The sequence below is a fragment of the Lysobacter sp. Root76 genome (genome assembly GCF_001428685.1).
GTDB lineage: Bacteria > Pseudomonadota > Gammaproteobacteria > Xanthomonadales > Xanthomonadaceae > Lysobacter.
Genome location: NZ_LMIK01000007.1, coordinates 171,986 through 227,991, shown reverse-complemented (window position 1 = coordinate 227,991; position 56,006 = coordinate 171,986). Strand labels below are relative to the sequence as shown.

General features: G+C 69.3%; 50 protein-coding genes and 2 pseudogenes (2 of these 52 running past the window's edge). 27 read left to right on the top strand and 25 right to left on the bottom strand.

Translation table 11 applies throughout. The features are described 5' to 3' along the window. From ASE10_RS21335 to sufT, 8 genes and pseudogenes are all read right to left on the bottom strand, one after another. On the bottom strand, positions 1-1,667 hold the 5' portion of the coding sequence (locus ASE10_RS21335) for a M20/M25/M40 family metallo-hydrolase (protein WP_082586121.1). Its footprint begins 283 nt before the window's first position; 1,667 of the gene's 1,950 nt are visible here — the first part of the coding sequence; its start codon is at positions 1,665-1,667; the stop codon falls past the left edge of the window. After that, the gene (locus ASE10_RS21155) at positions 1,583-4,057 is read right to left on the bottom strand and encodes a M14 family zinc carboxypeptidase (RefSeq protein ID WP_056306794.1); all 2,475 of its coding nucleotides are present in this window, start codon (positions 4,055-4,057) and stop codon (positions 1,583-1,585) included. Before ASE10_RS21155 ends, ASE10_RS21335 begins: the two co-directional genes overlap by 85 nt. A 252-nt stretch (positions 4,058-4,309) precedes the next feature. Continuing rightward, the gene (locus tag ASE10_RS21330; RefSeq protein ID WP_162250420.1) at positions 4,310-6,340 is read right to left on the bottom strand and encodes a proprotein convertase P-domain-containing protein; all 2,031 of its coding nucleotides are present in this window, start codon (positions 6,338-6,340) and stop codon (positions 4,310-4,312) included. Between the two features lie 787 nt (positions 6,341-7,127). Further along, positions 7,128-8,855, bottom strand: a pseudogene (locus ASE10_RS15175) (S8 family peptidase); the annotation flags it as partial. Between the two features lie 636 nt (positions 8,856-9,491). Next, on the bottom strand, positions 9,492-9,914 hold the full coding sequence (locus ASE10_RS15170) for a hypothetical protein (RefSeq protein ID WP_055900770.1): 423 nt from the start codon (positions 9,912-9,914) through the stop codon (positions 9,492-9,494). Between the two features lie 206 nt (positions 9,915-10,120). Continuing rightward, positions 10,121-10,339: a proprotein convertase P-domain-containing protein gene (locus ASE10_RS20795; RefSeq protein WP_055900767.1), complete on the bottom strand. Its 219-nt coding sequence runs from the start codon at positions 10,337-10,339 to the stop codon at positions 10,121-10,123. Positions 10,340-10,775: 436 nt separating this feature from the next. Then, positions 10,776-11,729, bottom strand: a pseudogene (locus ASE10_RS21135) (S8 family serine peptidase); the annotation flags it as partial. Between the two features lie 859 nt (positions 11,730-12,588). Then, on the bottom strand, positions 12,589-13,140 hold the full coding sequence (gene sufT, locus ASE10_RS15155; protein WP_055900764.1) for a putative Fe-S cluster assembly protein SufT: 552 nt from the start codon (positions 13,138-13,140) through the stop codon (positions 12,589-12,591). Between the two features lie 229 nt (positions 13,141-13,369). Between sufT and ASE10_RS15150 the strand changes: the two genes are divergently transcribed. After that, positions 13,370-13,813 carry a hypothetical protein gene (locus ASE10_RS15150; RefSeq protein ID WP_055900761.1) on the top strand — a complete coding sequence of 148 codons (444 nt, stop codon included), beginning with the start codon at positions 13,370-13,372 and terminating at the stop codon, positions 13,811-13,813. Positions 13,814-14,714: 901 nt separating this feature from the next. Here the strand turns inward: ASE10_RS15150 and ASE10_RS15145 are convergent. Beyond that, entirely contained in the window at positions 14,715-16,157 is a 1,443-nt protein-coding gene (locus ASE10_RS15145; protein ID WP_055900756.1) for a PLP-dependent aminotransferase family protein, read from the bottom strand. A 245-nt stretch (positions 16,158-16,402) separates the two neighbouring features. Between ASE10_RS15145 and ASE10_RS15140 the strand changes: the two genes are divergently transcribed. The 5 genes from ASE10_RS15140 to ASE10_RS15120 all read left to right on the top strand — a co-directional run bounded on the left by ASE10_RS15140 (position 16,403) and on the right by ASE10_RS15120 (position 22,690). Further along, positions 16,403-19,426 (top strand): TonB-dependent receptor, encoded by a 3,024-nt coding sequence (locus ASE10_RS15140; RefSeq protein WP_055900753.1) that lies wholly within the window; start codon positions 16,403-16,405, stop codon positions 19,424-19,426. A 395-nt stretch (positions 19,427-19,821) separates the two neighbouring features. Beyond that, a complete protein-coding gene (locus ASE10_RS15135) occupies positions 19,822-20,709 on the top strand; it encodes an AraC family transcriptional regulator (RefSeq protein ID WP_055900750.1) in 888 nt (295 codons plus the stop codon). A gap of 55 nt (positions 20,710-20,764) precedes the next feature. Then, entirely contained in the window at positions 20,765-21,286 is a 522-nt protein-coding gene (locus ASE10_RS15130; RefSeq protein ID WP_157481006.1) for a hypothetical protein, read from the top strand. Beyond that, complete coding sequence (locus ASE10_RS15125; RefSeq protein WP_055900744.1) at positions 21,276-21,845, top strand: cytochrome P460 family protein; 570 nt, start codon at positions 21,276-21,278, stop codon at positions 21,843-21,845. Before ASE10_RS15130 ends, ASE10_RS15125 begins: the two co-directional genes overlap by 11 nt. 371 nt (positions 21,846-22,216) lie before the next feature. After that, the gene (locus ASE10_RS15120) at positions 22,217-22,690 is read left to right on the top strand and encodes a DUF1456 family protein (protein WP_055900741.1); all 474 of its coding nucleotides are present in this window, start codon (positions 22,217-22,219) and stop codon (positions 22,688-22,690) included. 52 nt (positions 22,691-22,742) lie between these two features. On the opposite strand, the gene ASE10_RS15115 is transcribed toward ASE10_RS15120, so the two are convergent. Continuing rightward, the gene (locus ASE10_RS15115; RefSeq protein WP_055900739.1) at positions 22,743-24,176 is read right to left on the bottom strand and encodes an NAD(P)(+) transhydrogenase (Re/Si-specific) subunit beta; all 1,434 of its coding nucleotides are present in this window, start codon (positions 24,174-24,176) and stop codon (positions 22,743-22,745) included. Further along, positions 24,173-24,484 carry an NAD(P) transhydrogenase subunit alpha gene (locus ASE10_RS15110; protein WP_055900736.1) on the bottom strand — a complete coding sequence of 104 codons (312 nt, stop codon included), beginning with the start codon at positions 24,482-24,484 and terminating at the stop codon, positions 24,173-24,175. Before ASE10_RS15110 ends, ASE10_RS15115 begins: the two co-directional genes overlap by 4 nt. A 135-nt stretch (positions 24,485-24,619) precedes the next feature. Between ASE10_RS15110 and ASE10_RS15105 the strand changes: the two genes are divergently transcribed. The 6 genes from ASE10_RS15105 (at position 24,620) to ASE10_RS15080 (ending at position 27,821) form a co-directional block, all read left to right on the top strand. Then, positions 24,620-24,964 carry a hypothetical protein gene (locus ASE10_RS15105; protein WP_055900734.1) on the top strand — a complete coding sequence of 115 codons (345 nt, stop codon included), beginning with the start codon at positions 24,620-24,622 and terminating at the stop codon, positions 24,962-24,964. A gap of 3 nt (positions 24,965-24,967) precedes the next feature. Then, entirely contained in the window at positions 24,968-25,558 is a 591-nt protein-coding gene (locus ASE10_RS15100; RefSeq protein ID WP_235565773.1) for an RNA polymerase sigma factor, read from the top strand. Next, on the top strand, positions 25,555-25,971 hold the full coding sequence (locus ASE10_RS15095) for a hypothetical protein (protein WP_055900728.1): 417 nt from the start codon (positions 25,555-25,557) through the stop codon (positions 25,969-25,971). Before ASE10_RS15100 ends, ASE10_RS15095 begins: the two co-directional genes overlap by 4 nt. A gap of 5 nt (positions 25,972-25,976) precedes the next feature. Then, positions 25,977-26,474: a DUF3106 domain-containing protein gene (locus tag ASE10_RS15090; protein WP_055900725.1), complete on the top strand. Its 498-nt coding sequence runs from the start codon at positions 25,977-25,979 to the stop codon at positions 26,472-26,474. 260 nt (positions 26,475-26,734) lie between these two features. Beyond that, positions 26,735-27,211 (top strand): hypothetical protein, encoded by a 477-nt coding sequence (locus tag ASE10_RS15085; protein WP_055900723.1) that lies wholly within the window; start codon positions 26,735-26,737, stop codon positions 27,209-27,211. A gap of 7 nt (positions 27,212-27,218) precedes the next feature. Further along, entirely contained in the window at positions 27,219-27,821 is a 603-nt protein-coding gene (locus ASE10_RS15080; RefSeq protein WP_055900721.1) for a TetR/AcrR family transcriptional regulator, read from the top strand. A gap of 247 nt (positions 27,822-28,068) precedes the next feature. Here ASE10_RS15080 and ASE10_RS15075 read toward each other — a convergent pair whose 3' ends face one another. The 4 genes from ASE10_RS15075 to ASE10_RS15060 form a co-directional block, all read right to left on the bottom strand. Beyond that, positions 28,069-28,335: a hypothetical protein gene (locus tag ASE10_RS15075; protein ID WP_055900718.1), complete on the bottom strand. Its 267-nt coding sequence runs from the start codon at positions 28,333-28,335 to the stop codon at positions 28,069-28,071. Positions 28,336-28,426: 91 nt separating this feature from the next. Then, on the bottom strand, positions 28,427-28,966 hold the full coding sequence (locus tag ASE10_RS15070) for a YcxB family protein (protein WP_055900715.1): 540 nt from the start codon (positions 28,964-28,966) through the stop codon (positions 28,427-28,429). Next, positions 28,939-30,042, bottom strand: a complete 1,104-nt coding sequence (locus tag ASE10_RS15065; RefSeq protein WP_055900712.1) for an NAD(P) transhydrogenase subunit alpha — start codon at positions 30,040-30,042, stop codon at positions 28,939-28,941. Before ASE10_RS15065 ends, ASE10_RS15070 begins: the two co-directional genes overlap by 28 nt. A gap of 478 nt (positions 30,043-30,520) precedes the next feature. Then, the gene (locus ASE10_RS15060) at positions 30,521-32,815 is read right to left on the bottom strand and encodes a DUF1631 family protein (RefSeq protein ID WP_157481007.1); all 2,295 of its coding nucleotides are present in this window, start codon (positions 32,813-32,815) and stop codon (positions 30,521-30,523) included. 149 nt (positions 32,816-32,964) lie between these two features. On the opposite strand from ASE10_RS15060, the gene ASE10_RS15055 reads away from it, so the two are divergent. The 3 genes from ASE10_RS15055 to ASE10_RS15045 are packed head-to-tail and all read left to right on the top strand — an operon-like array spanning position 32,965 to position 35,080. After that, positions 32,965-33,570 carry a nitroreductase gene (locus ASE10_RS15055; protein ID WP_056305825.1) on the top strand — a complete coding sequence of 202 codons (606 nt, stop codon included), beginning with the start codon at positions 32,965-32,967 and terminating at the stop codon, positions 33,568-33,570. Continuing rightward, complete coding sequence (locus ASE10_RS15050; RefSeq protein WP_056103958.1) at positions 33,567-34,493, top strand: 5'-3' exonuclease H3TH domain-containing protein; 927 nt, start codon at positions 33,567-33,569, stop codon at positions 34,491-34,493. The genes ASE10_RS15055 and ASE10_RS15050 overlap by 4 nt, the downstream gene beginning before the upstream one ends. A gap of 44 nt (positions 34,494-34,537) precedes the next feature. Continuing rightward, complete coding sequence (locus ASE10_RS15045) at positions 34,538-35,080, top strand: NUDIX hydrolase (RefSeq protein ID WP_056305901.1); 543 nt, start codon at positions 34,538-34,540, stop codon at positions 35,078-35,080. Positions 35,081-35,340: 260 nt separating this feature from the next. Here the strand turns inward: ASE10_RS15045 and pip are convergent, their stop codons facing one another. From pip to ASE10_RS15025, 4 genes are all read right to left on the bottom strand, one after another. Then, positions 35,341-36,288 carry a prolyl aminopeptidase gene (gene pip, locus ASE10_RS15040; RefSeq protein ID WP_056305827.1) on the bottom strand — a complete coding sequence of 316 codons (948 nt, stop codon included), beginning with the start codon at positions 36,286-36,288 and terminating at the stop codon, positions 35,341-35,343. Positions 36,289-36,433: 145 nt separating this feature from the next. Beyond that, the gene (prmC, locus tag ASE10_RS15035) at positions 36,434-37,264 is read right to left on the bottom strand and encodes a peptide chain release factor N(5)-glutamine methyltransferase (protein ID WP_055900695.1); all 831 of its coding nucleotides are present in this window, start codon (positions 37,262-37,264) and stop codon (positions 36,434-36,436) included. A 186-nt stretch (positions 37,265-37,450) separates the two neighbouring features. Further along, positions 37,451-37,984, bottom strand: a complete 534-nt coding sequence (locus ASE10_RS15030) for a carboxymuconolactone decarboxylase family protein (protein WP_056305829.1) — start codon at positions 37,982-37,984, stop codon at positions 37,451-37,453. A gap of 370 nt (positions 37,985-38,354) precedes the next feature. Further along, positions 38,355-38,894 (bottom strand): peroxiredoxin, encoded by a 540-nt coding sequence (locus ASE10_RS15025; protein ID WP_055900689.1) that lies wholly within the window; start codon positions 38,892-38,894, stop codon positions 38,355-38,357. 181 nt (positions 38,895-39,075) lie between these two features. On the opposite strand from ASE10_RS15025, the gene ASE10_RS15020 reads away from it, so the two are divergent. Both ASE10_RS15020 and ASE10_RS15015 read left to right on the top strand, forming a co-directional pair. Then, positions 39,076-40,026 (top strand): LysR substrate-binding domain-containing protein, encoded by a 951-nt coding sequence (locus ASE10_RS15020; protein WP_055900679.1) that lies wholly within the window; start codon positions 39,076-39,078, stop codon positions 40,024-40,026. Beyond that, the gene (locus ASE10_RS15015) at positions 40,023-40,658 is read left to right on the top strand and encodes a hypothetical protein (RefSeq protein WP_056305831.1); all 636 of its coding nucleotides are present in this window, start codon (positions 40,023-40,025) and stop codon (positions 40,656-40,658) included. The genes ASE10_RS15020 and ASE10_RS15015 overlap by 4 nt, the downstream gene beginning before the upstream one ends. A gap of 51 nt (positions 40,659-40,709) precedes the next feature. Here ASE10_RS15015 and msrA read toward each other — a convergent pair whose 3' ends face one another. Next, positions 40,710-41,369, bottom strand: coding sequence for a peptide-methionine (S)-S-oxide reductase MsrA (gene msrA / locus ASE10_RS15010; RefSeq protein ID WP_056305833.1), 660 nt, complete (start codon positions 41,367-41,369; stop codon positions 40,710-40,712). Positions 41,370-41,655: 286 nt separating this feature from the next. Between msrA and ASE10_RS15005 the strand changes: the two genes are divergently transcribed. Next, positions 41,656-43,305 (top strand): peptide-N4-asparagine amidase, encoded by a 1,650-nt coding sequence (locus ASE10_RS15005; protein ID WP_056305835.1) that lies wholly within the window; start codon positions 41,656-41,658, stop codon positions 43,303-43,305. A 121-nt stretch (positions 43,306-43,426) separates the two neighbouring features. Here the strand turns inward: ASE10_RS15005 and ASE10_RS15000 are convergent, their stop codons facing one another. After that, positions 43,427-43,945, bottom strand: a complete 519-nt coding sequence (locus tag ASE10_RS15000) for an adenine phosphoribosyltransferase (protein ID WP_056305837.1) — start codon at positions 43,943-43,945, stop codon at positions 43,427-43,429. Positions 43,946-44,042: 97 nt separating this feature from the next. Next, positions 44,043-44,345: a DUF2007 domain-containing protein gene (locus tag ASE10_RS14995; protein ID WP_082559548.1), complete on the bottom strand. Its 303-nt coding sequence runs from the start codon at positions 44,343-44,345 to the stop codon at positions 44,043-44,045. Positions 44,346-44,584: 239 nt separating this feature from the next. On the opposite strand from ASE10_RS14995, the gene ASE10_RS14990 reads away from it, so the two are divergent. From ASE10_RS14990 to ASE10_RS14965, 6 genes are all read left to right on the top strand, one after another. Next, positions 44,585-46,342 carry a glutamine--tRNA ligase/YqeY domain fusion protein gene (locus tag ASE10_RS14990; RefSeq protein WP_056305838.1) on the top strand — a complete coding sequence of 586 codons (1,758 nt, stop codon included), beginning with the start codon at positions 44,585-44,587 and terminating at the stop codon, positions 46,340-46,342. An 11-nt stretch (positions 46,343-46,353) separates the two neighbouring features. Beyond that, the gene (locus tag ASE10_RS14985; protein ID WP_157481009.1) at positions 46,354-46,794 is read left to right on the top strand and encodes a hypothetical protein; all 441 of its coding nucleotides are present in this window, start codon (positions 46,354-46,356) and stop codon (positions 46,792-46,794) included. Next, positions 46,791-47,363 (top strand): nucleoside deaminase, encoded by a 573-nt coding sequence (locus ASE10_RS14980; RefSeq protein ID WP_200944261.1) that lies wholly within the window; start codon positions 46,791-46,793, stop codon positions 47,361-47,363. The genes ASE10_RS14985 and ASE10_RS14980 overlap by 4 nt, the downstream gene beginning before the upstream one ends. A 131-nt stretch (positions 47,364-47,494) precedes the next feature. Next, positions 47,495-48,562 carry a 23S rRNA (cytidine(2498)-2'-O)-methyltransferase RlmM gene (rlmM, locus tag ASE10_RS14975; RefSeq protein WP_056103979.1) on the top strand — a complete coding sequence of 356 codons (1,068 nt, stop codon included), beginning with the start codon at positions 47,495-47,497 and terminating at the stop codon, positions 48,560-48,562. A 122-nt stretch (positions 48,563-48,684) separates the two neighbouring features. Continuing rightward, on the top strand, positions 48,685-49,386 hold the full coding sequence (locus tag ASE10_RS14970; protein WP_055900649.1) for a hypothetical protein: 702 nt from the start codon (positions 48,685-48,687) through the stop codon (positions 49,384-49,386). Positions 49,387-49,639: 253 nt separating this feature from the next. After that, positions 49,640-50,953 (top strand): MFS transporter, encoded by a 1,314-nt coding sequence (locus ASE10_RS14965; protein WP_056305842.1) that lies wholly within the window; start codon positions 49,640-49,642, stop codon positions 50,951-50,953. A 20-nt stretch (positions 50,954-50,973) separates the two neighbouring features. Here ASE10_RS14965 and ASE10_RS14960 read toward each other — a convergent pair whose 3' ends face one another. The 3 genes from ASE10_RS14960 to ubiH form a co-directional block, all read right to left on the bottom strand. After that, a complete protein-coding gene (locus tag ASE10_RS14960) occupies positions 50,974-51,180 on the bottom strand; it encodes a hypothetical protein (protein ID WP_157481011.1) in 207 nt (68 codons plus the stop codon). A 167-nt stretch (positions 51,181-51,347) separates the two neighbouring features. After that, on the bottom strand, positions 51,348-52,541 hold the full coding sequence (locus ASE10_RS14955; RefSeq protein WP_055900641.1) for an FAD-dependent oxidoreductase: 1,194 nt from the start codon (positions 52,539-52,541) through the stop codon (positions 51,348-51,350). Further along, positions 52,538-53,797, bottom strand: coding sequence for a 2-octaprenyl-6-methoxyphenyl hydroxylase (gene ubiH, locus ASE10_RS14950; RefSeq protein WP_056305846.1), 1,260 nt, complete (start codon positions 53,795-53,797; stop codon positions 52,538-52,540). Before ubiH ends, ASE10_RS14955 begins: the two co-directional genes overlap by 4 nt. Before the next feature lie 175 nt (positions 53,798-53,972). Here ubiH and ASE10_RS14945 point away from each other — a divergent pair, with 175 nt between their 5' ends. The 3 genes in view from ASE10_RS14945 to ASE10_RS14935 are tightly spaced (at most 13 nt apart) and all read left to right on the top strand, a layout consistent with a single transcriptional unit that may run on beyond the window. Beyond that, the gene (locus tag ASE10_RS14945) at positions 53,973-54,560 is read left to right on the top strand and encodes a hypothetical protein (RefSeq protein WP_055900633.1); all 588 of its coding nucleotides are present in this window, start codon (positions 53,973-53,975) and stop codon (positions 54,558-54,560) included. Between the two features lie 13 nt (positions 54,561-54,573). After that, entirely contained in the window at positions 54,574-55,128 is a 555-nt protein-coding gene (locus tag ASE10_RS14940) for a cob(I)yrinic acid a,c-diamide adenosyltransferase (protein ID WP_056305847.1), read from the top strand. Between the two features lie 2 nt (positions 55,129-55,130). After that, on the top strand, positions 55,131-56,006 hold the 5' portion of the coding sequence (locus ASE10_RS14935; RefSeq protein WP_055900627.1) for a histone deacetylase family protein. 51 nt of this gene lie beyond the right edge of the window; only the first 876 of its 927 coding nucleotides appear in the window; the start codon lies at positions 55,131-55,133; its stop codon lies beyond the right edge, outside the window.

Sequence of the window (56,006 nt, the reverse complement as noted above, 5' to 3'; positions counted from 1 at the left end):
CCGGTGCGGCCGGTCACCGAGATCGGGCTGTTGACGGTGGCGTTGTCGTTGATCGCGTAGTCGGTGCCGTTGCTGTAGGTCTGCGCGCCGCTGCCGTTCACCGTGACCGATGCGGTCTTGGTGTTGCTGGCGCCGTCGTCGTCGGTGACGGTGAGCGCGACCGTGTAGGTGCCGGAGGCGCCGTAGGTCTTGCTCGGGTTGGTCGCGGTCGAGGTGCTGCCGTCGCCGAAGTTCCAGCTGCGCGAGACGATGGAACCGTCGCTGTCGCTGGAGCTGTCGCTGAAGGTCGCGGTCAGGCCCGAAACCGAGGAACTGAAGTTCGCCACCGGCGCGTTGTTGCTAGGCCCCCCGCTCGCCGTCTTGGCCGCTTCGCCGAGGAAGGCCAGGCCCAGCTTCGCGAACGGCACGCTGTTGGTCGCCGAGTTGCCCATGTTGGCCAGGGTGTCGCCGGAGGTGTGCAGGTTCGGGAACAGCCGGCCCTCGTGATACATCGCCGACGGATAGCCGGCCGCGGTCCAGGAGGCATGGTCGGAGCAACCGTAACCGCAGGCCTCGGTGACCAGGTTGAGGCCGCTGCCGCCCATGTAGGAGGTGAACAGGTCCTGCAGGAACTGGACCATGCCGGCGTTGGAGTAGTCGGTAATCACTTTGACGTGCGGATCGGAGCTGGTGCGGTAGTTGGTCATGTCCAGCTGCAGCGCCGCGACCACGTTGACGCCCTGGCTCTGGTACGAGGTCGCGATGGCCTTGGAACCGCGCAGGCCGACTTCCTCGGCCGCATAGCCCATGAACTTGACCGTGCGCTTGGGCTTGTAGCCGCTGGCCATGGCGATGCGCAGCACTTCGGTGAGGGTGGCGATGCCGGAGGCGTCATCGTCGGCGCCGGGCGCGTTCATGGCGTTGCCGCTGCCGGAGTTGGAGATCGAATCCAGGTGCGCGCCCAGCACCACGACTTCGTTCGGCAGATCGGTGCCCTGGATGGTCAGGATCACCGAAGGCTGGGTCGAACAGGTCGTGCAACCGGTGTAGAGCTCGGCGCTGACGTCGCTGCGGCCGTTGGCCAGGCCCAGCCAGGTGCTGCGAATCCACTCGGCCGAGGTGCGGCCGGTGGTCGAGGCGTAGTAGCGGTTCGGGTACTGGGTGGACAGGTGGCTGATGGTGGAGCGGATGTTGCTCTCGCCGACCTGACCCAGCCAGGGCGTGACCGTGGCCTGGTTGTCGATGGTGTAGGCGGCCAGGAACTTGCCGGCCATCGCCTGCGCGCTGCGGTCGCTGCGCACGAAGGCTTCGGCTTCGGCGCGGCTGGAGAAGGCGAAGTAGCCGCCGCAACGGCGTTCCTTCTCGTGCACGTGGCGGGTGATGTCGGTCAGTTGATGGGTCTTCACTTCCGAGATCACCAGCGGCGCACCGGTGGCGCCGACTACGGCGCTGGATTGGCGCGCCAGGGTCTTGACCCCGGCATCGAAGGTTTCGCGCGACGTGACCACATAGACGGGCGCGAACGGATCGTCGCTGGCGTCGGCGGGACGGACGTGGTCGTGGTCGTGGTCGTGCGCGGTCTGCGCGAGCGCGGGTGCGGCGGTCAGGGCGAGTGCCAGCGCGAGCAGCGCGGGCAACGGGGCGGAAGCGGGCTTGATAGAAGCGGGTTTGATAGCAGCGGCGTGCATGGGTGCGACTCCTGGTGGATGCGCCCGGGATCGAGCAGCGAGGGGCGCGACGGAAGAACGGCCGGAACCGGGGGTCGCCCCGGCCGCGCGGGCGACGATGCGGCGACGCCGCTCCGGCCGCGGCCGGAACGGCGCGCGTGCACGGTCAGAAGGTGATGCTCCAGCTGTCGAGGGTGCCGGTGTCGGCGCTGGCGTTGTCGTTGACGCGCAGCTTCCAGGTGCCGTTGAGCGGCTCGCTGCTCAGGTCCTTGATGAACGTGCCGACCACGTTGTCGGCGCTGCCGCCGCTGCGGTTGTGGATGTTGTAGAGCGTGCCGTCGGGCGCGACCAGGTCGACCTTCAGATCGCCCTTGTAGCTGTGCAGCATTGCCGGTGCGGCCGGTCACTGAGATCGGGCTGTCGACGGTGGCGTTGTCGTTGATCGCGTAGTCGGTGCCGTTGCTGTAGGTCTGCGCGCCGGAGGTGCCGACGATGACCGCCGCAGTCTTGGTATTGGTGGCGCCGTCGTCATCGGTCACCGTCAGCGTGACGGAGTAGGTGCCGGCGGCGCCGTAGGTCTTGCTCGGGTTGGTCGCGGTCGAGCTGCTGCCGTCGCCGAAGTTCCAGCTGCGCGAGACGATGCTGCCGTCGCCGTCGCTGGAGCTGTCGGTGAAGGCCACGCTCAGGCCGCTGACCGCAGCGCTGAAGTTCGCCACCGGCGGCGCGTTGCCGCCGCTGCCGGTGACGGTGAAACGCACCGCATTGGGCGTGCCGGGCTTGCCGGCGGCGTCGGTCGCCTGGACATAGACGATGTGCGCGCCGGGGCTGAGGCCCGTGGTCGGCACCGCGATCGTCACCGATTCGGTGCTGGCGTTGTAGCTGCCGTCGCTGGCGTTCATCGCTATCGGCACCGCACCGGCGGCCCAGGGCGGCGCGTCGAGGTAGGCGCGCGCGGAGGCGATGTTCTGCACCGGCTCGCTGCCGTTGCTCTGGTTGTAGGCCGCGTCGCTGATGGTGGCGGTGATCGTCACCGGGGTTCCGGCCGGCACGCTCGCGGCCGAAGCGCCGACGGTCTGGGTATCGGGCCCGGACGGATACTGGTACGGCGCGTACAGGTTGCGCGCGGCGTAGCGCAGCGCGCGCAGGTTGTTGGGCAAGGTCGAGCTCTGGAAAGTCGAGCAGCTTTCGAAGAACGCCACACCGAGCTCGATCGTGTAGCTGGGCACGCCGAGCAGGCCGTACATGGTGTCGTCGGTGGTGCCGTCGGTGGCGTAGAGCTCGTTGGACTGCTGCGGACGGTAGTTGTTGAAGTAGGCCAGGCGCCGACCCAGGGTCTGCAGCGGCGCGCTGTTCGGCGCCGGCGTGGTGGTGTCGCCCCAGGACCACAGCACCAGTTGCGAATAGCTGTGGATGTCGAAGAACAGGCCCTGGTAGTCGTCGGGCGCGGCGCTGCCGATCGCGTCGCCGCGGCGGTCCGGGAACAGGCCGCCGGTGTAGACGCCGCTGGCGTTGCGGGTACCGGCGACCAGGCGCACCAGGTTCTGGGTCTCCGGTTCCGACGAGCTGGCCGGGCCGCGATAGGTTTCGGCGCAGGCGTTGCCGCTGGAACCGCCGGCGGCGCTGTTCCAGTGGAAGGGGAAATTGCGATTGAGATCGATGCCGTAGGACGAGGCGCTGCAACTGCCGTTGAGGTTGTCGGTGTTCTTGCGCCAGGACGCGCCGGCCTCGGCCTTCTTGCGGCCGTCTGGATTGGCCTGCAGCACCAGCTGGAAGGCGAAGTTGTCCATCAGCCAGGTCGCCTCGGCGTCGTTGCCGTAGCCGTTGACCAGCCATTCGGCGAAGCGCGTGAGCAGTTCGGCCGGGGTGTACTCGCGGGCGTGGATGGAACCAAACACCACCATGGTCGGCTTGTTCGGCAGCGCCGCGTCGGTGGCGGTGTTGCTCAGCCGCAGCACCTTCATCTCGTAACCGGTGGCGGCGTCGCGGCTCTTCTGCCAGCTCGGGCCGATGTTGGCGATGCGCGCCAGGTTCGGCTTGGTCGCGGCCAGGTCGTCCATGGTGGTGTAGGTCTCTTCGACCGTGCGGTAGCAGGCGTAGCCGGGAATCGCGGCCGGTCCCAGCAGCGGCGCCTTCGCCATCGCCGACTGCATGCGCCGCAGCTGTTCGGTCGCGGCGGCGTCGACTTCGACCCGGAAGCCGGCGCTGCGCAGCGCGGCGATGTCCTCGGGCAGGGCCTCCACGCGCACGGTGCGCGCTTCGCGGTCGACGATCAGATGCTGGAAGCGCGAGGCGATGCGCTGCAGCTGCGCGCGGTCGCGGTAATGGGCGGTGACGAATACCGATTCGTCTTCGGCGGCGGGGGCCGCGGCGGCGAAGGCGAGCAGCAGCAAGGCGGCGTGGGCGAGGCGCATGGCGGTCTCCTGGCGTGCGGGCTCGGGCCCGCTGCGAACGTGCCGATCGATCGGCCTGGGCCGATCCATAGGGTTGGGTGGGTCGTGCTCGATCGAATGCTCAGGCACGCGGGCTCCCGCCCCTGCGCGTGGGGCGCGGGAGCGGGAGGACGTACCGGGTTCGGGATCGACGCTCCCGCGGGCGTGTCCTCTCCGGCCAAGGCCTTCGAGGGCGTGTCCTCTCCGGCCGAAGCCGGAGAGGACGGTGCTGCATCAGAACGTGATGCTCCAGGTGTCGAGCACGCCGGTGTCGGCGTTGGCGTTGTCGTTGACGCGCAGCTTCCAGGTACCGTTCAGCGGCTCGCTGGTCAGGTCCTTGGTGAAGGTGCCGATCACGTTGTCGGCGCTGCCGCCGGTGCGGTTGTGGATGTTGTAGAGCGTGCCGTCCGGCGCGACCAGATCGACCTTGAGATCGCCCTTGTAGCTGTGGGTGATCGTGACCGAGATCGAAGCGTTGCTGGGACCGTTGCCGGTGCGGCCGGAGACGGTGACCGGGCTGTTGATCGTGGCGTTGTCCAGGATCGCGAAGTCGGTGCCGTTGGCGTAGGTCTGCACGCCGCTGCTGCCGACCGTGACGGACGCGGTCTTGGTGTTGGTGGCGCCGTCGTCGTCGGTGACCGTCAGCGTGACCGTGTACGTCCCGGCGGCCGCATAGGTGCGGGTCGGGTTGGTCGCGGTCGAGGTGCCGCCGTCGCCGAAGTTCCAGCTACGCGAGACGATGGTGCCGTCGCTGTCGGTGGAGCTGTCGGTGAAGGTCGCCGTCAGCGAACTGGTGGTGAAGCTGAAGTTCGCCGTAGGCGCGACGTTGCCGCCGCCGGACGAGTCCAGGCCGTCGATGAACTGCACGCCGCTGCCGCCGGCATCGAGCCAGTTGCTCAGACGGGTGGAGTTGCTGCCGCCGCCGGCCCAGGACACCGAGATGCGGCCGTAGTAGTCGGCCTTGGCGTTGTCGGCCGCGCTGCAGGAAGACGGGCCGCCGTGGAGCTGGCCGATCACGCGCTTCTCGGGGCTGAACAAGGGCGAGCCCGAGGAACCGCCCTCGGTGACGCCGATGCCCGGGATCCAGCGCACGAAGATGTGCGAACCGTCGCCCGGCGAGGTCGGATTGGTGTTGGCGCCGCCGTAGCTGGTGGTGCGGGTCGCGCTGGTGCCGTGGCTGATGCGCTTCTCGGCGACGTTGGGATGGTGGATGCCGGTGGCGCCGCTGAAATCGCCGCTGCGCGCGTCCCAACCGTTCCAGTACAGGTTGTAGGCGGCGGGCGCGGCGTCGTCGAGTTCGACCAGGGTGAAGTCGGACGCAGCGTTGGACGCACGGTGGAAGGCGCCGGTCAGGGTCTGGGCGAGCGAGCCGTCGCCGTTCTGGCCGCTCTGGGTGCTGCCGGGCGCACGGCAGGTCGAGTTCTGGTAGTTCCAGTAGGTGACCAGCGAGGCCGCATTGGAAGCGCTGATGCCGCAGTGGTTCGCGGTCAGGAAATACATCTTGTGGTCGTTGGCGGCGTTGTTGAGCAGGCTGCCCGAGCAGAACAGGCTGCCGCCGGTGGAGATCGCCGCGACCGAGCGGATCTGCGGACGCCAGGCGTCGCCTTCCGGACAGACCACGTCGACGTTGCAGCTGCCCGAGGTGCCCTGTGCGGTCACCATATCGGACTGCAGCTGCTGGGCCATGCGGGTGAAGCCGCGGTAGTCGTGGCCGACCTTGGCCAGGCGCAGCTTGAGCTGGCCGGCCTGATCGCGCGGCACCACCACTTCGATCACCGCTTCGGCGCCGTTGACGATCGGCGTCCACAGCTGGCCGTGGGCTTCGTTGTCGGCGGCGGTGTATACGCGCACCGCCGAGGGATCGGAGGCGGCGGCGCGGGTCAGGTTGGCCGGATACACCAGCAGGCGGCCGCCGGCGGGCATGTTGTATTCGCTGAAACCGAAGTTCAGCGACAGCGCGCCGCGCGATTGCACGCGCAGACGCCAGACCATGTCGTTGCCGACTTCCTCCCACACGCCCGAATTGAGCGGGGTCAGGTCGACGGACAGCGATTGCGCGTAACGCGGCGGCAGATCGTGCGCTTCGCGCTGGCGATCCTCGGCCTGCAATGCCGGCACGTCGACCGCCTGCATCGTGCGCATCTCGACGCGGTCGAGCGCGGTGAGGCTGTGGTCGAACGCCGCGGGACGCGCGCCGGGCGCCGCCATGGCAACGCCGAGCGTGGAAAGTCCCAGCAGGACCAGGGAACCGTACATTCGTTTCATGAGTCTCTCTCCATCCGTAGTAGAGGGCATGACCGGCTCGCCGCTCTGAATCGCCGGCCGTGGCGGCCTGCGATGGCGAGCGCGGATCAATCGGTAGGAACGCGGCCGACGGCGTCGGCAGGTCCGGCGAGTTGATACGTGTTTGACACGGGCAATGCCGCAGCGCGCGATGTGCCGGCGATGCGCTCGAACGATGAAACAGGGCGAACCCCTTTTCGCCCGTCACGACGCTAAGCGCGCACCCGCGGTGGAACAAGCGCGATTCGACGCGATTCGACACCGCATCCGTGATGCTCGTCATGCATATGACCAGTAACCGATTCCAGTCATTTTTGTGTACGCCGACTTGGTGTAAAGGCGCCCATCCGATCGCGCACCCGATCGCGCGCGCAAAAAAAGACCCCGGCCGTAGCCGGGGTCGGAGAGAGCGTTCGCGGCATCCGTGCCGGCGAATTTATCGATCGCAACGCATGAATCAGAATGTATGGATCAGAACGTGACGCTCCAGCTGTTGATGTAGCCGGTGTCGCCGCCGGCGTTGTCGTTGACGCGCAGCTTCCAGGTGCCGTTCAGCGCTTCGGTCGACAGGTTCAGCGTGACCGTCTTGTTGACGTTGTCGGCGCTGCCGCCGCTGCGGTTGTGGATGTTGTAGAGCGAACCGTCCGGAGCCACCAGGTCCACCTTCAGTACGGCCGGAGACCGTGATCGGGCTGTCGACCGTGGCGTTGTCGCTGATGGTGTAGTCGGTGGTGTTGCTGTAGGTCTGGGTGCCGCCACCGCCGGTGGTGTAGCTGCCGGTCAGGCTGAGGCCCGAGAACGTCGAGTAGCCGCGCACCAGCACGTGGTAGGTACCGGCCTGGGCGGTGGCGATGTTGCAGGTCTCGGCGTTGGTGCTGCCTTCGGACTTGCAGTCGTAGCTGGACGTGGTCGGCGCGCTGCCGAACTTCACGTACAGATCGGCATCGCCGCTGCCGCTGGCGGTCACGAACTTCAGGGCGCTGGCGCCGGCCGGCACCACCAGGGTGTAGCGCAGCTCGGTGCCGGCGCTGCCGGACAGGCCGGTCACCGGGGTGCCGTTGGTCAGCACGCCGGTCGGCGGCGGGGTGGTGCCATTGACGGCGTCGACCGCGGCCTTGGCGTTGAGGATGCCCGGGCCGATGGTCTGCGACGGGGTCGACGGGAACGCGGTGACGTTGGCCTTGATGATCGATTCGATCTCGGCCGGGGTCTTGGGCGTGGTGGCGGCGGCCTGCATCAGCGCCACGACGCCGGCGACGTGCGGGGTCGCCATCGAAGTGCCGTTGTAGGAGGCGTAGGTTTCCGCGCCCGGCGTGGTCGAACCGCTGTTGAGGGTCGACAGGATGTTCGAGCCCGGAGCGGCGATGTCGATCAGCGCGCCGTAGTTGGAGAAGCTCGAACGCGCACCGGTGCTGGTGATCGAGGCCACGGCGATGACGTTGTTGCAGTTCGCCGGCGAAGCGTTGGAGACGTTGACGTTGTCGTTGCCGGCGGCGATGACCAGGGTGGTGCCGCGGCCGACCGCGCTGTTGATCGCGTTCTGGGTGGTGGTGCCGCAGGCGCCGGAACCGCCGAGGCTGAGGTTGATGACCTCGGCCGGGTTGGCGTTGGCGGGCACGCCGCTGACGGTGCCGCCCGAGGCCCAGATGATCGCGTCGGCGATGTCGGAGTCGTAGCCGCCGCAGGTGCCGAGCACGCGCACCGGCACGACCTTGGCGCCGTGCGCGACGCCGGCCACGCCCTTGGCGTTGTTGGTCACCGCGGCGATGGTGCCGGCCACGTGGGTGCCGTGCCAGCTCGAACCCTGGGCGGGGTGAGTGCCGCCGCACTGGTTGGCGCTGACCCAGTCGCCCGGATCGCTGGGATCGCTGTCGCGGCCGTTGCCGTCGTTCGACACGGTGGTGTCGATGATGAAGTCGTAGCCCGGCAGGATGTTGGCGCTGAGGTCGCTGTGGTTGGTGATGCCGGTGTCGAGCACGGCCACGACCGAACCGGTACCGGTGGTCACGTCCCAGGCTTGGTCGGCCTTGATGCCGTAGGTGCCCGAATAGCCCCACTGTTCGCTGTAGCGGGTGTCGTTCGGGGTCAGGAAAGCGTGATTGAGCTTGTCGACTTCGACGTATTCGACGTTCGAGTCGGCGGCGATCTGGCGCATCAGCGATTCGGCTTCGGCGCGGTCGAGCGCGCGATCGCTGCGCACGACGTCGGCGCCCAGCGCGGTGCGGCGCAGCGAGCGGATGCCCAGGGCCTTGCCGGCGCCGGCGGTCGTGGCGGCCGTGCTCAGCGTGCGCTGCAGGGTGGTGGCGTTGGTGGCCGGCGCGCTGCCGTCCTTGTACTTGACGATGAAGCGCTGAACTTTCTCGGAAGATTGCAGGCCGGCAAGGTTGACGCGGCCGGCGGCGAACGCCGGAGCGGCGATGGCGCTGGACGCCAGTACGGCTACCGTGGCGGCGGCCAGGGCGTGCACGCGAATGCGGCGCGAGGACAGCTGAGACATCTGTGAAACCCCCGAAGCTGGAATAAGCCGCTGGATGCGGCAAAAACCGTCAGAAGCTCTGCGTGGCCGGAGGACTTGCCCCGACCCGATGCTCAGACGGTTGTGTACGGACCAAGTGACAAAATGTGTCCGCAAAGTGACGCTAGTCGACCTTCCAGCCAGGCCGCAACCAGGAAATCCACCTACTTGGCACAGATATTTGTGATGAGCGTCACAAATATTCCCGGTAACCGCTTTCACGTGAAATTGACACGGTTAAATGCGGCACCGCAACATCGAGTTGCGGCGCTAGGTCCGGGAACCTATTCCAAGTGGCCGTTTTCTATGGAGAATTCGGATCGCGCCGGCGTTGCGCGGCAGCTGGCTGGGTTCGAGGCCCTATCCGGCCCGGAAGCGCCCGGCGGGGCCGGCTGCCCTAACTATCCGCCCTCCAAATTCACCGCACAGGATCAGCCGGTCGCTTGGAATAAACGGCGATATACAGGGTCGACGCACCCGCCTGACACCCGCCCGCCCCCCCTGTAGGAGCGGCGTAAGCCGCGATTGCGCTAGACCGAACTGCGCCGCCGCTTCATTCCCATCGCGGCTTACGCCGCTCCTACAGAAAGCACAGGGAGGGACAGGAAAGCAGGCGGCTCAGCGGATCTCGCCGGTGCCCACCGGCATCGTGGTCACGATGCCGTCGATCTCGATGTACTCGACATCCGGATCGGCGGCGAAGGCCTGCATCAGCTTCTGCGCCTCGGCCTTGCTCAGCGGGCGGTCGGCGCGGAACACATCGGCGGCGACCGACAGCCGCAGCTTGTGCTCCAGACGGACCGCACGGGCGCCGCTCTTCAGGCCGCTGCTGCCGGCGGTGCGGTCCAGCCGGGCCTTGACGCTGGCTTCCTGGCTGGCCGGCGCGCTGCCGTCGCGATATTTGACGATGAACTGCTGGTACGGGCCGTCGCCCTGCAGTTCGCCGACGTGGGCGGGGCCGGCGGCCATGCAGGCGGTCATGCCCAGCGACAGGACCGCCGCGGCGGTCGAGAGCAGCAAACGGCGGAAGCGCGAGGCCATGGTGACGACTCCTGTTCGGTCGGTGATTTCATCGGTACTCCGCTATCAACGGGCAGACGGCGCCGATGGGGTTGCGTCTGCTACGAAAGCTACGCGCGCCAGTCTGAATCGAAAAGGACCCCGGCCGAAGCCGGGGTCCGGGGTACATCGCTGTCGGAGTCCGGCGCACGCAACGCGTGCGCTGCGTGTGCCGGACGGAAACGCGATCAGAACGTGATGCTCCAGGTATCGATGTAGCCCACGTCCGCGCCGGCACGATCGGCGGCACGCAGCTTCCAGGTGCCGTTGAGCGGTTCGGTCGACAGGTCCTTGGTGAAGGTGCCGGTGACGTTGTCGGCGCTGCCGCCGCTGCGGTTATGGATGTTGTAGACCGAACCATCCGGCGCGATCAGGTCGACGATCAGGTCGCCCTTGTACGGATGCACGATGTTGACCGAGATCGAGGCGTTGCTCGGCGCATTGCCGGTCCGGCCCGAGACCACGATCGAACTGCTCACGCCGGTCGCGTTGTTGTCCGGAATGCTGACATCGGTGCCGTTGGTGTAGGTCTGCACGCCGCCGGTGGACACCGTGACCGTGGCGGTCTTGGTGTTGGTCGCGCCGTCGTCGTCGGTCACCGTCAGCGTCACCGTGTAGGTGCCGGCGGCCGAGTAGGTCTTGCTCGGGTTGGTCGCTGCTGCCGTCGCTGTCGGTCGACGAGTCGGTGAACGCCACCGTCAGGCCGCTGGCCGAAGACGTGAAGTTCGCCACCGGTGCGGCGTTGCCGCCACCGCCTTGCGCAGCCAGCACCGCCGCGGCCGCGTCGACCAGGCCCGGACCGCAACCGCCCGGACACTTGGCGGCCGTGATCGGACGCGCGGTGTTGGCCAGGATGGTCTGGATTTGGGCCGGGGTCTTCGGCGACGGCGCCGCCGCCTGCATCAGGGCGACGATGCCGGCCACGTGCGGCGCGGCCATCGAGGTGCCCTGGTTGAAGAAATAGCCGTTGCCGCTGTAGGTGGAGAGGATGCCGTTGGCTTCGTGGTTCTGCTGGCACTTGCCCGAGGTGGACTCGCCCAGCGCCAGGAACTCGACCAGCGGCGAGCAGGTTTCGCCGCCCGGCGCGGTGATGTCGATGGTCGCGCCGTAGTTCGAGTACCACGCGCGGTTGCCGTTGATATCGCTGGAAGCGACCGAGATCGCGCCCGGGCAGTTGGCCGGCGAGAAATTCGACACGTCGTTGTTGCTGTTGCCGGAGGCGATGACCACGGTGGTGCCGCGGTTGATCGCGGCGGTGATCGCGTTCTGGTAGCTCAGGCCGCAGGCGCCGGTGCCGCCCAGCGAGAGGTTGATGACCTCGGCCACGTTGGCGTTGGCCGGCACGCCGGTGACGGTGCCGCCCGACGTCCAGGTGATCGCGTCGACGATGTCCGAGGTCGAACCGTAGCCGCCGTTGCCGAGCACGCGCGCATGCACGACCTTGGCGTTGTAGGCCACGCCGGCGACGCCGACGCTGTTGTTGGTGACCGCGGCGATGGTGCCGGCCACGTGGGTGCCGTGCTTGACGTTGGACGAGTCGGTCGGATCGGCGTCGCGGCCGTTGCCGTCGCCCGAACCGCCGTTGCCGGTGGTGGTCGAGGTCACGAAGTCGTAGCCGGTCAGGGTGTTGGCATCCAGATCGGTATGGGCCAGACGGCCGCTGTCGATGACCGCGACGACTACGCCGGTGCCGGTGGAGGTGTCCCAGGCGCTGGACACGTTGGCGCCGGTCGCGTTGGTGGCGTAGTGCCACTGCTCGTTGTAGCGCGGGTCGTTGGGCGTCGCCAGGGCCTGCATGACCAGATCGGGTTCGACGTATTCGACGTTGGGATCGGCCGCGATCTGGCGCATCAACGATTCGGCTTCGGAGCGATTGAGCTTGCGGTCGCTGCGCACCACGTCCGCGCCCAGCGCCATGCGGCGCAGCTGCTTCAGCCCCAGGTGCTTGCCGGACACCGCCGGCAGCGCGCGTGCGGCGCCGCTGAGCGAAGACTGCAATGCGCTCGCGCTGCTGCGCTCGGCCGCCGCGTCCTTGTACTTCACGATGAACTGGTCGTAGCTGCCTTCGGCCTGCAGGCCGGACACGCTCATGCGGCCGGCGAAGGCCGGCGCGGCGCACAAGCTGGTCAGCGCGACCGCGGTGGCGGCGGCCAGCGCGTGGACGCGAACGCGGCCGTGATTGGAAATGGACATCCTTGAAACCCCCGAGATGGAAACCGAATACGCCGCAGGAATGCGGCAGGAATCGCCCCGCTGGTCTCCGCATGCATTGCCGCGTTGCGGCCAGAGCCCGGGACGACACGTTTCGTGCGGCACTCCGCCGCACGCCATCCACGCTAAGGAGCCGACTCCGGCACGAACAATGCGCTAACCCCCGATCACGCCGCTATTTGTGTGGCTCGCATCACAAATTTTCACATACGGTTGCGTTTATCGCCTGGTGAAAAACCGCCGCAAGCTCCGGGCCGCCCCGCCTGCGTCGCCAGGTCCGACTGCCGGCGCATCGGGCCTGACAGGCATCGACGGTCAGCCGCCCGCTGCCGCCGCGCGAACCACTCTGCGGATCGCGGAACGCGCTCGATTTCCAGCGGACCTAAACAAAAACCCCGGCCGAAGCCGGGGTTTTCGATAGCGGCGCACACGCGGACGGGCGCGCTCAGAACATGCCGGTTTCCAGGCGCGCGGCCTCGGACATCATGTGCCGGCCCCACGGCGGGTCGAACACCAGCTCCACGTCGGCCTCGGCCACGGTCGGGATCATTTCCAGCTTGCTGCGCACGTCGTCGACCAGGATGTCGCCCATGCCGCAGGCCGGCGCGGTCAGCGTCATGCGCACTTCGACCGTGCGCTGGCCATCGTCGCGGGGCTTGATCAGGGCCTCGTAGACCAGGCCCAGGTCGACCACGTTGATCGGGATTTCCGGATCGAAACAGGTGCGCAGCTGCTTCCACACCAATTGCTCGACCGCCTCGTCGTCGGCGCCCGCGGGCAGTTCCAGCGGTTCCGGCGGTTCCTTGCCGATGGCGTCGGCATCCTTGCCCGAGATCCGGAACAGATTGCCTTCGACGAACACGGTATAGCTGCCGCCCAGGGCCTGGGTGATGTAGCCGACGCTGCCGGCGGGCAGGGTTACCTGTTCGCCCTGCGGCACAAGGACGACGGCGCAATCGCGCTCGAAACGGACGGGTTCGCTGCTACGGGAGTACATGCGTGAAAGATTGGGGTGCCGCGCTTGCGCACAAGGCGCGCAGTCTATCAGGGGGCTGCGCCGGGCCCGGACCCGGGCGTGGATCGCAGCGTCGCCGGGGCGTCGTCAAACCGGCAGGGCTGAGGCGCTGTGCCCGCCTGTCCTGGCGGCAGGCCGACTTCAGGCACTGCCCGCGGCCACGCGGCCGGCTATGCTGTGCGGCTGGATTCCCCCGCCGCCCGAGCCCCAGATGATCGCACCCGCCCAGCCCGCCCCCGCCGCGCCTGAATCGAGGTCGCTGGCGTCGCGTTCGCTGGCCTGGTCGCTGTTCCTGCTCGGCACCCTGGGTTTCGTCGCGGTATGGCTGCTGCTGAGCCTGTACAGCGGCCGCCAGAACAGCTGGATGACGGTGATCGGCGCCCTCGACCTGGCCTGGATGCTGCGCCTGGGCGGCTGGCGCCCGGGCCGGCACCGCGCCCTGCTCGGCGTCTTCGGCACCGTCGCGATCGTGGTCATGTACAGCTGGAGCATCGCCGCGACCCAGATCGGCCTGTCGCTGGGCGTGGGCATGCTGGACTCGCTGTTCAAACTCGGCCCGCACCACGCCTGGCTGCTGACCCAACTCGCCAACAGCCCGACCGACTGGGCCTGGATGACGGCCGGTGTCGTGGTTGCGGCGGTGGCTTCGCGCTGAGGCGAGTGCGCGGCCTGCGCCTGGGCGAGGCCCGGGGCGGATAGCGGTCGGGAATCACGCGTCGCCGCGATGCGGTTTGCTTGCGGCTCACCGCATCCTATGCAACCACCGGTCTTCGTCCGAACGTCTGAGGCAAATTAGCCCGTTGCAATTGCAATTCGCCTTGCGGTTGCGGTTGCGGTTGCGGTTGCGGTTGCGGTTGCGGTTGCGTTGCCGTTGCCGTTGCCGTTGCCGTTGCCGTTGCCGTTGCCGCGGCATTGAAATCCAATGCACCGCACTTGCCCAACCCCACCCAGACCCGAAGGGCGGCGCGCAGGACGCGCGCCGTTTTTCGAGGAACAGGATGTTCCTTCGAAAAATCACCGCGCACGCTCCGATCTCGCACGGGAGGGTTGTCTAGGCAAGCCCTTCTCTTTGGTTACTTTCTCTTGGGCTAGCAAGAGAAAGTGACCCGCATGCGCAGCAGGCGGAAGCTTGTCTAGGCAAGCCCTTCTCTTTGGTTACTTTCTCTTGGGCTAGCAAGAGAAAGTGACCCGCATGCGCAGCAGGCGGAAGCTGTTGCTTAAGAACGAAACCAACGAAGTAGCTGGGATTCGCAATCGCGGCTTACGCCGCTCCCACAGAAAGCGAAGCCAATCCGAATCGAAGCCAGCGCGGCAGCCGAAGGTCGCGGTCGCGGCTTACGCCGCTCCTACCCCAAGGCGGGTGGCAAGAGAAAGTGGTCCGCTCGCGCAGCGGCGGAAGCTGTTGCTTAAGAACGAAAGCAGCGCAGCAAACGGAATTCGCGATCGCGGCTCACGCCGCTCCCACAGAAAGCAGAAAGCAGAAAGCAGAAAGCAGAAAGCAGAAGGTAGAAGGTAGAAGGTAGGAAGCAGAGGCAGAGGCAGAAGCAGAGGCAACCTCACCCACCCCCCACCTCCCTCAAACACTCCCCAAACAACCTGGCCGCCTCCCCGATCTCCGCCACCGACATCGCCCCGAACCCCATCAGCAGACCGGCACGATCCGGCGCATGCAGGTAATACGGCGCGATCGAGTACAAGCCCAGCGCACGCGTCGCCGCATGCGCGATCAGCGCCTCGCCCTGGGCCGCGTCGCGCCCGCGCAGCCATACCAGCAAGTGCATGCCCGCATGCGAATCCTCGATCTCGATGTGCTCGCCACAACGCGTGCGCAAGCCGTCGAGCAAAGCCGCGCGGCGCTGCTTCAAGGTCTTGCCGGTGCGGCGCAGGTGGCGCTCGAAACTGCCGTCGGCCATGAACTGCGCCAACGCCGCCTGCTCGATCCCGGGCGAGCCGAAATCGTCGACCCATTTGGCCGCGATGAAATCGTCGCGCAGGCTCGGCGGCACCACGATGTAGCCCAGCCGCAACGACGGAAACAGCACCTTGGAGAAGCTGCCGACGTAGACCACCCGCCCGCATTCGTCGAGCGAGCGCAGCGCCGCGTGCGGCTGCGCGTCGTAGCGGAATTCGCCGTCGTAGTCGTCCTCGAAGATCCAGCAGTCGTGGCGGCGGGCGTAGTCCAGCAAGGCCAGCCGTCGCGGCAACGACATCAGCGCGCCGGTCGGGAACTGATGCGAGGGAGTCACGCAGATCAGCCGCGGCGGTTCGTCGGGCAGATCGCCGGTGCGCAGGCCTTCGCGATCGATCGCGACCGGGACCAGGCGCGCGCCGTGGGTGTACAGCGCTTCGCGCGTGGCGAAGTATTGCGGCTCCTCGATCACCGCCGCATCGCCCGGATCGAGCAGTACGCGTGCGGTCAGGCTCATCGCCTGCTGGGTGCCGGCGACGATGATCACGTCCTCGGGCGAGCAGATCACGCCACGCCGGTGCGCGATGTATTCGCTGGCCGCGGCGCGCAGGGCCGGGTTGCCGTGCGCGGTCGGATAGGTCGGCGGCGTATACAGCGCCGAGTGCGCCAGCGCGCGCGACCAGGCCGAAGTCAGCAGCGGATTGGTGAACGGCACGCCGTACTGGAAGCTGTAGCGCGCGCCCTCGACCCGGCGCCCGGGCATGTGCGCGTGATCGTGGCAGGCGCGCAGGCGGCGGATGTAGTCGGTCTGGGCCAGGCCGCGTTCGGCCGGCCGGGCCGCCGGCGCGGCCGGAGTGATCGGCGTGGCGACGTAACTGCCCGAACCGATCCGCCCCTGCATGAAACCCTCGGCGCGCAGTTGCTCGTACGCCGCCAGCACGGTGTTGCGCGACACCGCCAGCTGTTGCGCGAGCGCGCGCGTGGGCGGAAAGCGCACGCCCTGGGCGACGCGTCCCGACAGCACGGCGTCCTTGAGCGCGCGCACCAGCTGGCCTTGCAGCGGGCCGCGTCCGTCTAGCTGCAGATGCATGGGAGGTCCCGATTGGCTCCATGGATGCGGGCGCGTCCGATCCGCCCGGCGACCAATCTATCGGGCGGGATGATGCCGGCACAACATGACCAATGGGAGCGTCAACACAAATCGCCACATCCGCGCAGTCACCGCACGAGTCCGGCATAGCTTTTCAGTCGCGGACCGCGCAACGCCGATAGTTAAGGATTCGTAATTTCACTGAGCCGGCCAACGCATGGCCCTTACTCAGCGGAGTTATCGCAATGCCCTCGCATACCCTCAGTCACGCCATCCGACGAGCGCTGTTCGCCAGCGCCGCCGTTTCCAGCGCGGCGCTGCCGCTGGCGGCCCACGCCCAGGCCGCGGAAGAAACCCAGGCGACCACCCTGGACCGGATCGAAGTGACCGGCTCGCGCATCAAGCGCACCGACATCGAAACCTCGCAGCCGATCTTCTCCTTGAGCCGCGAAGACATCAGCTCGCAGGGCCTGACCTCGATCGGCGACGTGATCCAGAACATCACCGCCAACGGATCGGCGATCAACAGCACCGTCAACAACGGCGGCGACGGCCAGACCCAGGTCGATCTGCGCAATCTCGGCGCCAACCGCACCCTGGTCCTGGTCAACGGCAAGCGCTGGGTCGGCGGCGCCGGCCTGGGCGGCGTGGTCGATCTCAACACCATCCCGACCGCCGCGGTCGAACGCATCGAAGTGCTGAAGGACGGCGCTTCGACCATCTACGGTTCCGACGCCATCGCCGGCGTGGTCAACGTGATCCTGCGCCAGAACTACGAAGGCGCCGAAGCCAACGCCTTCATCGGCACCTACGCCGACGGCGACGGTTACCGCGAGTCGTTCGATTTCACCGTCGGCGCCGCCTCCGACCGCTGGACCGCGATGCTCGGCCTGGCCTACGTCAAGGAAGAGCCGGTGCTGGCCGGCGACCGCGAGATTTCCAAGGAGCCGGTCCACGGCACCGGCAACGCCTTCGGCAGTTCGACCACGCCCAACGGCCGCTTCGCCCTGTGCACCGGCACCTTCGATCCGATCTTCGGCACCTGCTCGGTCCCCGAAACCCGTCCCAACGGCACCACCGGCCAGTTCACCTACAACGACGGCCAGTCGGGCACGAACTGGCGCAACCGCACCGGCGACGACCTCTACAACTTCGCACCCAACAACTACCTGCTGACCCCGCAGGAACGGCGCTCGGTGTTCGCCTCGGGTTCGCTCGACATCACCGACAACCTGCGCTTCCTGACCACCGTGACCTACAACAATCGCCGCTCCGAGCAATTGCTGGCGGCGATGCCGATCGTGCTGGGCAGCGGGCCGGGTGCGGGTCTGCAGCCGCGGACGGTCACGATCAGCCCGGACAGCCTGTACAACCCGTTCGGCACCACCGTCTCGCGCATCCAGCGCCGCGCGATCGAGACCGGCGGGCGCTCGTTCCGCCAGGACATCGACACCTTCGCCACCAACCTGGGCTTCGAAGGCACGCTCAACTTCGCCGACAAGCCGTTCGACTGGGAGGCCGGCTACTTCTACGGCGAGAACAAGCAGAACACCGTCACCGACGGCCTGTTCAACCTGCTCGCGCTGAAGAACGCGCTGGGTCCGTCGATGATCGACACCGTCGCCGGCCGCGCCACCAGCGGCCGACCGATCTGCGTCAGCAATCCCGGCGACGCGACCTCGATCATCCTGGGCTGCGTGCCGATGAACCTGCTCGGCGCGGTCGGGTCGATCACGCCCGAGATGCTGGCCTACTCGACCTTCGTCGCCCACGACGCGGTCGGTTTCAAGCAGAAGACCTACTACGCCAACATCGGCGGCGACCTGTTCAACCTGCCCGGCGGCCCGCTGGCGTTCTCGTTCGGCCTGGAACATCGCGCCGAGAGCGGCTACTTCCAGCCCGACGCCCTGATCGCCTCCGGCAACACCACCGGCAACGCGGCCGCGCCGATCTCCGGCGGCTTCTCGCTGGACGAGGCCTACCTGGAACTGGCGGTACCGGTGCTGGCCGACATGCCGTTCGCCAAGCTCTTGGATTTCTCGATCGCGACCCGCTATTCGGATTACAGCAACGTCGGCGACACGCTCAACAGCAAGTTCGGTTTCCGCTGGAAGCCGACCGACGACCTGCTGATCCGCGGCAACTGGTCCGAGGGCTTCCGCGCCCCGGCGATCGTGGAGCTGTTCGCCGGCAGCGCCGACTCGTTCCCGACCATCGCCGATCCCTGCAACCTGGCGCGCTTCCCCAACCTCTCGCCCGCCGCTCAGGCGCGCTGCCTGGCACAAGGCGTGACCCCGGGCGGCTACGACCAGGGCAATCCGCAGATCCGCATCAACGTCAGCGGCAACCCGCTGCTGGAGCCGGAAAGCAGCGAATCGACCACCCTGGGCTTCGTCTACAGCCCGAGCTGGCTGGAAGGCTTCGACGTCACCCTGGACTGGTGGAAGATCGACATCGACAACGCCCTGGTCGCGCCGACCGGCCAGTTCATCCTGGACGAATGCGTGGTCGGCAACGTCCAGCGCTTCTGCAACTACACCCGCGCGCCCGGCGGCGCGGTCGCCACCTTGCTGTCGCAGCCGGTCAACATCGGCGGCCTGCGCACGGAAGGCTTCGACATGACCGTCAACTACAAGCTGCCGGAAACCCGCTGGGGCAAGTTCAGCTTCAACTGGGACACCACCTATGTCGCCAAGTCCGAGAGCGACCTCGACGACGACGGCATCTTCGGCGAGCGCCTCAACGACGTGCCGCGCATCGGTCAGCGCGTGGAGGACTGGCCGATCGACGAATCCGCCAACGAACCCGGCGAATACATCACCGGCAGCAACAGCTGGCGCATCCGCTCCAACCTGATGGCGCGTTGGGAGAAGGGCGACTTCGGCGCGACCTGGAACGTGCGTTACTTCTCGCACCAGGACGAGCGCTGCCAGGCCATGGTCGACTACGGCTACAGCTTCCTGTGTTCGGACCCCGACCGCATCATTCCCATCCCGGTCGACCTCAACAACAACGGCGTCTGGGACGGCGAAGCCGGCGGCGACGCGATCCGCTCGATGGCCGAGGCCGAGAACAAGATCGGCGCGACCACCTACCACGACGCCAGCGTGTACTGGAACACGCCCTGGAACTCCAAGGTCACCATCGGCGTCAACAACGTGTTCGACAAGGACCCGCCGCGCTCGGTGCAGGCCTTCGCCAACAGCTTCGACGCGGCCTACGAGGTGCCCGGACGCTTCATCTACTTCCGCTACACCCAGAAGTTCTGAGCCCACGCAAAAACCCTGCGACACAGGCGGCCCCGCGAGGGGCCGCTTTTTTTCGCGTCTTCGGCACAGCCGAACGACAGCCCGCGTCGATCCGGGCGGGCGCCCGCGGAACAGCGCCGGGGCCGCGCCGCGACCACCATTTGCGGCGTCCGCGGTGCTCCCTCTCTCTCTCGAAGCAAGGTCGACGCTAGTCCGGCACGCACGAAACCACGGCACAGCGCAGCCACCGTCCGCAGGCATGCCCGGGAATATTTCCCGGGCTCTTTTTCGGATCCCGCAGCGGCTTCCGATTGGCTCCATCGCGTTCGCGACAATTGGTCCTCCAGCCCGCGCGCAACGCTGGGTAGGGTGATCGCAACGGCGCCGGAAGCGCCTTCGAATCGCGAGAGCCCCCCGTGAACCTGCGCTACCACCCCCTCCGCTTCGCCGAAAACCTCGACCTCAGCGCCGCCAGCGGCGACGCCCTGCACCTGCTGCGCGCCTCGGCACGCGGCGCGCAACTGGAACTGCCGGCGCAGTGGATTTCGTTCTGCCTGCCGCTGTCGGGCCGGCTGCGCTGCGAAGCCCAGGACAGCAGCTGGGAGATCGACGCGGGCCATGCCCAGGTCTGGCGCGAAGGCCCCCTGCGCTGCAGCGCGCGCCAGCCCTGCGGCTGGCTGGCCCTGGCCGGCTCGCAGGCGGCCTGGGCGCGCTACCTGCGCACCAACCGCCACGGCGAGGACGGCCCTGCGGACAGCGGCGGCGCCGACCTGTTCCCCTGGGAAGGCGCGTCCAGCCGCGACCTGCGGCGCCTGACCGTGCGCCTGGCGCGACGCGCGCGCGACGTCGAGGACGACATCGAGCCCTTGCTGGAAGCCTTGTGCGCGGCCCTGATCGACCAGCAACGCGACCTGCACCAGCGCCTGCAGCGCTGCAGCGGCCGCACCCTGCGGCGGCGCCAGCAGACCCTGCTGCGCCTGTTGCGCGTGCAGCACCTGATCCGCCGTCATCCCGACGCGCGCCTGGACCTGGCACGGCTGGCGCGCAGCGCGAGCTACTCGCCCTGCCACCTGATCCGCATCTACCGCGACGTGTTCGACGAAACCCCGACCGAATACGCCGCGCGCCTGCGCTCCGACCGCGCCTGGCGCATGGTCCGCGAGACCCGCATGCCGGTGTGCGAGATCACTGAGGCCCTGGGCTTCGAAAGTCAGAGTGCGTTCTGCCGCGCCTTCAAGCATTCCTTCGGCCTGACCGCGACCGAGGCGCGGCGGATGGAATGCGCCGAACCGCAGGCCGCCTGAGCCCGCTCCCACGAACCATCGCACCGACCGCCGCAACCCCGACGAGGACCACCGCATGCCCCGCTCCGCTATGCCCACCACCCGCAGCCTGCTGCTGTGCGTGCTCGCCGCCGGCCTGGTCGCCGGCACCCTGGATATCGTCTACGCCACCACCTTCTGGGGACTGAAAGGCGTGCCCGCGCAGCGCATCGGCCAGAGCATCGCCGCCGGCGTGCTCGGCAAGGACGCGTTCGGCGGCGGCAACGCCAGCGCTGCGCTGGGTCTGGTCCTGCACTACTTCATCGCCACGATGATGGCCGCGGCCTACGCCCTGGTCGCGCGCCGCTGGCCGGCGCTGGTCGCACGTCCGGTGCGCTACGGCCTGCTGTACGGCCTGCTGCTGTACGTGCTGATGACCTACGTCGTGGTGCCGCTGTCGGCCTTGCCCGGCCCGGCCGCCGCCAATACCTTGTGGATCGCATGCAGCATCGTCGCCCACGCGCTGCTGGTCGGCCTGCCGATCGCGCTGATCGTGCGCCGCGGTTTCGCCGGCGGCGATCGCGCCCACGGCCAGGGGCTCGCCGCCGATGCGCGCTGATACCGCGGCACCGCGCCGCCGCACGGTGATCGCGCTGGCGTTGGTCGTGACCGGTGCGCTCGGCTCGGGTCTGGCGATCTCGGCCGGCTACGCCGCGCCCGAACCCACCTCAGCCGACCTCACCTCAGCCGAAGCCGCCGCGCACGCGCCGATCGCCTTCCCGCAGGGCTATACGCGCTGGACCCACATCAAGAGCGGCCTGATCCCCGCCGGCCACCCGGCCTTCGCCAGCTATGGCGGCCTGCACCACATCTATGCCAACGAACTGGCCCTGGCCGGCTACCGCGACGGCCGCTTCGCCGACGGCTCGATGCTGGCCTACGACCTGTTCGAAACCCGCGTCACGCCCGACGGCAGCATCGATCAGGGCCCACGCCGCCACGTCGACGTCATGGTCAAGGACGCACGCCGCTACGCCGCCACCGGCGGCTGGGGCTACGCCGAGTTCGCCGCCGGCGCGGACGCCGACCGCCTCAACAGCGGCCAGCGCGCCGGCTGCACCGCCTGTCACGAACACCGCAAGGCCCAGGGCTACGTCTTCAGCGAACTGCAGGGCTGAGCGACCGCGCATTCCCCGACGGTGGCCAGGGACGGCCGCCGCCCTTGTAGGGCCGGTACCCGCCTCGGATTCACATCGCCGACCGCCGTTCGACGCGCCGGCATCGAATCCAGCGCCCTGTCCGGCCCGAAAAGCCCGTCCCGGACCCGCCCGAAACTCGTCCAAGCCCGCCCGAAACCGGTCCGATACCCGTTCCGGACCGATATCGGCGCGCCCGATCGCGTCCGAAATGCGAAAATCCCGTCTCGCGGACGTCCCGGCGCATGCCGGGCCGCGATGCACGCGAAGACGCAGCAGCCACCGGCGCCCTGGCCAGCGGGCACCGCAGACTTCATCTCCGGTAGCACCGGCCCGGCTCGGCAGGACAGGCAATGATCAGCAACGACGTACTACGCAGCATCCGTTACATGCTCGACCTCAGCGACAACAAGGTCGTCGAGCTGGTCCAGCTCGCGGACCCCGGCTACGCCATCGACAAGACCCAGGTCCAGGCCTTCCTCAAGAAGGACGAGGACGAAGGCTATGCCGAATGCAACGACGCGGTGCTCGCGCGTTTCCTCGACGGCCTGGTCTATCACTACCGCGGCCGCGACGAGAGCCTGCCGCCGCGCCCGTTCGAAAAGCGCGTCACCAACAACCTGGTGCTGAAGAAGCTGCGGGTCGCGTTCGAGCTGAAGGACATCGACATGCACCAGGCGTTCGCGGACGCCGGTTTCCCGGTCTCCAAGCCGGAGCTGAGCGCGCTGTTCCGCCAGAGCGACCACAAGAACTACCGCGCCTGCGGCGATCAGCTGCTGCGCAATTTCCTCAAGGGCCTGACCCTGCGCGTGCGCGGCGGCCAGTAAGCCCGATCGAGGTGCGCCGCGCTCGCGCCGGCGCAACCTCCAGGCCGGGCGGCTAGTGCCCGCCGTCCAGCGCCTTGAGCTCCGACACCAGCGCGCTGGCCATCTCGGCGCCGTCGCCGAACAGCATGCGGGTGTTGTCGGCGTAAAACAGCGCGTTCTCGATGCCGGCGAAACCGGTGCCCTTGCCGCGCTTGATGACGATGGTGTTCTTGGAATTGACCACGTCCAGGATCGGCATGCCGTAGATCGGCGAGGCCGGGTCGGTCTTGGCGACCGGGTTGACCACGTCGTTGGCGCCGATCACCAACGACACGTCGGTGTTGGGGAATTCCGGGTTGATGTCGTCCATGTCGACGATCATGTCGTAGGGCACGCCGGCCTCGGCTAGCAGCACGTTCATGTGGCCGGGCATGCGTCCGGCGACCGGATGGATCGCGAACTTCACCTTGACCCCGCGCTCGGTGAGCTTCTGGGTCAGCTCCCAGATCTTGTGCTGCGCCTGCGCCACCGCCAGGCCGTAGCCCGGCACGATCACCACGCGCTCGGCGAAGGCCATCATCGCGGCCACGTCGCCGGCCTCGATCGGCTTCTGGCTGCCGCTGATCTCCTGGGCCTGACCGCCGCCGCCGAAGTTGGAGAACAGCACGCCGGTGATCGGCCGGTTCATGGCCTTGGCCATCAGGCGCGTCAGCAGCATGCCGGCCGCGCCGACCATGGTGCCGGCGATGATCAGGGCCTCGTTGCCCAGCACATAACCTTCGAACGCCACCGCCAGACCGGTCAGGGCGTTGTACAGCGAGATCACCACCGGCATGTCGGCGCCGCCGATCGGCAGCGTCATCAGCACGCCCAGCGCCAGCGCCACCACGAAGAAGGCGATGATCGCCGGCACGTTCAGGGTCAGCACCACGACCGCGCCCAGCGCGACCAACGCCAGCGCCACCGCGGCGTTGAAGATCTGCTGGCCCGGGAACACCACGCGCCGGTCCAGGCGCCCGTCGAGCTTGGCCCAGGCGATGATCGAACCCGACAGCGAGACCGCGCCGATGGCCGCGCCGATCACCGCCAGCACCAGGGTCGTGGTCGGCAGCTGCATGTCGACGTGGCCGGATTGCAGCTGCGCGATCAGCGGATCGCTGGTCTGCAGGCTGGCGAAGCGCAGCAGCTCGACCGCGCCGATCGCCGCCGCCGAACCGCCGCCCATGCCGTTGTACAGCGCGACCATCTGCGGCATGTCGGTGATCGCGACCTTCTTGCCCGAGATCCAGGCCAGGCCGGTGCCGATCGCCAGCGCCAGCAGGATCAGCACGATGTTGTGCAGCTCGGGCAGCAGGAAGGTGGCCGCGGTCGCGATCACCATGCCCATGCCGGCCCAGCGGATGCCGCTGCGCGCGGTGACCGGCGAGGCCATGCGCTGCAGGCCCAGCAGGAACAGGGTCGCGGCGACGAAATAGCTGGCCGACGCCAGCAGCACTTGCGCGCTCATGCCGCGCCCCCGGACTTGCCGGCCGGCTTCTTGCTGGCCTTGAACATCTCCAGCATGCGTTCGGTCACCACGTAACCGCCGGCGGCGTTGCCCGCGCCCAGCAGCACCGCGACGAAGCCGATCGCTTTTTCCAAAGTGGTGTCGGCGTGGCCCAGCACGACCATCGCGCCGATCAGGACGATGCCGTGGATGAAGTTGGAGCCCGACATCAGCGGGGTATGCAGGATCACCGGTACCCGCGAGATGATCACGTGGCCGGCGATCGCCGCCAACATGAAGATGTACAGCGCCACGAACCCGTCGCCCATCTTTGCCTTCCCCATGCGATGTCTTCCGCATCATAACGTTCCATGAACCGGGCGCCAGCGTTGTCAACCGCAGCGACGGCCGGGCGTTTGCCTCCTCACAGGGGTCGAAACGCATCCGCCGACGAGGAAAACCACATGAAGCGCACACCTTATCTGCTCGCTCTGGTCTGCCTGGGCGCCGCCCTGGGCTTGGCCGGCAATGCCGTCGCCGGCGACCGTGGCGACCGGGTCGAGCACCGCATGGAACGCCATGGCGAGCGCATCGACCGCCGCCTGGACCATCGCGGCGACCGCATCGAGGCCCGCAGCGACCGTCACGCCCAGGTCCTGGCCGCGCACGGCCACGCGCGCGCCGCCGCCCGCGTCGACCGTCACGGCGAGCGCGCCGAGGCCCGCCTGGACCGTCGCGGCGACCTGGCCGAAGCGCGCTGGGAACGCCGCGGCGAACGTTACGACCGCCGCTGGGACCGCCGGCATTAAGCCTTGAGCCGTATGCTGCAAATCGTGTCCGCCGAAGCCGACGATCTGGCTCTGGTCGCGCCGCCCGCCGGCGCGACCGAGCGCAGCCCCGCGACGCTGGAGGAATTCCTCGCCGGCATCGGCACGCGTGCGTTCCGTTTCGCCGAACTCGGACTGCGCCAGCGCGACGACGCGCTGGACGCGGTCCAGGACGCGATGATGAAGATGCTCGGCTACGGCGAGCGGCCGGCCGCGGAATGGACGCCGCTGTTCTGGAGCATCCTGCGCAGCCGCATCGTCGATGTGCAGCGCCGGCGCACGTTCCGGCTGCGCTGGCTGATGCCGGCCGCGCGCGACGACGAAACTCCGCTGGACTGGGCCGACGACGGCCCCGACCCGGCGCGCACCCACGACGGCCGCGAGGCCTACGCAAAACTCGCCGATGCGCTGGGCACCCTGCCGCGCCGGCAACGCGAGGCGTTCAGCCTGCGCGTACTGGAAGAACTCGACGTCGCCACGACCGCGCGGGCGATGGGTTGCAGCGAAGGCGCGGTGAAGACGCATCTGTCGCGCGCGCGCGAAGCGCTGCAGCGACAACTGGAGGACTGGCGATGAACCGCAACGACCCGCGCTACGGCGCCGACCCGGGCACCGGCGACGACGAGCGCCGCTTCGACGAGGCCGCCCGCGCCCTGCATCGGCAGGCGCTGGGCACCGTGTCCCCGGCCACCCGCGCGCGCCTGCGCACGGCCCGGCACGCCAGCGTCGAACGCGCGCGCGCGCCGCGCCGCGGCCTGGGCTGGGCCCTGGCCAGCGGTTGCGCGGCGGTGTTCGCGCTGGCGATCGGCGTGCAGCTGCAGCGCGCGCCGCAGACCGCCGCCCCGCCGGTGGCGACGCCCCCGGTCGCGATGCTGCCCGCACCCGAGGCCGCCGCCTACGACAACGCCACGGCGTTGGCGTCGCTGGACGAGAATCCCGATTTCTACCTGTGGCTGGCGTCCGCCGACGACCTGCCCGCAACGGAGTAAGCCGCATGTTCCGCCTTCCGTTCCGCCCTGCCCTGACCGTCGCGCTCGCCCTGACTCTGCTGACCGCAGCCCCCGCGTTCGCCGGCGGTCCGCAGGCGCGCGCGCCCAAGGGCGCCGCGCCGCCGCCGGCCTGGGAACAACTCAGCCCGCAGCAACGCGAGCAGTTGATCGCGCCGGTGCGCGACCGCTGGAACGCCGAGCCCGACGAACGCCAGCGCATGCTCGATCACGCCCGCCGCTGGCAGCAGATGAGCCCGGACGAGCGCAAGCGCGCGCGCCACGGCATGCGCCGCTGGGAAGGCATGAACCCGGAGCAGCGCGAGGAAGCGCGCGCGCTGTTCGGCCGCATGCGCAATCTCAGCGACGCCGAGCGCGAAGCGCTGCGCGAGCGCTGGCGCGCGATGACGCCGGAGCAGCGCCGCGAGTGGATGCAGCGGAACGCGCCCAAGGCGGGCGACCTCTCGCGCCGCGATTCCAGGGACGAGGCCCGGCCGGAGCGCTGAGCGGCGGCGACGCGGCCTCGAAGCCTGTTGCGCCGACGCACGCGGAATGTCCGTACCCCGCTCGCCGGCGCGCCCGCGGCACGGCGCTGAATCACGGGACACGCGCCTGGCAGGGATGAGGAATCGGTCGCGCGTCGCTCAGCGGCGTGCGCACGGCATCGACACCAGAAAACCGCCCGGTCCGGCGATCAGTGAGGCCCGTTGACGAGCCTACCTACTAGTTGGTAGATTGACGACACCTCATCAAAGCGGACCGTCACATGGGTATTTCACCGATCGGCTGGCTGCACACGCTGGGAAGCCTCCCGGCGATTCCGCTCGCGGCCTACATGCTGCTGAAGTACGGACGGATCGCTCCGGAGACGACACCGGGGCGCGCCTATTTCTGGTTCATGCTGCTGGGCGCGCTGACGGTGTATCCGATCGCGCAGCAGCCGGTCAGCCTGATCCTGGCCACCGTCACGCTGGTGGTACTGCTGACCGGCTACGGTCTGGCCAAGTGGCGGCCCGCACAGCGGCCCTGGATCTACTTCCAGACCGTTTCGCTGAGCCTCAGCGTGTTCCTGCTGATGGTGCCCACGGTGACGGAAAGCTTGCGCAGGCTCCCTGTCGGCGACCCGCTGGTTACCGATCTGAAGGATCCCTTGCTGCTGAGCGTCCAGGGCCTCGTGCTGTTGGCGCTGATCGTGGGCGTCCCTTTGCAGATGCGTGCGCTATACAAGCAACGAACCCGATGAGCGATCGATGACGGCAGCAACCGAATCGCAGGCGACGTATTCGCCGAAGGCCCAGCAGATCATTCGCCGCACCAATGAGCTGCTGGCCTTGGGCGGATACAACGGCTTCAGCTACGCGGACATCGCCGAGTCGGTGAACGTCAGGAAAGCCAGCATCCATCATCACTTTCCCGCCAAGGCGGACCTGGTCACCGCGACGGTCGCCCTGCACCGCGCCGCGATGCGCCAGGGCCTGCAGTCGCTGCAGCAATCGATCCCCGATCCGTTCGCGCGGCTGGTCGCCTACAGCCGCTACTGGGCCGAATGCATCCAGGACGCCAACCCGCCCATCTGCATCTGCGCGCTGCTCGCCGCGGAACTCCCGGCGATTCCCGTCGAGGTCGCCGATCAGGTCATGGGCCACTTCCACGACCTACAGGCCTGGCTGGCCGCGACCATGGAAGAAGGCGCGGCGACGGGCACGATGCGTTTGACCGAAACGCCGGCCGCCGAAGCGGACGTTTTCATGGCATCCATCCACGGCGCGATGCTCTCCGCTCGGGCCGCTGGCGATGCGAGCCTGTTCTGGCGTATCGCGAAACTGTCGACTGATCGCTTGAAGGCTGCGTAGCGCGGCGGATCGAGCCGCGTTCGACCCGCAGGATGCGGCGGCGACCGCATCGCCGCCCTCTTCCGGAAACCATCGCACCACCACCACCACCGCCGCGCGATGCGGTGCGCCTGCGGCTTACCGCATCCTACGTAGCGCCTGGCGGACAAGCGTCCGGCCACGTCGTCGACGACCGTAGGATGCGGTGACAACCGCATCGTCGCCCTCTTCCGCAAACCATCGCACGCGATGCCTGCGCGCAGGCGGCTCACTCGGCTTCGATATCCACCCGCGGCGCGTCCGGCCGCTGCCGGTCCAGCGACTGCCGGTAGCGCACGCAGCCGCGCATGAAGGCCGGCCACTCCGGCACTGCGATCTCAGCCCGAGTAGGCTCCGGCAGCAGTTCCCACAGCTGCGGATGGTGCCAGCACAGTTCGTGCAGGCTGCTGTCGCGGTGGGCGCGGATGCCGGCGCGCAGGCGCCGCACTTCCTCGCGCAATCGCTCGATCGTCATCGTGTCGAGGTCGTCGTCCATGCCGGGGCTCCGCTAGAGGACGCCAGCAGGATGCATACCCCCAGGTTAAGCGCGCGCAGCCGAGGGCCGAACAGCGGCTCGCCGCAGGCGATCAGGCGCCGCGGACGCCGTGCGCGCGGGCCAGGGACAGGATCGGCTCCAGGGCCCCTTGCTGCTGCAGCTGTCGAGAGGGCAGGCAATGCGCGCGGCCGCGCGAGAAAAACAGCAGCAAGAAGCCGCCCTGACGCTTCACCCGCGTGATCGCCTTCCAGGATTGCGTCCATTCCTCGACGTCGCTGCAGGCCCGCAAGCCGAAGTCGCCGAAGTGGTACTGGTAGGTACGATCCTTGTGCATACCGAAGAAGTGCACTGCGATCGCGAAGCAGGCCTGCAACAACAACGGGAAGGACATCGCAGCCGCGATCGAGACCACGAAAAGCCCACCGATCGGCAGGCCTTCGTACCAGTAGAGCGACAGCAGTGCCAACGCAGCCAAGGGGAACGCCAGGAAAGTCAGGGCGCCCCAAGGGGTCTGGAACGACATCACCAGGCCGGAGCGGAGCCGGTCCCAAAAGCTGTAGCGGAATCGGACCTCGAACGAGGCCTGGTCCGGAGTCGCGGAATTCACACCGCGGCCGCCCGCTCCGGCCACACCGTCTTGGCCAGCAGCTCGTCGCTCCAGTCGAACTTCAGTTCGCCGCCGTCGACGAACAGGCTGACGAAGTTGAACACGTTGCGCGCGTACATCTCGCTGGCGTGGACCGCACCGCTGCTGGCCAGGTTGAGCGGGCCGGCGATGGTCACGCCGTCGACATCGACGGTTTCGCCCGGACGGGTGAGTTCGCAATTGCCGCCGGTCTCGGCGGCCAGGTCGACCAGCACGCTGCCGGGCTTCATGCCGGCGACCATCGCGGCGCTGATGATCTTCGGCGCCGGACGGCCGGGCACGGCCGCGGTGCAGACGATCACGTCGATGTTCTTCAGGTGTTCGCCGAGGCGGCGCTGCTGCTCGGCGCGCTCTTCCTCGGTGAGCTGGCGCGCGTAGCCGCCCTCGCCCGCGGCGCTGACGCCCAGGTCGAGGAACTTGCCGCCCAGGGATTCGATCTGCTCGCGCGTCTCGGGACGGACATCGAAACCTTCGACCTGCGCGCCCAGGCGCTTGGCGGTGGCGACCGCCTGCAGGCCGGCGACGCCGGCGCCGACGATCAGCACCTTGGACGGGCGGATGGTGCCGGCGGCGGTGGTCAGCATCGGGAAGAAGCGCGGCGCCAGTTGCGCGGCGATCAGCACCGCCTTGTAACCGGCCATGCCGGCCTGCGAGCTGAGCACGTCCATGGCCTGGGCGCGGGTGGTGCGCGGCAGGCGCTCCAGCGGGAACGCGATCAGTCCGCGCGCGCTGATCGCTTCGCCGCGCGCGGCATCGGCCTGCGGCGCGAGCGAGCCGACCAGCACCGCGCCTTCGCGCAGGCGCCCCAGGGTCGCGGCGTCGGGCGGTTGCACGCACAGCACCAAATCGGCGTCGTTGAGCGCGGCGGCGGCATCGTCGGCGAGTTCGGCGCCGGCCTGGACGTAGGCCTCGTCGCCGAAGCTGGCGGCACGACCGGCCCCGCGTTGCACGCGCACGCGCGCACCGCGCGCGACGAGCTTCTTGCAGGTTTCCGGGGTCAGCGCGACGCGCCGTTCGCCCGCCGCGGTTTCGCTCGCAACGCCTATGCTGATGCCCGCCATGCTTCGCTCCATGCCCGGTAATGGGTGTCTCGCCGCATCGTAGCCGAATAAGGCTAGGAACTAGTGGGGCAGGAACGAGTAAGAACGGAGTACGGCTGGCGACGGCGAGAGTCCCCTCTTACAGGGACGAGCAGAGGAGGAATCGGAAAGCAGTGAGAGCGCCAGCCAGCCACCAACCGGCCCCGGAAACCCAGCAGCCGGCATCCCACTCGTTACTACTTCCTGCTTTTACCAGTTCCCAGCCTTTACCGATGGCCGACCGCGCGATCCAGATGGCGGTGGACCTGACGCAGGAACTAGTGGGGGCAGGAACCAGTAAGAACGGAGTACGGCTGGCGACGGCGGGAGTCCCCTCTTACAGGGACGAACAGAAGAGGAATCGGAAAGCAGTGAGAACGCCAGCCACCAACCGGCCCCGGAAACCCAGCAGCTGGCATCCCACTCGTTACTACTTCCTGCTTTTACCAGTTCCCAGCCTTTACCGATGGCCGACCGCGCGATCCAGATGGCGGCGGACCTGACGCATGGCCTCGTCGAAGGCGTTGCGCTCGGCACCGATGCTGAGCCGGCCTTCGCCGGCCAGGATCGCCAGTTCTTCCGGCGAGGCCGCGAACACGCGCAGGCCGCGGCGGTTGACCAGCAGGTAGCGCGAGGTCAGCGGGCTGACCCAGGCCACCTTGGCCGCGATCTGCTCGCCCTGCAGGTCGGTCAGGCGCAGCCAGTCACCCGGATCCAGGCCGCGCATGCGCTCGGCCAGGACCGGATCGTGCTGGGATACGTCCTTGCCCGGCGGCAGGTAGCGACGGGTTTCCTCGACGGCTTCGTCCTCGGCCGCGGGCAGCGGCGAGGCCGGGCGCGTGCGGCGCGCCGAATCCGGCGTCGCCAGGGCCCGCACCAGTCCGGCCATGCCGTGCTGGGCGGCGCTGTCGTCCAGGCCGGAGCTGGCCAGGCACTGCACGATCAGCGGTTGCAGCGCGATCAGGCGATCGGCCAGTTCGCGGCCGCGCTGCTCGGCGGCCAGGCGATCGGCTTCGATCAGGGCGTCGCCCAGCGACAGGGCTTCGTCGCGGCGCGCTTCGCCGCCTTCGCGCAGCAGGGTCTGGACCAGGTGATGGCGCCAGGGCATGGCGAGGAAATCGGCCACGGCCTGGGTCAGCGGCGGTTCGGCCAGACGCTCGCGCAGGGCGCTGTCGGCCTGGCTGCGCGCCGCGCCGAGGCGCTCGCGGCCGTAGGTGGCCTTGGCCGCGCGCTGCTCCTGCAGCTCGACCCGGCGCCGCTGCTGCGACAGCAGTGCGTCGAGTTCGGCGTGGGCCATTTCGAACACGGCCACGTCTTCGTTGTAGTCGGCGACGATCCGCTGCGAGATCTCGGTGGCGCGGTCCAGCAGCTCGCGGTCCTGCGGGGTCTCGCCGTCGTTGCCTTCGCAGGCTTCGGTGATGGCATCGAGCAGACGGCGCGCCGGGTGTTCGCGCTTCACGAACACTTCGTTGTCGGTCAGTGCGACCTTGACGTAAGGCAGCACCAGGCGCGCATACAAGCGGCGCGCGCGGTCCTGCAGGGCGTGGTTGCGGAACAGCGAATCGAACAGCAGCGCGACCAGGTCGATCGCGTCGTCCTCTTCGGCGCTGAAGCAAGTCTGGTCGGGATTCAGGCCGAGCCGCCGCGCACCATCGTGCAGATGGTCGCGGATGCTCTCGCCCAGGCGCCCGGACACGGCCAGGGCGCGCGCGAACGCGTCCGGCGGTTCGGCTTGCAGCAGCGAGGCGACGCTGACGACTTCGTCGATGCGCAGCTCGCGGCGCGGGGCCATCGTGCGTTGCGGGGCATGGGCGTGGGGGACGGCGTCGGACCGCATCAGTCCTTCGCGCCAGGCATGCAATTGACTGCGCAAATCGGCGAGCTCACTGGCCATGGCCGCGATATCGCTGGGCGACATCGGCGGACGTTGGGGTTCGTGTTGGGCGGCATGGCCGCCGTTCGGCGCGGAACCGGGGGACGCGCCGCCATACGCGCCGTACGCGTTGGCGTTCGGCGCAGGCTCCCCAAAGCCCGCGCCGTGATTCGGATCGAAGTCGCCGTAGCCGCGCTCGCGGACCGTCTCGCGCGGCGGCTTCGGGCTCAGGCTCGGACCCATCCCGACCCCGTAGCCGTTGCTGGACAGCAGGGTGTTGACCCGGCCGTACAGGTCGCCCAGCAGGCGCGCCAGCTCGTATTCGTACTGGCGGAACAGGCGTGCGCGCAGCGGCTCGGGCAGCTGCGCGTCGACGAAGGTCTCGACGAAGGCCGCGACCAGGCGCTGCGGGCCGATCGGATTAGGGCCGGGTGCCAGGTGCATGGCCTCGGAGACCGCGAGCAAGCGGCCCTGGACCATGTCCAGCGGGCGCGCGTAGCGGCCGCACAGGGACTCGGTCAGGCGCTCGCCGGCCAGGTCGAACTCGAGCTGGTTCTCGTCCACCAGCCGCATCGGCACTTCGCCGCCGCTGCGGATGCGCAGGGCGCGGAATTCGTCGAAGCCCTTGGCCACCTGCTGGCGGAACGCCATCACATGGGTAGCCTGATGCTGCCGCAGTACCCACAATGCGGCTTGTTCTTCGTATTGATGGTTCTTGCCGTCGCCCTTCAGCGAGTCCACCTTCATGGCGTCCTCGATCGGGCCGTACAGGGTTCCGGGCAGGCCGCCCAGATGCTCCAACGCCAGGCGCTTGATCTCCTCGAGCATGCGCAAGGGATCGGTACGCGTGCCTTGAGCTACGCCGTGCAGGTGACCGGACACTGCGTGTTCCCCTGTTCCCGGATGGGCTTGAATCGTGCTTTGGACGCTTTGGACCGTGTGGACCGAACCTGCCGTTTTTAGGCAGTTGGCAACAGCATAGTGGCAAGATACGACAGCGAATGCACACACAAAATAGGCTTTTGTGACTAATGTCCCGAATCGATCCCAACTTCCTCCCTGAAACCGAAAAAGCGTTAGCGGCTCTGGACACTCGCCGCTCGGTGCCGGCCAAGCAGCTGACCGAACCGGGCCCGGACCAGCGCCAGCTGGAGCGCATGCTGCGTTCGGCGGTACGGGTGCCGGACCACGGCAAGCGCGTGCCGTTCCGCTTTCTCAGCATCCGCGGCGACGCCCGCCATGCGCTCGGCGAGCGCCTGGCCGCGCGCGGCCAGGAACGCGACCCCGACGCCGGCGACGCCGCGGTCGAGAAGGACCGCGGCCGCTTTTCGCACGCTCCTTTAATAGTGGTGGTGGTCGCGCGCCTGGGCCCGGACGAGAAGATCCCCGAGCAGGAGCGCCTGCTCACCGCCGGCTGCGTCTGCTTCGCCCTGCTCCAGGCCGCGCAGGCGCTGGGCTTCGGCGCGGTCTGGCTGACCGGCTGGCCGGCCTACGATCCGCAGGTCGCGGACTGGTTCGGCCTGGGCGCGGACGAGCGCGTGGCCGGCTTCATCCATATCGGCACCCCCAAGCTCGACGTGCCCGAGCGCGAACGCCCCGACCCGCTCGCCTTGCTGTCCGCCTGGGCTCCGGCATGAGCGCCGCGCGCCCGCCGCTGTACCTGGTCGACGCCAGCCTCTACGTGTTCCGCGCCTGGCACTCGATGCCCAACGAATTCGAGGACGCCGAAGGCTGGCCGACCAACGCGGTACACGGCTTCGCCCGCTTCCTGGCCGAACTGATCGAACGCGAACGCCCGCGCCACATCGCGATCGCCTTCGACGAAGCCCTGGACTCGTGCTTCCGCAACGCCATCTACCCGGCCTACAAGGCCAACCGCGATCCTGCGCCGCAGGAGCTCAAGCGCCAGTTCGAGCACTGCAAGTCGCTGTGCCGCGCGCTCGGCCTGCCGGTGCTGGCCCACAGCGAGTACGAGGCCGACGACCTGATCGGCACCGCCCTGGCGACGATGCGTCTGCAGGGCTACCGCGGCGTGATCGTCTCGGCCGACAAGGACCTGTCGCAGTTGCTGGACGAGGCCGACGAACAGTGGGACTACGCCCGCGGCCAGCGCTGGAACGCGGCCGGAGTGCCGGCGCGGCACGGCGTGGAAGCGCGCCAGATCGCCGACTACCTGGCCCTGACCGGCGATGCGGTCGACAACATCCCCGGTGTGCCCGGCATCGGCGCAAAAACCGCGGCCGCGCTGTTGAACCACTTCGGCACCCTGGACGCCTTGCTGGCGCGGGTCGAGGAAGTGCCGTTCCTGCGCGTGCGCGGCGCCGCCAGCGCGGCCGCGCGCCTGCGCGAACACCGCGAACAGGCGCTGTTGTGCCGGCGCCTGACCACCATCGCCCTGGACGCGCCGCTGGGCGACGGCATCGCCGCGTTCCAGCGCGGCCGCGGCCTGGCGCCGGAGCTGCTGGCCCTATGCGAATCCTTGCGCTTCGGCCCCATGACCCGGCGCCGCCTGCACGAAGCCGCCGGCCTGGACTTCGCGACGTCATCGCTTCCGTCGTAGCATCGGACGAACGAACGCCTGGACGCGCCATGATCGAAGCCGCGATGAACGAAACAGTCGAAACCCTGTACGACGGCCAGTGGCTGCGGATGATGCGCCGCGGCCGTTGGGAATACGCCGAGCGCACCCACGGCAACGGCATGGCGGTGATCATCGTCGCGGTCACGCCGGAAGACAAAGTGCTGTTCGTCGAGCAGTTCCGGGTGCCCTTGAACGCACACACCATCGAAATGCCGGCCGGCCTGGTCGGCGACGATCACGCCGCCGACACCCTGGAAAGCGCCGCGCGCCGCGAGCTGATCGAGGAAACCGGCTGGCAGGCCGGACGCGTCGACGTGCTGCTGACCGGCCCGACCTCGTCGGGCATGAGCAGCGAACGTATCGCCTTCGTGCGCGCCCGCCAGCTGAGCCGGGTCGGCGACGGCGGCGGCGTCGACGGCGAGGACATCGTGGTCCACGAAGTCGCGCGCAGCGACGCCCCGGCGTGGCTGATGCGCAAGCACGCCGAAGGCTACGAACTCGATCTCAAGCTCTGGGCCGGGCTGTGGATGATCGAGCACAACCCGGACGGCTCGCGCGCGGATTGAGGCGGGACCGCCGGCCGTTTGCACCGGCGGGCCGTTCGAGTTCGCAGCCGCACTCCGGCGCCGCAGCACGTTGGACGCATGCGGCGCCGACGTCGGAGCCTGCAAGCACGCCGCACACGCCTTTCGCATAGAGAACGTGCCCACGTGCCCACGCTGCCGAAGCGACGCTAGCCGCGCTTGCGGCGATACCGAAACGAAAACAAAAACGGCCGGCAGCTGCGAGCTGCCGGCCGTCGTACGGCGCGGTCGCCGCAGCCGCGTCAGGCGACGGCGTAGCGGTCGGTCGCGCGCACCAGGGCGTCGACGTTCTCGGGCTCGAAGGCGGAGTGGCCGGAAGCCGGGGTGATGCTCAGTTCGGCCGCGGGCCAGACCTGCTTGAGGTCCCAGGCGTTCTGCAGCGGGCAGACCACGTCGTAGCGGCCGTGGACGATGGTGCCCGGGATGCCGGCCAGGCGGTGGGCGTCGCGCAGCAGCTGGTCCTCGACCTCGAAGAAGCCGCCGTTGACGAAGTAATGGTTCTCGATGCGCGCGAACGCCAGCGCGAACGCGGCGTCCTCGTGGCCGCTGACGAAATCCTCGTCCACGTGCAGGAAGCTGGTCGCGCCCTCCCAGACGCTCCAGGCGCGCGCGGCGGCCAGGCGCACGGACTCGTCGTCGCTGGTGAGGCGACGGTGGTAGGCGCTGATCAGGTCGTGGCGTTCGACCGGCGGGATCGCCGCCAGGTAGTGCTGCCACGCATCCGGGAACAGGCGCGAGGCGCCTTCCTGGTAGAACCATTCCAGCTCCCAGCGCCGCAGCATGAAGATGCCGCGCAGCACCAGCTCGGTCACGCGCTGCGGGTGGGTCTGGGCGTAGGCCAGGGCCAGGGTCGAACCCCAGGAACCGCCGAACACCTGCCAGCGTTCGATGCCCAACTGCGTGCGCAGGCGCTCGATGTCGGCGACCAGTTCCCAGGTGCCGTTGTCGACCAGGTCCGCGTGCGGCGTCGAACGGCCGCTGCCGCGCTGGTCGAACAGGACGACGCGGTACTTGGCCGGGTCGTGGAAGCGGCGCATCTTCGGGCTGCAGCCGGCGCCGGGGCCGCCGTGCAGCAGCACCACCGGCTTGCCCTTGGGGTTGCCGCACTGTTCGTAATAGAGAGTGTGGCGGTCGTCGACCCGGAGCGTGCCGGTCTCGTAGGGTTCGATCTCGGGATAGAGCGTGCGCATCGCGGAATCTCGCTGACGGAATGCGCCGAGTCTACCGAGGCGCGGCGCGCGGGCGAAGCCGCGGACCGCGGCCGTGCGGCGCGTCGGCGCCGAAACGAACGGGGAATATCGCCGCGATGCGATGCGGCGGACGCGGACGCGGCCGCTAGTCGGCCGGCGCGCGCCCCAGGGTCACGCGATCGCGGCCTTCGAGGTCGCGCTCGGTCGCCACTTCGACCAGGCCGGCGTCGCGCAGCAGGCCGCGCACCGCCATGCCTTGCTGCCAGCCGTGCTCGATCAGCAACCAACCGCCGCGCTGCAGGTGCGCGAGCGCGCCGGCGGCGAGCGCGCGGATCGCGTCCAGGCCGTCGGCGCCCGAGGCCAGGGCGGTGCGCGGCTCGTGGCGCAGGTCGCCCTGCTCGAGGTGGGCGTCGTCTTCGGAGATGTAGGGCGGGTTGCTGACGATCAGGTCGTAGCGCTCGCCTTCCAGCGGCGCGTACCAGTCGCCGTTGCGGAACTCGACGTTGCCCAGCGCCAGCGCCAGCGCGTTGTCGGCGGCCACGCCGAGCGCCGCGTCGCTGGCGTCGGTGGCGATCACGCGCGCGGCCGGGCGTTCGCGCGCCAGCGCCAGCGCGATCGCGCCGCTGCCGGTGCCGAGGTCGGCGATGCGCGCGACCCGGCCCGCGGACAGCCGCGCCAGGGCCAGTTCGACCAGCAATTCGGTTTCCGGGCGCGGGATCAGGGTCGCGGGGGTGACGCGCAGGTCGAAGCTCCAGAAGCCGCGCTGGCCCAGCAGATACGCGACCGGCTCGCCGTCGGCGCGGCGCGCGATCAAAGTGCGGTAGCGGCGCGCCAGGTCTTCGGCGATCACGTCGTCGCCGTGCGCGAACAGCCAGCTGCGCGGCTGCCCCAGCGCATGCGCGAGCAGCAGCTCGGCCTCGGCGCCGTCGTCGAGACGGGTCCTGGCTTCGCGCAGCAGCAGATCGATGCGGTTCATCGGCGGTGTCCTTTCCGGGCGGCCCTGCGCCAGGCGCTCCGCGCCCGGCGAATTCAGCCGCACATCCTACGCGAGCGCGGGCCGCCGCCCGCATCCGCCGGCGCAAAAACGACGGCCGGCGCAGGGCCGGCCGTCGGGAATACCGCCGCGCGCGCGACCGTTCGGGGCCGTACGCGCCGGCGCCGATCAGGCCGCGCTCTGCTCCAGAGTCACCGCCACGGCGTGGACCACGGCACTGATCTTCAACGAACTTTGCACAGCTTGCGCACTGATTTCGTGCTTACGCAGCACGCGCTCGTGCGAGTCCATGCAGGCGCCGCAGCCGTTGATCGCCGACACCGCCAGCGACGCCAGTTCGAACGACATCTTGTCGATGCCCGGGTTGGCCATGACGTTCATGCGCAGACCGGCGCGCAACTGGCCGTACTCCTCGTTCTGGATCAGGTGGGTGGCGCGGTAGTAGATGTTGTTCATCGCCATGATCGCGGCCGCGGCGCGGGCGCCGTCGAGCTCTTCGGCCGACAGCTGCTCGGCGGCGAAGGCTTCGATCGCGGCGACCAGCGGCTTGTAGCGCGAGGCGATCGCCGAAGCCAGGGCGATGGCGCGGATCTGCTTGCCGTCCAGGCCCTGCGCACCGGGCTCGCTCAACACGCTGTCGAGATTGAGCTTGAGGTCCTTGGCGTAGTCGGGCAGCGAGTTGCGAAGATCGGAAAGGCTCATCGGGGTACTCCTGGGTACTGCATGGACGAGGGAAACCGTTGCGCGGCGGCGGCGCTGGCTGGCGTGCGGCGCGGGGCCTGCGGCTGGCGGACGCCTTGCGGCGGCGTAACGGTCGTGGCGCCGCGAAACGCGGCCTGCGCGCTGCGGCGCTGCGATAAAAACAGCCGGGGCGAACCCCGGCTGCGGGCATCCCGCACGGGAGGGAGGGGAGAGCCGGGGATGAAGCCGGCCCACGTGCGGGGCGTGCCTGAAAAGATCTGCGCCGACCGCGTGGCGGGCGGCGCAGGTGAAACCGGACGTAGACGCTGGGTTCGCAGCCGGCCGCGACCCACGGAGATCCGCGGCCTGGCTTACCGATCCGACTGACGGATCAGGCGACCTTCAGCGTGTTGTCGCCCGAGTTCCAGTTGCAGGGGCACAGTTCGTCGGTCTGCAGCGCGTCGAGCACGCGCAGGACTTCCTGCGGGTTGCGGCCGACCGAACCGTCGGTGACGTAGACGAAGCGGATGATGCCTTCCGGATCGACCAGGAAGGTCGCGCGCTGGGCCACGCCGTCTTCGCTGAGGATGCCCAGCGCCGAGGTCAGGTCCTTCTTGATGTCGGCCAGCATGGGGAACGGCAGGTCGCGCAGGTCCTTGTGGTCCTTGCGCCACGCCAGGTGCACGAACTCGCTGTCGGTGGAAGCGGCCAGCACCTGGCAATCACGGTCCAGGAACTGCTGATTCAGGTCGCCGAAGCCCTTGATCTCGGTCGGGCAGACGAAGGTGAAGTCCTTCGGATAGAAGAACACCAGCAGCCACTTGCCCTTGTAGGTGTCGTTGTCGATGTCGGCAAAGGCGCTGTCGAGGCTCTCGATGCCGACGGTGGCCTTGACCTTGAATTTCGGGAACTTTTCGCCGATGGAAAGCATGCGGACAACTCCTTGATTAACGGATGGGAAGGGGTAGCAAAGGGGGTTGGATGCCGCGGACCGCATCCGATGACGCTATGTTGCAGGACAGCATTTGATTACAGAAATGAATTGTTCCTATGATGGCGATAGCCTACCTCAATGAACATTCGTTCTGAACCTTTAAGCCCGGTGTCGCGCCATGAATCTCCGTGATCTCAAATATCTGGTCGCGCTCGCCGATCACAAGCACTTCGGCCGCGCCGCCGCCGCCAGCTTCGTCAGCCAGCCGACCCTGTCGACCCAGATCAAGAAGCTCGAAGACGAGCTGGGCGTGTCCCTGGTCGAGCGCGCGCCGCGGCGGGTGATGCTGACCCCGGTCGGCCGCGACATCGCCGATCGCGCGCGCAAGGTCATCGCCGACGTCGAGCAGATGAGCGAGATCGCGCGCCGCAGCCAGGACCCGGAAGCCGGCACCGTGCGCCTGGGCCTGTTCCCGACCCTCGGCCCCTACCTGCTGCCGCACGTGGTGCCGGGCCTGCGCAAGCGCTTCCCGCGCCTGGAGCTGCTGCTGGTGGAGGAAAAGACCGATCAGATCCTGGCGCGCCTGCGCGACGGTCGCCTCGACGCCGGCCTGCTCGCGCTGCCGATCCACGACGACCAGTTGCACGTCGAGCCCCTGTTCGACGAACCCTTCCTGCTGGCCGTGCCGCAGCAGCACGCGATGGCCGGGCGCGATTCGCTCGACCTGCACGATCTCGACGACCAGCACCTGCTGTTGCTCGAAGAAGGCCATTGCCTGCGCGAACAGGCGCTCGACGTCTGTCGCCTGTCCGGCGCGGACGAGCGCGACGGTTTCCGCGCGACCAGCCTGGAAACGCTGCGCCAGATGGTCGCCGCGGGCGTCGGCATCACCTTGCTGCCGATGCTGGCGGTGCAGCCGCCGGTGCCGCCCTCGCCCGACATCCACCTGCTGCGTTTCAACGGCGAAGCGCCGCACCGCCAGATCGGCATGCTGTGGCGGCGCAGTTCGGCGATGTCGGACTTCCTCAGCGAACTGGCGGTGGAACTGCGCAAGCTGCCGCAGGCGCTGCTGCAACCGCCCAGACCGCCGGCGCCGCCGAAGCCGCGCCGGCGCGGAGAACGCGCATGAGCCTGCGTGGATGGCTGGTGTTGCTGGCCGTCGTGGGCGCGATCGGCTGGTGGACCGCGTCGCCGCACGGCGCCGCGCCGGCCGCCGCCGAGGGCGCGAGCAACCGTTGCCAGCTGCCGCCGTCGGTGGCGTCCGGAAACGAACCGCTGCAGACCTCCGCGCCTTCGTCGCTGGCGCCGTTCCGCTTGCAGGCCGCGACCCTGACGCCGCTGGCGGGCTTCAGCGTCGACGCGCGCGTGCTGGGGCGCGAGGACTACCGCAGCGGCCGCGAGGCCGAGCTGTCGCCGACCGACCTGGCCCTGGGCTGGGGTCGCATGCGCGACGACGCGGTGCTGTCGCGGCTGTCGATCAGCCAGGGCGGCCGCTTCTATCGCTATCGCTGGGAGAACGCGCCGCCGCTGCCGCCCGAGGAGATCGTGCGCTCCAGCGCCAACATGCACATGATCCCGGCCGACGATGCGGTCGCCGCAGCGCTGAAGTCGGTGCATGAAGGCGAGCGCGTGCGTATCGACGGTTGGCTGGTCGAGGCGCAGGCGCCGGACGGCTGGAAATGGCGCAGTTCGACCACACGCAGCGATAGCGGCGGCGGTGCCTGCGAGGTGGTTTACGTGTGCTCGATCAAGCGCATGTGAGCGCGGCGCCGAGCCTGCGCCGCATCGGCGCAAGTCCGCGCAGACGGGCGCTCAGGCGCCCACGCCGATCGGGCAGCTGACCCCGGTGCCGCCCAGCCCGCAGTAGCCCATCGGGTTCTTGGCCAGGTACTGCTGGTGCTCGTCCTCGGCGTAGTAGAAGGTCGGCGCCGGAAACACGATCTCGGTGCTGATCTCGCCGTAGCCGGCCTCGCCCAGGCGCGCCTGGAACGCATCGCGGCTGGCCAGGGCGGCGCGGTACTGGGCCTCGTCGCTGCAATAGATCGCCGAACGGTACTGGGTGCCGACGTCGTTGCCCTGGCGCATGCCCTGGGTCGGGTCGTGGCTTTCCCAGAAGGTCTGCAGCAGCGCATCGAACGACACCACGGCCGGGTCATAGACCACCAACACCGCTTCGGTGTGGCCGGTCTGGCCGCTGCAGACTTCGCGGTAGCTCGGGTTGGGCGTGTAGCCGCCGGAATAGCCCACCGCGGTGGTGACCACGCCCGGCAGCGACCAGAACTTGCGCTCCGCGCCCCAGAAGCAGCCCATGCCGAACTGGACCTGGGCCAGGCCGGCGAACGCGTCGGGACCGCCGCGCAGCGGACGGCCGTGGACGTAGTGGGCGTCGTGCAGCGGCATCGGGTCCGCGCGACCCGGCAGCGCGTCCTGCGGTTGCGGCAGACGTTGTTTGTTGGCGCCGATACCCAGCATGTCCGACTCCTGCTCGTGACGGGGGAGATCCGTGCCACAGAAATGCGGCGCGCAGCCCGCTGTTTCAAGAGTTCGGTAGGGCTGCGGCGGCCGTGCGCGAAGGCGGTTTCCGCCGACCACCGCACGCAAGCCGGCCGGCCCGGCGCAGGAACCGCGACCGCGTTCGCTGTCCTCGAGGCGCGATAGCAGGATGCTCGCAAGGCACCGCCCGGTCCGCAGGGGGATGCCGCATCGCGGCATCGCGACCGCAGCGCGGACACCCCGCCACCGAAGGAACCGAACCGATATGCACGCGAACGCGAGCCTGCGCGCCTGGTGCGCCTCCACCCTGTTTTCGACCGGCCTGCTGCTGAGCGCCGCGCCGGCCCTAGCCGCCGACGAATTCGGCAGCGACTGGGACGACCCGCGCACCGCCGACCCCGCGGTCGCGCGTCCGCCGACCGCCAGCTGCACGGTCGAGATCCTCGACACCAGCTTCGCCGACTTCGACTGGCACTACGGCCGGATCGCAGCGCCGGCCGCCTGCCCCGGGCCCTGGAACAAGGTCGTGCTGGAGATGGACGGCGCGGTCAAGGGCGTGCAGTACGACCGCCTGGGCTACCTGCAGATCGGCGGCATGACGGTGTTCTCGACCAGCACGCCGGAGCCCTCGCGCGAAGGCATCCAGTGGCATGTCGAGAAGGACATCAGCGCCTACGCCAGCCTGCTCAAGTCGCCGCAGGAAGTGCGCATGTACCTGGGCAACGTGGTCAACGAGACCTACACCGGCGTGATCCACATCAAGGCACGCGTGACCTTCTACAATGCCGACCGCCGCCATCCGCCGACCCCCGCCGCCGACAGCGTCGCAGCGCTGGCCGGCGAACGCCGCGACGGCGCCGACCTGGTCGGCGACACCACCCTGCCCGCGAACGCGCAGCGCTGGATCGCCGAGGTCTACGCCACCGGTTCCGGCGGCGGCTGCGAGGAGTTCTGGTACTTCACCGCGCCGCCGCAGGCCAACTACTCCTGCCCGGCGCAGAACGGCCCCTACCGCGAAGTGCAAGTGCTGATCGACGGCCGCGTCGCCGGCATCGCCATGCCCTATCCGCACATCTACACCGGCGGCTGGTCCAACCCCTTCCTGTGGTACGTGATGCCGGCGCCGCGCGCGTTCAACATCGAACCGATCCGCTACGACCTCACGCCCTACATCGGCCTGGTCAACGACGGCCGCCCGCACGAGGTGCGCTTCCGCGTCGCCAACCTGCCCGACGGTGCCTCGGGCTGGACCCTGCAACCGAACCTGCAGTTCTGGCGCGATCCGCATCGCGCCAGCACCCGCGGCGGCCTGCTCAGCTACGAGCTCGGCACGCTGGCCAACGATCCGGCCTACAGCAGTCCGTCCGCAGGCAGCTTCCAGGTCGACACCCGCGGCGGCCACCGCCTGCGCGCGAGCGGCTGGCTGGAGACATCGCAGGGCCGCGTGATCACCCACGTCGACCGCATCGTCGGCAACCGCAATCTGCACCACTGGGACGAGGGCGAGTTCCATGACGGCGTCAAGGGCGATTGGGACGACACCGAGACCGTCACCCGCATCGGCGGCGGCCTGCCCTCGGTGGCGGTGAACTCGCAGAGTTTCGGCTTCGACGGCCTGCTCAGCTTCGAACCGGTCGAGGATCACTATCGGGTGACCACCCGGCTCAACATCTACGACGACGCCAACGCCCTGCAGACGCCGGCGCCGGGCGCGGCGCCGCTCGCCCAGGTCAAGCGCAATCGCTTCGACGGCGAGGCCGGCTGGAACTACGGCGTGCCGCGCGATCAGCGCCACGCGGTGGGTCATTCCACGCAGCGTCACCAGCGTTTCGGCAGCCAGGGCTGCTACGACCACGAGATCGGCCAGAGCAACGGTTTCGTGAGCGTGGACAAGTACCGCTGCGGGCAGCCTTGAGGGCTTCGGGCGTTGCCGCCATCGGTGCGGCCCTCACCCCGACCCTCTCCCGCTAGCGGGAGAGGGAGCCGTCAGGAGATCGGGGCATCGCCTGATAGGCGTTGCCCCGGTTGATGCGAACTCAATAACTCAGCAAAGCATGCAGGCGCGCCGGGCCCCGCCAACGCGCGCGACCGCCCAGGCCCGCCAGTTCGATCAACACGCTCGCACCCACCAGTTCCCCGCCCAGACGCTCGACCAGGGTCCGCGCCGCTTCCAGGGTCCCACCCGTCGCCAGCACGTCGTCGACGATCAACGTGCGTTCGCCGGGCTTGAGTGCGTCGCTGCGCGCCTGCAGGCGGTCGCTGCCGTATTCGAGCTGATAGTCCACCGACACCAGCGGCGGCGGCAGCTTGCCCGGCTTGCGCAGCGGCACGAAGCCCGCGTGCAGCTTCTGCGCCAGCGCCGCGCCGAAGATGAAGCCGCGCGACTCGATCCCGCACACCGCCTGCACCTGGCTGCCCTGCCAGGGCTCGGCCAGCGCGTCGATGCAGCGCGCGAAGCCGCCGGCGTCGGCGAGCAGCGGGGTGACGTCGCGGAACACGATCCCGGGCTTGGGGAAATCGGCGACATCGCGGATCAGGGCTTGAATCGATTGCATGCGGGTCCTGCTGAACAAGAACGAAGGGAAGCCGGCGCCGCGCGGCACGCGCGCCGGGCGGCGTCTGGAAATGGAGGGAGAACCCGTGCCTGCCGGCTCAGGCCGGCAGCCAGCCGATCGCGTCGGGGCCGGGCTCGCCAGAGCCGGTCCCATCAAGATCAGGCTCGTCGTCCTGCGCGGCCTGCAAGGGCTCGCCCAGGGACAACTGCTCGACGATGTCGCGCGCCTGCGGCCAGGCCGCCTCGGGGACGCAGACCTGGACCATGCCGAACAAGGGCAACTCGCCCATGCCGCCCAGCAGGGCCTCGCCCTTGAGGAAGACCGGGATTTCGTCGGCTTCCAGGGCGTGCCGCACCAGGTGGGCGTCGATCAGATTGGCGGCTTCGTAGACGACCTTCATCGTCGCGATCCTTCGGCCTCGGCGGGCCAGTCGGGTCCGTCTTCAGCATACGCCGGCCGACCCCGCTCTGGGGTAGGAGCGGCGTAAGCCGCGACCCGTGGCTACGGCAACCGCGCGGTCGCGGCTTACGCCGCTCCTACCCCAAAGCGGTGTCGTTTTGCCTGCGGCACCGGCCCCGACAGGGCACGGAAACCCGCCAGCGGCTAAACTGCTCGTTCTCTCCTCCCCGTAAGTGCCGCATGTCCGTCGAGTCCGCACCCGCCACCGATCCCACCACCGACGCCGCGCCGGCCAGGAACGACTTCATCCGGCAAATCGTTCGCGAGGACGTGGCCTCGGGCAAGCACGCGGCCATCCGCACCCGCTTCCCGCCCGAACCCAACGGCTACCTGCATATCGGCCACGCCAAGGCGATCTGCCTGGACTTCGGCATCGCCGGCGAGTTCGGCGGCCGTTGCAACCTGCGCTTCGACGACACCAACCCGGCCAAGGAAGACCCCGAGTACGTCGAAGCGATCATGCAGGACGTGCGCTGGCTGGGCTTCGAGTGGGCCGAACTGCGCCACGCCTCGGACTATTTCGAACTGTTCTACCTGGCCGGCGAGAAGCTGATCCGCCAGGGCGACGCCTTCGTCTGCGATCTCAGCGCCGAGGAAGTGCGCGCGTATCGCGGCAGCCTGAACGAGCCGGGCCGCAACTCGCCCTATCGCGACCGCAGCGTCGAAGAGAACCTGGACCTGTTCCGGCGCATGCGCGCGGGCGAGTTCGCCGACGGCGCGCGCACCCTGCGCGCCAAGATCGACATGGCCTCGGGCAACATCAACCTGCGCGACCCAGCCCTGTACCGGATCAAGAAGGTCGCCCACCAGAACACCGGCGACGCCTGGCCGATCTACCCGATGTACGACTTCGCGCATTCGCTCAGCGACTCCTGCGAAGGCATCACCCATTCGCTGTGCACCCTGGAGTTCGAGGACCACCGTCCGCTGTACGACTGGTGCGTGGCCCGCGTCGATCTGCCCCATTCGCCGGACCTGCTGGCGCCGCTGCTGGCCAAGGGCCTGCCGAACGAAGCCGCGATCCCGCGCCAGATCGAGTTCTCGCGCGCCAACCTCAACTACACCGTGATGAGCAAGCGCAAGCTCATGGTGCTGGTGCAGGAAAAACTGGTCGACGGCTGGGACGACCCGCGCATGCCGACCCTGCAGGGCATCCGCCGCCGCGGCTACACCCCGGCCTCGCTGCGCCTGTGGGCCGAGCGCCTGGGCGTGAGCAAGCAGAATTCGGTGATCGACTACTCGGTGCTGGAAGGCTGCCTGCGCGAGGACCTCGACGCGGCCGCGGCGCGGCGCATGGCGGTGATCGATCCCCTGAAGCTGGTCATCACCAACCTGGGCGACGACCACGAAGAGTCGCTGCACTTCGGCAACCACCCCAAGGACGAGAGCTTCGGCGCACGCCGGGTGCCGTTCTCGAACCAGCTGTGGATCGAGCGCGAGGACTTCGAGGAAGTCCCGCCCAAGGGCTACAAGCGCCTGATCCCGGGCGGCGAAGTGCGCCTGCGCGGCGCCGGCATCCTGCGCTGCGACGAGGTGATCAAGAACGAGGCCGGCGAGATCGTCGAGCTGCGCGGCACGCTCGATCCCGAGTCGCGTCCCGGCATGGCCGGCGCCGACCGCAAGATCAAGGGCACCATCCACTGGGTCAGCGCGCGCCACGCCGTCGCGGCCGAAGTGCGCCTGTACGACCGCCTGTTCGACGTCGCCGCGCCGGACGACGACAGCGACGGCAAGACCTATCAGGACCACCTCAACCCGAACTCGCGCCGCACCGTCGCCGGCTACGTCGAACCGGCCGCCGCCCAGGCCGCGCCCGAGACCGCGTTCCAGTTCGAGCGCGTCGGCTATTTCGTCGCCGACCGCTACGACCACCGCGCCGACCGCCCGGTGTTCAACCGCAGCGTGACCCTGCGCGACACCTGGGCCAGCAAGGCCTGAGACCGATGACGATGCGCCGACTCGCCCTCCTGCTGCTGACCACCCTGCTGTCGACGCTGCTGGCCGCCTGTTCCTCGCCGGCACCGGCACCGGCGGCCGATGCCGCCGCGCCGGCCGCTGCGCCTGCAACCGCCGCCGAAACGCCCGCACCGGCGCCGGCCCCGCAGTTTCCGACGCCCGGCGTGCACTCCGAGGCGCTGGAGCCGGTCGCCATCGCGATGGACCTGAGCTGCGCCAGCGACAGCGACTGCGTGGTCAAGAACGTGGGCAACTGCTGCGGCCAGTTCAACGCCTGCGTCAATCGCGGCAGCCCGGCCGATCCGTCGGCGGTGATGGCGCAGTGCGCGAAGGAAGGCAAGATGTCGATGTGCGGCTCGCCGGTGATCGCCGGCTGCGCCTGCGTCCAGGGCGAGTGCCGCGGCGTCGCGGGCCAGCACGGGGAACCGATGTGAGCGCGTCCGCCGCTCCGCTGCAGGCGCGGGTCGAATTGCTGCTGCCGGACTGGATCGACGGCGCCGTCGACCGCGAGCGCCTGTACGCCAGCGACGAGGACAAGGTCGCGCTGGCGGTGGAGCTGTCGCGACGCAATATCGAGCTCGGCAGCGGCGGCCCGTTCGGCGCGGCGGTGTTCGATCAGCAGGGCCGGGTGATCGGCGTGGGCGTGAACCGGGTGGTGCCGCAGACCTGTTCGGTCGCGCACGCCGAGATGATGGCCTTCATGACCGCGCAGACCGCGACCGGCCGTTACCGCCTCAACGAAACCGGGGCGACCACCCTGGCGACGTCGGCCCAGCCCTGCTGCATGTGCTACGGCGCCAGCTTCTGGGCCGGTATCGACACCTTGCTGATCGGCGCGCGCTCGGAAGACGTGATGGCGCTGACCGAGTTCGACGAAGGTCCGCTGCCCGCGGACTGGATCGGCGAACTCGAGCGCCGCGGCATCGCGGTGCGCCGCGATCTGCACCGCGACGCGGCGCGCGACGTGCTGCGCCGCTACGGCGAGAGCGGCGTGGCTTACTGACCGCGACGCTCCGCTTTGGGCAGAAGCGGCGCAAGCCGCGACCGTCCTGCGTCGAACTCGCGTCAGCTTCGCGCCGGCGCGGTCGCGGCTCACGCCGCTGCTACCTCTTCACACCACAACGAGTTCAAACGATGACCGAGCAAGCGCTGTTCTGCTGGTGCCGCGCCGGCTTCGAGCCCGAACTCGCAGCCGAACTGGGCGAGCGCGCGGCCGTCGCCGGCCACCCCGGCTACGCCCGCACCGAACGCGGCAGCGGCTATGTCGAGTTCCTGTGCGAGGACCCGGCGGCGCTGGCGCGCGCACTGCCGCTGGACAAGCTGATCTTCGCGCGCCAGAAGCTGCTGCGCCTGGCCGACCTGCGCGGGCTGGATCCGCGCGACCGCATCACCCCGATCCTGGCCGCGCTCGACGCCGCCGCGGCCGACGGCGCACCGGCGCTCTACGGCGAGCTGTGGGTCGAACACCCCGATTCCGATGCCGGCAAGCCGCTGGCCGGCCTGGCGCGCAGTTTCGGCAACGCGCTGCGCCCGGCGCTGCGCAAGGCCGGCCGGCTCAGCGCCAGCGACGACAGCCAGCGTCCACGCCTGCACATCGTCTTCCTCGACGGCGACCATGCGGTGGTCGCCGTCGCCGACACCCGCGATGCCTCGCCGTGGCCGCTGGGCATCCCGCGCCTGCGCATGCATCCGGATGCGCCCAGCCGCTCGGCGCTGAAGCTGGAAGAAGCGCTGCTGACCCTGCTCGACGACGAAGAACGCGAACGCCTGGTGCGCGACAACATGCAGGCGGCCGACCTGGGCGCCGCGCCCGGCGGCTGGACCTGGGTGCTGATGCGCAACGGCATGAAGGTCACGTCGGTCGACAACGGTCCGCTGCGCCAGGCCCTGCTCGACAGCGGACGCGTCGATCATCTGCGCGCCGACGGTTTCCAGTGGCAGCCGCGACGGACGATGGACTGGATGGTCTGCGACATGGTCGAACAACCCAGCCGCGTCGCCGAGCGCATGGCAACCTGGCTGCGCGAAGGCTGGTGCCGGCAGACGATCTTCAACCTCAAGCTGCCGATGAAGAAGCGCTGGGAAGAAACGCGGGTGTGCCTGGAACTGTTCGAACACCAGACCCACCGGCCGCTGATCGTGCGCGCACGCCAGCTGTATCACGATCGCGAAGAGATCACCGTGTACGCGCGTCCCCGCTAAAGCGCAGCATTCGCCGCCGCTCATGCTGCGACGGCGCCGTTCAGCCGGCGTTTCGCTCGTTTACATCGGATTGACCGCGGGGGGTCTAGGGTCGCCACTCCCCCACCCGCACGAAGGTCACGATGAACAGGCATGCCCGCAAACACGCCACATCCCTGAGTCGGATCACTCTGCTGGCCCTGGCGCTCGCCGCCACCGGCCTGAGCACGCAGGCGCTGGCGCAGGCCAAGTCCAAGGTCGGCGCGCAGATCAACGCCACCACCGACGCCAAGATCGCAGTCGACGATGCCCGCACCGCACGCGACGACGCCGAGGCCGCGCAGGCCGCAGCGCGCGACGCCGCGCTGACGCACAAGGCCGGTGCGGCCACCGAACACGGCGCCGCGACCGCGGCCGCCACGTCCTATCAGGCCAAGCAGTCCTCGATCGCCGCGCAGACCGCGGCGCATCGCGCGACCAGCGCGGCGCAGGAAGCGCAGGCCGCGCAAACCGCGGCCCAGACCGGCGCCAATCCGGTCGCCGCCGCCGCCGAGGCCGGCCAGGCCGCCGCTGCGGCGCGCGACGCCAGCAGCGCGGCCACCGACGCCAGCATGCGCGCGCAGGCCGCAGCCGCGGCCACCACCCAGGCAACCACCGCACCGCCGATGTCGGCACGCGCCAGCGTCGGCTACCGGATCGACTTCGGCGCCCTCGACAGCGACCGCGACGGCCGCATCAATCGCACCGAGGCCGGCGGCCACGCCGCACTGACCGCGGACTTCCTGCTGCTCGACGCCGACAGCGACGGGTATCTGAGCCCGAGCGAACTCGAAGGCCGCATGTAAACCAGTACGTTCCACACGCAACACCGCGACGCCCCGGTCCGCCGGGGCGTCGCCACATAGGCCCTTCGTAGGATGCGGTGAGCGCAGCGAACCGCATCGTCATGCGAGCCGGCCGAGCCGATGACGCGGTCACCGCCGCGCCACCAAAGAGATCGCCTGCGCCATCCCCGCCCCGCGAAACGCAAACCCACGCGCACTCGCCGCTGAGCCTTTGTCGTACATTGCCGCTTCCATCCTCCGCCGCCGACGCCCGATGACCGATGTCTCCGCGACGATCTCCGCGCCCGCCGCGCGCGCCCTGGATCGCAAGGACCTGCGCACGCTTTCCCTGGCTGCGCTGGGCGGCGCGCTGGAGTTCTACGACTTCGTCATCTTCGTATTCCTGACCGAAAGCCTGCGCCAGCTGTTCTTCCCGCCGGACATGCCGGGCTGGTTGTCGACGCTGCAGGTCTACGGCATCTTCGCCGCCGGTTACCTGGTGCGGCCGATCGGCGGCATCGTCATGGCCCACTTCGGCGACCGCTCCGGGCGCAAGCGCATGTTCACCCTGAGCGTATTCCTGATGGCGCTGCCGACCCTGGGCATCGGCCTGTTGCCGGTGTATGCGCAGATCGGCATCGCGGCGCCGCTGTTGCTGCTGGCGCTGCGCATCGTCCAGGGCATCGCCATCGGCGGCGAAGTGCCGGGCGCCTGGACCTTCGTCGCCGAGCACGTGCCGTCCAAGCGGGTCGGCTTCGCCTGCGCCAGCCTGTCGGCCGGACTCACCGCCGGCATCCTGATCGGCTCGCTGATCTCGGCCGCGGTCAACACCTGGTTCGCCCCGGCCGAAGTGCTGGACGGGGCCTGGCGCCTGCCGTTCCTGATCGGCGGCGTGTTCGGCTTCTTCGCCGTCTACCTGCGGCGCTGGCTCAGCGAGACGCCGGTGTTCGCGGCGATGCGCGAGAGCCGCCAGCTGGTGCAGGAATTGCCCTTGAAACGGGTGCTGCGCGAGCACGCGGGCGGCGTGGCGCTGTCGATGCTGGTGACCTGGCTGCTGACCGCGGCGATCGTGGTGATCATCCTGATGACGCCGACCATCGTCCAGCAACGCTTCGGCATCGCGCCGTCGCAGGCCTTCCTCGGCAACAGCCTGGCCGCATTCTGTCTGACCCTGAGCGCGGTCGGCGCCGGTCTGCTGGCCGACAGGATCGGACGTGCGCAGGCATTGCTGATCGGCGCGGTCGGCGTGCTGCTGAGCAGTTACGTGCTGTACTACGACCTCAACCACGGCGCCCCGCACTTCCTGCTGATGTACGCGCTGGCCGGCACCTTCGTCGGCGTGGTCGGAGTGATACCGGCGGTGATGGTGGCCGCGTTCCCGGCGCCGGTGCGCTTCTCCGGCCTGTCGTTCTCGTACAACGTGGCCTACGCCGTGTTCGGCGCGCTCACCCCGCCGCTGCTGTCTTCGCCGTGGATGCGCGGCCTGGGCGGGATGGCGCCCGCCTACTACGTGATGGCGGTGGCGCTGGTCGGCGTGGCGGTGGCGCTGTATCTGCTGATCCGGCGGCCGCGGTCTTACCTCGACTGAGGCCGTCTCGAGCGGCGACGCTAGAAGGTCGCGCAGGTCAACACGAAGGCGAAGAAGAAGACCCACAGTCCCAGCAGCCACACGGCCAGCATGCCCAACAGCGCTAGCAGCAGGAGCAACGCCCGCCGCAGCCGGCGCGTACCGGCGGTGGCGCGGAAACTCGCGACCGGCACCATCGCGCCGGCCAAGCCGAACCCCAGCAAGACCAGCGCTGCCAGCGCGGTCATCGTCCAGGATCGCCCGTCCTGGCTCGGCGGGCATTGCGTCATCGCCCAGGCCAGCATCGGCCAGGCGTAGGCGAGCCCAGCGAAGTGGAGCGCGATGCGCGTGCGCCTGATTGTCGCCATAGTGACGGCCCCCGAGAAAACCGGAGCTACCCTAGCGCAACGCGCCGCTACACGCCGGCCGCGCGCCGCCAGAACGCGTGCGTGACCGGCGGCAACTTGCCGGCCAGGCCCAGCAGCGGACCGCGCAGCAGGGTCGCGGCGACGGCGTCGTTGGAGAACAGTCGATTGAGGCCGTCGAAGCCGTAGGCGGCGAGCGCGTTTTCGCTGCGGCGCTCGCGCTCCCAGCGCTGCAGTCGCGACGTGCCGCCGAGGTCGGCGCCGCGTCGCTGCGCGTCGGCGAGCACTTTGCGCAGCGCGGCGACATCGCGCAGCCCCAGGTTCACGCCCTGCCCCGCCAGCGGATGCACCACGTGCGCGGCGTCGCCGGCGATGGCGACGCGGCCGCTCACGTACTTCTGCGCCAGCTGCCGGCGTAGCGGAAACGCCACCCGGCGCGACACTGCGGTGGCGGCGCCGAGGCGGCCGCCGAAGGCATGGCCGAGCTCGCGCAGGAACTCCGCGTCTTCGACCTGCAGCAAGCGTTCGGCCTGCGCGTCGGGCAGGGTCCAGACGATGGAACTGCGGCGGCCGCCGTGACCGGCATACGGCAGGAACGCCAGCGGCCCGGTCGGCAGGAAGCGCTGCCAGCAGGTCGCCTGGTGCGGCAGTTCGTGATCGACGAACGCCACCAGGCCGCGCTGACCGTAGTCGTGCGCGGGCGCCTCGATGCCGGCCAGGCTGCGCAGTTGCGATTCGGCGCCGTCGGCGGCCAGCACCAGCCGGGCGCGCAGGCGCGTGCCGCCGGCCAACAGCAGTTCGGCGCTGTCGCCGTCGGGCGCCTGTTCCAGGCCGGTCACCTGCTCCGGGCAGTACAGGCGCACGCCGGCCGCGGGCAAGGCCGCCCACAGGCGGTCGACCAGCAGGCCGTGCTCGACGATCCAACCCAGTTCGCGGCGGCCGAAGGCGTCGGCCTCGAAGCTCAGTTCGCCGCCACCGGCCGCATCCCAGACCCGCATCGCGCGATACGGCTGCGCGCGCGCATCGGTCACGCCCTTCCAGACGCCCAGGCCGTCGAGCAGCGCGGCGTTGTCGGGCGCGAACGCGTACACGCGCAGGTCCGGCGCGTCCTCGCGCCAGTGCGGCGGTTCGCGGCTTTCGACCAGGGCGACTTCCAGCCCGTCGCGCGCGAACGCGAGCGCGGCCGCGGCGCCGACCACGCCGGCGCCGACCACCAGCACATCCAGCGGACCGCGCCGGCTCATGCGCGTTCTCCGCGGCACAGCGCCGGCACGTCGCCGCGATAGCCCATCGCGCCGCCGACCAGGTAGGCCTGCGCCGACGGCAGACGGTCGGCCGCGAACAGGCCCAGGCTGCGCAGCGGCCGCAGCAGCGGCGATTCGTTGGCGGTGATCCGGGCCAGGCCGTCGGAGAACGCCACGGTGCGTTCGCGGTCCTCGCGCCGGCGGCGTTCGTAACCGTCCAGCAGCGCCGCGGCGCCGCAATCGACTTCGCGGTGCGCGGCCAATGCGGTTTCGATCAGTTCGGCCAGGGTCAGCGCATCGCGCAGGCCGAGGTTGAAGCCCTGTGCACCGATCGGATGGATGGTCTGGGCGGCGTTGCCGACCAGCAACGCGCGCGCCGCGCTGCGGCGCTGCGCCAGCACCCGGATCGCCGGATAGGCGCTGCGCGTGCCGCAGGCCAGGAAACGGCCGATGCGCCAGCCGAACGCTTCCTGGACATGGGCCAGGAAGCCGGCCTCGTCCAGCGCCGCCACCGCGTCGGCCTGCTCCCGGCGCACGCCGTGGACCAGGCCGTAGTGGCCATCGCCGCGCGGCAGCAGCGCGGTCGGGCCGCCCTCGCTCAGACGTTCGTAGGCGGTGCCGTCGGGCGCGCGTTCGGCACGCAATCGGGTCACGAACAGGGTCTGCTCGTAGTCGTATTCGTCCACGCCGATGCCCAGCGCCTCGCGCACGCCGCTGCGGGTGCCGTCGGCGGCGACCAGCAGGCGCGTGCGCAGGATGCGTTCGCCGGCGCCGTCGGCGACCCGGACCGCGCGGCTGCGGCCGTCGTCCTCGGCCAGGCCGACGAAGCGCACCGGGCGATAGCGCTGCAGGCGCGGCAGTTCGGCCAGGCGCGCTTCCAGGGCGGCGCCGAAATCGCGCGCGGTCACCACCCGGCCGAACTCGTCGCGGCCGTAGCGCTGGGCGTCGAGCAGGCTGCGGCCGAAATCGCCGCGCCGGCTGATGTGGATGCGCCGGATCGCGCCGCTGGGCGCGCGCAGCTTCTGCAGCACGCCGAGTGCGCCCAAGGCGTTGACGGTGGCTTCGGCGAAACTGAGGTTGCGCTCGTCGAACACCGCCGGCAGGGCGCCGGGCGGCGCCGCCTCGACCAGGCCGACGTCCAGGCCGCTGCGGTCCAGGGCGATCGCCAGGCTGGCGCCGACCAGGCCGCCGCCGACGATCAGCACATCGTGAAGGGTCTGCGCCGGATCGATGGGCGCATGGGCATCTTGGGTCATGCGTTCATGATACGACCGCGTCCGTGCCGAATCCGTGGCCGGCACGCGCATTCGCGGTTTCGCGCCCCGCCGGCGCCCTCGGATCAGGCGCTTGCCGGGCGAAAGCGGCACTTTCGCCGCAGGTTCCTTAGAATGGGCGGATTGGCGCGCCAGTCCGGCGTCGGGAGCCTTAGCCATGAAGCCCACCACCCAACGCAGTCTGATCCTCGCCCTGCTGGCCCTGTTGATGGTCGCCACGCGCGTCAACCACTGGGCGCCGATCCCCGATGCCTCCTGGGCCGTGTTCTTCATCGGCGGCTTCTACCTGCGCCAGTGGACGCGCTGGGCGTTCCCGGCGCTGATGGCGCTGGCGGTGGCGGTGGACTACGCGGTGATCACCGGCCAGGGCCAGAGCTTCTGGCAGCACTACTGCGTCTCGGCCGCGTACTGGTTCCTGGTGCCGGCGTACTTCGCGATGTGGGCCGGCGGCCTGTTCGTCGCGCGCCGCTACTCGCGCAGCTGGCGCACGCTGGCGCTGACCGCGGCGGCGCTGGTCGCCTCGACCATGGTCTGCCAGCTGCTCAGCCAGGGCAGCTTCTACTGGCTGTCGGCCTCGGTGGCCGAGAAGACCGTCGCCGGCTGGGCCGCGAACTACTTCCAGTGGCTGCTGCCCTACATGCAGACCGCCGCGACCTATGTCGGCATCGCCGTGGTGGTGCACGCGATCGTCGCCTCGGCCGGCAAGGCCACGGCCGGCGCCGGCGATCTGGCCGACAAGCGCTGATCCGCAGCGCGCGATGGGCAACCGCCTCTCCAAGATCTACACCCGCACCGGCGACGACGGCAGCACCGGTCTGGGCGACGGCAACCGCGTCGGCAAGGATTCGGCGCGGGTCGACGCCTACGGCACGGTCGACGAAGCCAATTCCTGCATCGGCCTGGTCCTGGCCAGCGAGCTGCCCACGGCGATCCGCGATCAGCTGGTCGCGATCCAGCACCAGATGTTCGACCTCGGCGGCGAGCTGTGCATCCCCGGCCACGCCGCGATCTTCGACGCCGACATCGATCGTCTCGAACTGTGGCTCGACGGCCACAACGACGGCCTGCCGGCGCTGAAGGATTTCATCCTGCCCGGCGGCGGCGAAGCCGCGGCGCGCTGCCACATCGCGCGCACCGTGGTGCGTCGCGCCGAACGCGAGACCGTGGCGCTGTCGCGCCTGGAAGCGGTGCGGCCCGAGGCCGTGCGCTACCTCAATCGCCTCTCCGACCTGCTGTTCGTGCTGGCCCGGGTGCTGGCGCGCGCCAGCGGCCACGGCGAGGTGATCTGGAACCACGAGCGCCGCAAGGGCTAGCGATGCGCGTCTACACGCACCCGGCCTGCACGCGCCACGACCCGGGTCCGGGTCATGCCGAGCGGCCGCTGCGCCTGGTCGCGGTCACCGAGGCGCTGCGCGAATCCTTCGCCGCGCTGGACTGGCACGAGGCGCCCAGCGCCAGCCGCGGCCAGTTGCTGCGCGCCCACGACGACGCCCTGCTGGCGCTGGTGCTGGACACCGTCGTCGACGGACCGATGCAGCTGGATCCCGATACCGTGCTTGCGCCGGGCTCGGCCGAAGCCGCGCTGCGCGCGGCCGGCGCCGGCGTGGCCGCGGTCGATGCGGTGCTCAAAGGCGAGGAAACCCGGGTGTTCTGCGCGGTGCGCCCGCCCGGCCATCACGCCACCGGCTCGGCCGCGATGGGCTTCTGCCTGTTCAACAACATCGCCGTCGCCGCCGCCCACGCCTGCGACAAGCACGGCCTGGCGCGGGTCGCGGTGATCGACTTCGACGTCCACCACGGCAACGGCACCCAGGCGATCTTCGACACCGATCCGCGCGTGCTGTACGTGAGTTCGCACCAGATGCCGCTGTACCCCGACACCGGCTACGCCGACGAACGCGGGGTCGGCAACGTGATCAACGCACCGCTGCCGCCGGGCGCGGGCAGCGCGACCTTCCGCCAGGTCTGGCGCGAACGCCTGCTGCCGGCGATCGACTCGTTCCGGCCGCAACTGCTGCTGATCTCGGCCGGCTTCGACGCCCATCGCCGCGATCCGCTCGCGCAACTGGAACTGGACGGCGACGACTATCGGTGGATCACCGCCGAACTGGTCGCGATCGCCGACAAACATGCGCGCGGCCGGGTGATCTCGATGCTCGAAGGCGGCTACGACCTGGCAGCCTTGCGCGAA

Excerpts from the sequence above, each read along its gene's own strand:
- ASE10_RS15150 (WP_055900761.1), top strand. The coding sequence starts at position 13,370 with ATGATCGCACCCGCCCAGCCCGCCCCCGCCGCGCCTGAATCGAGGTCG.
- ASE10_RS15170 (WP_055900770.1), bottom strand. The coding sequence starts at position 9,914 with ATGGCCTCGCGCTTCCGCCGTTTGCTGCTCTCGACCGCCGCGGCGGTC.
- ASE10_RS15145 (WP_055900756.1), bottom strand. The coding sequence starts at position 16,157 with ATGCATCTGCAGCTAGACGGACGCGGCCCGCTGCAAGGCCAGCTGGTG.
- ASE10_RS14960 (WP_157481011.1), bottom strand. The coding sequence starts at position 51,180 with ATGACCGCGCTGGCAGCGCTGGTCTTGCTGGGGTTCGGCTTGGCCGGC.
- ASE10_RS15120 (WP_055900741.1), top strand. The coding sequence starts at position 22,217 with ATGATCAGCAACGACGTACTACGCAGCATCCGTTACATGCTCGACCTC.
- ASE10_RS15125 (WP_055900744.1), top strand. The coding sequence starts at position 21,276 with ATGCGCGCTGATACCGCGGCACCGCGCCGCCGCACGGTGATCGCGCTG.
- ASE10_RS14945 (WP_055900633.1), top strand. The coding sequence starts at position 53,973 with ATGAAGCCCACCACCCAACGCAGTCTGATCCTCGCCCTGCTGGCCCTG.
- rlmM (WP_056103979.1), top strand. The coding sequence starts at position 47,495 with ATGACCGAGCAAGCGCTGTTCTGCTGGTGCCGCGCCGGCTTCGAGCCC.
- ASE10_RS15000 (WP_056305837.1), bottom strand. The coding sequence starts at position 43,945 with ATGCAATCGATTCAAGCCCTGATCCGCGATGTCGCCGATTTCCCCAAG.
- ASE10_RS15020 (WP_055900679.1), top strand. The coding sequence starts at position 39,076 with ATGAATCTCCGTGATCTCAAATATCTGGTCGCGCTCGCCGATCACAAG.
- ASE10_RS15090 (WP_055900725.1), top strand. The coding sequence starts at position 25,977 with ATGTTCCGCCTTCCGTTCCGCCCTGCCCTGACCGTCGCGCTCGCCCTG.
- pip (WP_056305827.1), bottom strand. The coding sequence starts at position 36,288 with ATGCGCACGCTCTATCCCGAGATCGAACCCTACGAGACCGGCACGCTC.
- ASE10_RS15095 (WP_055900728.1), top strand. The coding sequence starts at position 25,555 with ATGAACCGCAACGACCCGCGCTACGGCGCCGACCCGGGCACCGGCGAC.
- ASE10_RS15045 (WP_056305901.1), top strand. The coding sequence starts at position 34,538 with ATGAACGAAACAGTCGAAACCCTGTACGACGGCCAGTGGCTGCGGATG.
- ASE10_RS15055 (WP_056305825.1), top strand. The coding sequence starts at position 32,965 with ATGTCCCGAATCGATCCCAACTTCCTCCCTGAAACCGAAAAAGCGTTA.
- ASE10_RS14940 (WP_056305847.1), top strand. The coding sequence starts at position 54,574 with ATGGGCAACCGCCTCTCCAAGATCTACACCCGCACCGGCGACGACGGC.
- ASE10_RS15075 (WP_055900718.1), bottom strand. The coding sequence starts at position 28,335 with ATGGACGACGACCTCGACACGATGACGATCGAGCGATTGCGCGAGGAA.
- ASE10_RS14970 (WP_055900649.1), top strand. The coding sequence starts at position 48,685 with ATGAACAGGCATGCCCGCAAACACGCCACATCCCTGAGTCGGATCACT.
- ASE10_RS15080 (WP_055900721.1), top strand. The coding sequence starts at position 27,219 with ATGACGGCAGCAACCGAATCGCAGGCGACGTATTCGCCGAAGGCCCAG.
- ASE10_RS14990 (WP_056305838.1), top strand. The coding sequence starts at position 44,585 with ATGTCCGTCGAGTCCGCACCCGCCACCGATCCCACCACCGACGCCGCG.
- ASE10_RS15140 (WP_055900753.1), top strand. The coding sequence starts at position 16,403 with ATGCCCTCGCATACCCTCAGTCACGCCATCCGACGAGCGCTGTTCGCC.
- ASE10_RS15110 (WP_055900736.1), bottom strand. The coding sequence starts at position 24,484 with ATGGGCGACGGGTTCGTGGCGCTGTACATCTTCATGTTGGCGGCGATC.
- ubiH (WP_056305846.1), bottom strand. The coding sequence starts at position 53,797 with ATGACCCAAGATGCCCATGCGCCCATCGATCCGGCGCAGACCCTTCAC.
- ASE10_RS14965 (WP_056305842.1), top strand. The coding sequence starts at position 49,640 with ATGACCGATGTCTCCGCGACGATCTCCGCGCCCGCCGCGCGCGCCCTG.
- ASE10_RS15005 (WP_056305835.1), top strand. The coding sequence starts at position 41,656 with ATGCACGCGAACGCGAGCCTGCGCGCCTGGTGCGCCTCCACCCTGTTT.
- ASE10_RS15115 (WP_055900739.1), bottom strand. The coding sequence starts at position 24,176 with ATGAGCGCGCAAGTGCTGCTGGCGTCGGCCAGCTATTTCGTCGCCGCG.
- ASE10_RS15130 (WP_157481006.1), top strand. The coding sequence starts at position 20,765 with ATGCCCCGCTCCGCTATGCCCACCACCCGCAGCCTGCTGCTGTGCGTG.
- prmC (WP_055900695.1), bottom strand. The coding sequence starts at position 37,264 with ATGAACCGCATCGATCTGCTGCTGCGCGAAGCCAGGACCCGTCTCGAC.
- msrA (WP_056305833.1), bottom strand. The coding sequence starts at position 41,369 with ATGCTGGGTATCGGCGCCAACAAACAACGTCTGCCGCAACCGCAGGAC.
- ASE10_RS15030 (WP_056305829.1), bottom strand. The coding sequence starts at position 37,984 with ATGAGCCTTTCCGATCTTCGCAACTCGCTGCCCGACTACGCCAAGGAC.
- ASE10_RS15105 (WP_055900734.1), top strand. The coding sequence starts at position 24,620 with ATGAAGCGCACACCTTATCTGCTCGCTCTGGTCTGCCTGGGCGCCGCC.
- ASE10_RS15085 (WP_055900723.1), top strand. The coding sequence starts at position 26,735 with ATGGGTATTTCACCGATCGGCTGGCTGCACACGCTGGGAAGCCTCCCG.
- sufT (WP_055900764.1), bottom strand. The coding sequence starts at position 13,140 with ATGTACTCCCGTAGCAGCGAACCCGTCCGTTTCGAGCGCGATTGCGCC.
- ASE10_RS21155 (WP_056306794.1), bottom strand. The coding sequence starts at position 4,057 with ATGCGCCTCGCCCACGCCGCCTTGCTGCTGCTCGCCTTCGCCGCCGCG.
- ASE10_RS14955 (WP_055900641.1), bottom strand. The coding sequence starts at position 52,541 with ATGAGCCGGCGCGGTCCGCTGGATGTGCTGGTGGTCGGCGCCGGCGTG.
- ASE10_RS14985 (WP_157481009.1), top strand. The coding sequence starts at position 46,354 with ATGCGCCGACTCGCCCTCCTGCTGCTGACCACCCTGCTGTCGACGCTG.
- ASE10_RS15015 (WP_056305831.1), top strand. The coding sequence starts at position 40,023 with ATGAGCCTGCGTGGATGGCTGGTGTTGCTGGCCGTCGTGGGCGCGATC.
- ASE10_RS15065 (WP_055900712.1), bottom strand. The coding sequence starts at position 30,042 with ATGGCGGGCATCAGCATAGGCGTTGCGAGCGAAACCGCGGCGGGCGAA.
- ASE10_RS14995 (WP_082559548.1), bottom strand. The coding sequence starts at position 44,345 with ATGAAGGTCGTCTACGAAGCCGCCAATCTGATCGACGCCCACCTGGTG.
- ASE10_RS15025 (WP_055900689.1), bottom strand. The coding sequence starts at position 38,894 with ATGCTTTCCATCGGCGAAAAGTTCCCGAAATTCAAGGTCAAGGCCACC.
- ASE10_RS15050 (WP_056103958.1), top strand. The coding sequence starts at position 33,567 with ATGAGCGCCGCGCGCCCGCCGCTGTACCTGGTCGACGCCAGCCTCTAC.
- ASE10_RS21330 (WP_162250420.1), bottom strand. The coding sequence starts at position 6,340 with ATGAAACGAATGTACGGTTCCCTGGTCCTGCTGGGACTTTCCACGCTC.